General features: G+C 45.2%; 40 protein-coding genes and 1 pseudogene (1 of these 41 running past the window's edge). 25 read left to right on the top strand and 16 right to left on the bottom strand.

The features are described 5' to 3' along the window. Positions 1 to 246: 246 nt before the first annotated feature. On the top strand, positions 247 to 528 hold the full coding sequence (locus AB6D06_RS10685; protein ID WP_011080399.1) for a type II toxin-antitoxin system Phd/YefM family antitoxin: 282 nt from the start codon (positions 247 to 249) through the stop codon (positions 526 to 528). Continuing rightward, entirely contained in the window at positions 525 to 812 is a 288-nt protein-coding gene (locus AB6D06_RS10680) for a type II toxin-antitoxin system RelE/ParE family toxin (RefSeq protein ID WP_017064044.1), read from the top strand. Before AB6D06_RS10685 ends, AB6D06_RS10680 begins: the two co-directional genes overlap by 4 nt. A gap of 149 nt (positions 813 to 961) precedes the next feature. Here AB6D06_RS10680 and AB6D06_RS10675 read toward each other — a convergent pair whose 3' ends face one another. Together AB6D06_RS10675 and AB6D06_RS10670 are read right to left on the bottom strand one after the other, a co-directional pair. Next, positions 962 to 1,240, bottom strand: coding sequence for a type II toxin-antitoxin system mRNA interferase toxin, RelE/StbE family (locus tag AB6D06_RS10675; protein ID WP_017064043.1), 279 nt, complete (start codon positions 1,238 to 1,240; stop codon positions 962 to 964). Beyond that, positions 1,237 to 1,521, bottom strand: a complete 285-nt coding sequence (locus AB6D06_RS10670; protein ID WP_017059448.1) for a hypothetical protein — start codon at positions 1,519 to 1,521, stop codon at positions 1,237 to 1,239. The genes AB6D06_RS10675 and AB6D06_RS10670 overlap by 4 nt, the downstream gene beginning before the upstream one ends. Before the next feature lie 185 nt (positions 1,522 to 1,706). On the opposite strand from AB6D06_RS10670, the gene AB6D06_RS10665 reads away from it, so the two are divergent. Further along, entirely contained in the window at positions 1,707 to 2,408 is a 702-nt protein-coding gene (locus AB6D06_RS10665; RefSeq protein WP_372110193.1) for a biotin/lipoate A/B protein ligase family protein, read from the top strand. A gap of 144 nt (positions 2,409 to 2,552) precedes the next feature. Beyond that, the gene (locus AB6D06_RS10660; RefSeq protein WP_017059450.1) at positions 2,553 to 3,560 is read left to right on the top strand and encodes a LacI family DNA-binding transcriptional regulator; all 1,008 of its coding nucleotides are present in this window, start codon (positions 2,553 to 2,555) and stop codon (positions 3,558 to 3,560) included. 73 nt (positions 3,561 to 3,633) lie between these two features. On the opposite strand, the gene edd is transcribed toward AB6D06_RS10660, so the two are convergent. Together edd and AB6D06_RS10650 are read right to left on the bottom strand one after the other, a co-directional pair. Continuing rightward, positions 3,634 to 5,430 (bottom strand): phosphogluconate dehydratase, encoded by a 1,797-nt coding sequence (gene edd / locus AB6D06_RS10655; protein WP_372110192.1) that lies wholly within the window; start codon positions 5,428 to 5,430, stop codon positions 3,634 to 3,636. Further along, positions 5,427 to 5,951, bottom strand: a complete 525-nt coding sequence (locus AB6D06_RS10650; protein ID WP_372110191.1) for a gluconokinase — start codon at positions 5,949 to 5,951, stop codon at positions 5,427 to 5,429. Before AB6D06_RS10650 ends, edd begins: the two co-directional genes overlap by 4 nt. A 242-nt stretch (positions 5,952 to 6,193) precedes the next feature. Between AB6D06_RS10650 and ascF the strand changes: the two genes are divergently transcribed. The 3 genes from ascF to AB6D06_RS10635 all read left to right on the top strand — a co-directional run bounded on the left by ascF (position 6,194) and on the right by AB6D06_RS10635 (position 9,823). Continuing rightward, on the top strand, positions 6,194 to 7,672 hold the full coding sequence (gene ascF, locus AB6D06_RS10645) for a PTS cellobiose/arbutin/salicin transporter subunit IIBC (protein WP_017064040.1): 1,479 nt from the start codon (positions 6,194 to 6,196) through the stop codon (positions 7,670 to 7,672). A 71-nt stretch (positions 7,673 to 7,743) separates the two neighbouring features. Further along, positions 7,744 to 9,174 carry a 6-phospho-beta-glucosidase gene (ascB, locus tag AB6D06_RS10640; protein ID WP_372101129.1) on the top strand — a complete coding sequence of 477 codons (1,431 nt, stop codon included), beginning with the start codon at positions 7,744 to 7,746 and terminating at the stop codon, positions 9,172 to 9,174. A 31-nt stretch (positions 9,175 to 9,205) separates the two neighbouring features. Beyond that, a complete protein-coding gene (locus tag AB6D06_RS10635; RefSeq protein ID WP_065583747.1) occupies positions 9,206 to 9,823 on the top strand; it encodes a bifunctional 4-hydroxy-2-oxoglutarate aldolase/2-dehydro-3-deoxy-phosphogluconate aldolase in 618 nt (205 codons plus the stop codon). 90 nt (positions 9,824 to 9,913) lie between these two features. Here AB6D06_RS10635 and AB6D06_RS10630 read toward each other — a convergent pair whose 3' ends face one another. The 3 genes and pseudogenes from AB6D06_RS10630 to AB6D06_RS10620 form a co-directional block, all read right to left on the bottom strand. Continuing rightward, positions 9,914 to 10,789, bottom strand: coding sequence for a radical SAM protein (locus AB6D06_RS10630; protein ID WP_017067570.1), 876 nt, complete (start codon positions 10,787 to 10,789; stop codon positions 9,914 to 9,916). A 217-nt stretch (positions 10,790 to 11,006) separates the two neighbouring features. After that, complete coding sequence (locus tag AB6D06_RS10625; protein WP_102320416.1) at positions 11,007 to 11,828, bottom strand: SDR family NAD(P)-dependent oxidoreductase; 822 nt, start codon at positions 11,826 to 11,828, stop codon at positions 11,007 to 11,009. A gap of 210 nt (positions 11,829 to 12,038) precedes the next feature. Beyond that, positions 12,039 to 12,197: pseudogene (locus AB6D06_RS10620) on the bottom strand (enoyl-CoA hydratase/isomerase family protein); the annotation flags it as partial. A 446-nt stretch (positions 12,198 to 12,643) separates the two neighbouring features. Here AB6D06_RS10620 and AB6D06_RS10615 point away from each other — a divergent pair. Together AB6D06_RS10615 and AB6D06_RS10610 are read left to right on the top strand one after the other, a co-directional pair. Next, a complete protein-coding gene (locus AB6D06_RS10615) occupies positions 12,644 to 14,017 on the top strand; it encodes an MATE family efflux transporter (protein WP_017064035.1) in 1,374 nt (457 codons plus the stop codon). A 9-nt stretch (positions 14,018 to 14,026) separates the two neighbouring features. Continuing rightward, positions 14,027 to 14,437, top strand: coding sequence for a LysR family transcriptional regulator (locus tag AB6D06_RS10610; protein ID WP_017059460.1), 411 nt, complete (start codon positions 14,027 to 14,029; stop codon positions 14,435 to 14,437). Positions 14,438 to 14,564: 127 nt separating this feature from the next. Here AB6D06_RS10610 and AB6D06_RS10605 read toward each other — a convergent pair whose 3' ends face one another. Continuing rightward, positions 14,565 to 16,637: an alkyl/aryl-sulfatase gene (locus AB6D06_RS10605; RefSeq protein WP_372110190.1), complete on the bottom strand. Its 2,073-nt coding sequence runs from the start codon at positions 16,635 to 16,637 to the stop codon at positions 14,565 to 14,567. Positions 16,638 to 16,825: 188 nt separating this feature from the next. On the opposite strand from AB6D06_RS10605, the gene AB6D06_RS10600 reads away from it, so the two are divergent. Beyond that, entirely contained in the window at positions 16,826 to 17,728 is a 903-nt protein-coding gene (locus tag AB6D06_RS10600; RefSeq protein ID WP_017059462.1) for a LysR family transcriptional regulator, read from the top strand. Here the strand turns inward: AB6D06_RS10600 and AB6D06_RS10595 are convergent. After that, complete coding sequence (locus AB6D06_RS10595; protein ID WP_372110189.1) at positions 17,725 to 18,624, bottom strand: DMT family transporter; 900 nt, start codon at positions 18,622 to 18,624, stop codon at positions 17,725 to 17,727. The two genes, AB6D06_RS10600 and AB6D06_RS10595, sit on opposite strands and share 4 nt — an antisense overlap. A gap of 197 nt (positions 18,625 to 18,821) precedes the next feature. On the opposite strand from AB6D06_RS10595, the gene AB6D06_RS10590 reads away from it, so the two are divergent. From AB6D06_RS10590 to AB6D06_RS10570, 5 genes are all read left to right on the top strand, one after another. Further along, positions 18,822 to 19,211: a VOC family protein gene (locus AB6D06_RS10590; protein WP_372110188.1), complete on the top strand. Its 390-nt coding sequence runs from the start codon at positions 18,822 to 18,824 to the stop codon at positions 19,209 to 19,211. A gap of 51 nt (positions 19,212 to 19,262) precedes the next feature. After that, positions 19,263 to 19,787, top strand: a complete 525-nt coding sequence (locus AB6D06_RS10585; protein WP_029235182.1) for a hypothetical protein — start codon at positions 19,263 to 19,265, stop codon at positions 19,785 to 19,787. A 169-nt stretch (positions 19,788 to 19,956) separates the two neighbouring features. After that, the gene (locus AB6D06_RS10580; RefSeq protein ID WP_171732906.1) at positions 19,957 to 21,396 is read left to right on the top strand and encodes a 6-phospho-beta-glucosidase; all 1,440 of its coding nucleotides are present in this window, start codon (positions 19,957 to 19,959) and stop codon (positions 21,394 to 21,396) included. A gap of 99 nt (positions 21,397 to 21,495) precedes the next feature. Continuing rightward, on the top strand, positions 21,496 to 22,494 hold the full coding sequence (locus AB6D06_RS10575; protein WP_372110187.1) for a LacI family DNA-binding transcriptional regulator: 999 nt from the start codon (positions 21,496 to 21,498) through the stop codon (positions 22,492 to 22,494). Between the two features lie 202 nt (positions 22,495 to 22,696). After that, the gene (locus AB6D06_RS10570) at positions 22,697 to 23,257 is read left to right on the top strand and encodes a sugar O-acetyltransferase (RefSeq protein WP_017064028.1); all 561 of its coding nucleotides are present in this window, start codon (positions 22,697 to 22,699) and stop codon (positions 23,255 to 23,257) included. Positions 23,258 to 23,324: 67 nt separating this feature from the next. Here the strand turns inward: AB6D06_RS10570 and AB6D06_RS10565 are convergent, their stop codons facing one another. Further along, the gene (locus AB6D06_RS10565) at positions 23,325 to 24,512 is read right to left on the bottom strand and encodes an MFS transporter (RefSeq protein WP_017062388.1); all 1,188 of its coding nucleotides are present in this window, start codon (positions 24,510 to 24,512) and stop codon (positions 23,325 to 23,327) included. 281 nt (positions 24,513 to 24,793) lie between these two features. Here AB6D06_RS10565 and AB6D06_RS10560 point away from each other — a divergent pair, with 281 nt between their 5' ends. Together AB6D06_RS10560 and AB6D06_RS10555 are read left to right on the top strand one after the other, a co-directional pair. Beyond that, entirely contained in the window at positions 24,794 to 25,675 is an 882-nt protein-coding gene (locus AB6D06_RS10560; protein WP_372110186.1) for a LysR substrate-binding domain-containing protein, read from the top strand. Positions 25,676 to 26,118: 443 nt separating this feature from the next. Next, a complete protein-coding gene (locus tag AB6D06_RS10555; RefSeq protein ID WP_372110185.1) occupies positions 26,119 to 27,651 on the top strand; it encodes a phospholipase D family protein in 1,533 nt (510 codons plus the stop codon). 139 nt (positions 27,652 to 27,790) lie between these two features. Here AB6D06_RS10555 and nfsA read toward each other — a convergent pair whose 3' ends face one another. After that, entirely contained in the window at positions 27,791 to 28,513 is a 723-nt protein-coding gene (gene nfsA, locus AB6D06_RS10550; RefSeq protein ID WP_372110184.1) for an oxygen-insensitive NADPH nitroreductase, read from the bottom strand. Between the two features lie 279 nt (positions 28,514 to 28,792). On the opposite strand from nfsA, the gene AB6D06_RS10545 reads away from it, so the two are divergent. The 7 genes from AB6D06_RS10545 to AB6D06_RS10515 all read left to right on the top strand — a co-directional run bounded on the left by AB6D06_RS10545 (position 28,793) and on the right by AB6D06_RS10515 (position 35,194). Continuing rightward, positions 28,793 to 30,037, top strand: a complete 1,245-nt coding sequence (locus AB6D06_RS10545; RefSeq protein WP_102483340.1) for an NADH:flavin oxidoreductase/NADH oxidase family protein — start codon at positions 28,793 to 28,795, stop codon at positions 30,035 to 30,037. A gap of 236 nt (positions 30,038 to 30,273) precedes the next feature. Further along, complete coding sequence (locus AB6D06_RS10540) at positions 30,274 to 31,257, top strand: HAD family hydrolase (protein ID WP_372110183.1); 984 nt, start codon at positions 30,274 to 30,276, stop codon at positions 31,255 to 31,257. Positions 31,258 to 31,465: 208 nt separating this feature from the next. Further along, positions 31,466 to 32,161: an aspartate/glutamate racemase family protein gene (locus AB6D06_RS10535; protein WP_372110182.1), complete on the top strand. Its 696-nt coding sequence runs from the start codon at positions 31,466 to 31,468 to the stop codon at positions 32,159 to 32,161. 223 nt (positions 32,162 to 32,384) lie between these two features. Beyond that, positions 32,385 to 32,507, top strand: coding sequence for a hypothetical protein (locus AB6D06_RS10530; protein WP_258182976.1), 123 nt, complete (start codon positions 32,385 to 32,387; stop codon positions 32,505 to 32,507). Positions 32,508 to 32,703: 196 nt separating this feature from the next. After that, positions 32,704 to 33,576: a radical SAM protein gene (locus tag AB6D06_RS10525; protein ID WP_372074172.1), complete on the top strand. Its 873-nt coding sequence runs from the start codon at positions 32,704 to 32,706 to the stop codon at positions 33,574 to 33,576. A 290-nt stretch (positions 33,577 to 33,866) separates the two neighbouring features. Beyond that, positions 33,867 to 34,103, top strand: a complete 237-nt coding sequence (locus AB6D06_RS10520; RefSeq protein WP_017067743.1) for a YdcH family protein — start codon at positions 33,867 to 33,869, stop codon at positions 34,101 to 34,103. 194 nt (positions 34,104 to 34,297) lie between these two features. Then, positions 34,298 to 35,194, top strand: a complete 897-nt coding sequence (locus tag AB6D06_RS10515; protein ID WP_372110181.1) for a LysR family transcriptional regulator — start codon at positions 34,298 to 34,300, stop codon at positions 35,192 to 35,194. 253 nt (positions 35,195 to 35,447) lie between these two features. Here AB6D06_RS10515 and glpD read toward each other — a convergent pair whose 3' ends face one another. From glpD to AB6D06_RS10490, 5 genes are all read right to left on the bottom strand, one after another. Then, a complete protein-coding gene (glpD, locus tag AB6D06_RS10510; protein ID WP_372110180.1) occupies positions 35,448 to 37,007 on the bottom strand; it encodes a glycerol-3-phosphate dehydrogenase in 1,560 nt (519 codons plus the stop codon). A 288-nt stretch (positions 37,008 to 37,295) separates the two neighbouring features. Further along, positions 37,296 to 38,090 carry a DeoR/GlpR family transcriptional regulator gene (locus tag AB6D06_RS10505; RefSeq protein WP_004740378.1) on the bottom strand — a complete coding sequence of 265 codons (795 nt, stop codon included), beginning with the start codon at positions 38,088 to 38,090 and terminating at the stop codon, positions 37,296 to 37,298. A gap of 292 nt (positions 38,091 to 38,382) precedes the next feature. Beyond that, positions 38,383 to 39,903 (bottom strand): glycerol kinase GlpK, encoded by a 1,521-nt coding sequence (glpK, locus tag AB6D06_RS10500; RefSeq protein WP_372110179.1) that lies wholly within the window; start codon positions 39,901 to 39,903, stop codon positions 38,383 to 38,385. A 59-nt stretch (positions 39,904 to 39,962) separates the two neighbouring features. After that, positions 39,963 to 40,817 carry an MIP/aquaporin family protein gene (locus tag AB6D06_RS10495; protein WP_004732234.1) on the bottom strand — a complete coding sequence of 285 codons (855 nt, stop codon included), beginning with the start codon at positions 40,815 to 40,817 and terminating at the stop codon, positions 39,963 to 39,965. 448 nt (positions 40,818 to 41,265) lie between these two features. Further along, positions 41,266 to 41,697, bottom strand: a complete 432-nt coding sequence (locus AB6D06_RS10490; protein ID WP_017066100.1) for a PACE efflux transporter — start codon at positions 41,695 to 41,697, stop codon at positions 41,266 to 41,268. A gap of 130 nt (positions 41,698 to 41,827) precedes the next feature. On the opposite strand from AB6D06_RS10490, the gene AB6D06_RS10485 reads away from it, so the two are divergent. Then, positions 41,828 to 41,991: the 5' end (the start) of a LysR family transcriptional regulator gene (locus AB6D06_RS10485; RefSeq protein ID WP_017066099.1), read on the top strand. It continues 727 nt past the right edge of the window; only the first 164 of its 891 coding nucleotides appear in the window; its start codon is at positions 41,828 to 41,830; its stop codon lies beyond the right edge, outside the window.

Genomic DNA, 41,991 nt, shown 5'->3' with positions numbered 1-41,991 from the left:
GCAGCTAAAGCCTGGGTCTCACATTACCCGATTGGAGTGCTTATTATCCATACAAGCATTTAAGAGTGATTCGCAACGCGTGGCATTTTTATTATGCGTTGCGTTCAGTGTTTAAGGCGGTATACGGTAGCATCGGTATTGCGTTGCTCACACCTTAACAGGGCTATAACACAAAATCAGGCTATTGCTCAAAATTGCTATTTGAACTATTATTTGTACATTAAATTGTACCATAGGGAGTTCAATATGAGCCGCATCCATTTTGATCAAGATATTCAGCCTTTGTCTGAATTTCGTGCTGGCGTGACGTCATTTATTAAACAGATTAACGAAACTCGCAGACCACTAGTTATCACACAACGTGGTAAGGGTGTTGCGGTTGTCCTTGATGTTGCAGAATATGAAGCAATGCAAGAGAAGATCGAGTTACTGGAAGAAATGCGTACTGCTGAAGCACAATTAGCTTCAGGTTTAGGTGTTTCCAATGAAGACGCTCGTGCTCAAGTATTGGGGCGCATTAAGAAATGAAAGTAGTCTGGTCACCACTAGCATTACAAAAGTTAGGTGATGCAGCCGAGTTTATTTCACTGGATAATCCAGTGGCGGCAGAAAACTGGGTTAATGAGGTTTTTGATAAAACTGATTTACTCTCAAGTATGCCTGACATGGGGCGAATGGTTCCTGAGCTGCCTCATACCAATTACCGCGAAATCTTGTTTGGTCACTATCGAATCATATATAGCCTCAGCCATGAAATTCGCGTCCTCACAGTACGAAATTGTCGTCAGATACTAACGGAAAGTGACGTGTAGCAATTGTGTTATAACAAGCAATTTAAGAGGGATTCACAACGCTTGGCACTTTTGCTCCTACTTCAAGTTAAGTGTTTATGGCACAATGCTTTAGGTTGGGTGGAGGCGTTGTTCACCCCTTAATTGGGCTAGTTGCCCAGAGGAAGTAATCAATCCATTGGGAACTTTTGTTTCTGGTGGAGTACGCGCATAATTCGGATAATGTCGCCTTCGATCCAATAGGAGACGATCATTGAAATCTCAGGAATTATAAGTAATTGCCCACGAATGCCGTCTCTCTGTACACCCATTAGAGGCTGCTCAAGCAAGTTTTCTACTTTTGTTTCAATGAGGTTGTCAGCGTTTTCTGCCGCATCAGGGTTGAAGTCATAGATAAACTCAAAGATCCTTTCACGATCATTGAGTGATTCTTCTTCCCATAAAATCATTGCTTACCTCGATTACGTATTCTGGCTTTGCGTTCTTCCATTCGAGATTTAGCAGTTTGGTGTTCAACGAAAACGGATTCTCCTGAGTCAAACTTCTCAAATGCTAGGTTTACTTGTTCAGTTAGCCATGCATCGTGAGATAATGTTTGTCTTTGTTGCTCAGCGAGTTGCTCAGTAAGCTCACGGCAAGCACCACTCAGTGTGCGACCTTGGCTCTCAGCCATCTGTTGAGCTAGGCGTTTTGTTTCTTCATCAACACGAAATTGAATTCTAGTGTCCATGATGTATTCCTTTATTGGTGTGTGTACAAATGTTAGCACTCACCTTTGAGATGGGCAACTGACAAGCTACTATGGCGCCAATAACTAACTTTTGGTGCTATGTTTCATCGCACATAGTCCCATATCTCATCAACCATTGTAGAACGTTAAATGGTAGGTCACCACTATCTGTAGAGGAAAGTGCATTGAAGTTAACGAATAAACTCGTACGTTACCCGCACATTGATGTTAATCGTGCGTTTGAAAAAGAAGCTGAATTATTGCAGCAAATTCAGGCGGGTGAGATTGGGCAAGCCTTAATGTTGTGGCAAGCAAAAGCGCCGACACTTGTTTTGCCCGCAGGTAAAAAGTGGCCTGTGACGGTCGAGTCTAGAAAGCAACTCGCGGCACAAGGTTGGCAACTCACCTCACGTAAAACAGGCGGCGCTCCCGTTCCCCAACTGCCGGGGATCATTAACTTATCGCACATTTACCATTGGCCTCGTGATGAAGCCTACAACATCCAAAAAGCGTATCTACATCTGTGCAATATCTTAACCCTGTTTTTTAAAGAACTGGGCATCAATGTGGATGTACACGCGACTCCCGGTTCTTATTGTGATGGTGACTACAACCTCAATATCAATAAACAAAAAATAGTGGGCACGGCGCAGCGTGTTTTGCTTAAACAAGGGGGCGGCCAAATCGTACTTTCGCAAGCTTGTATCTTGTTGGATGTCGACCTAGAGAACATCGTTGCACCCGTAAATTTTTATAATCAAGTTTGTGGCAATCCAACCGTGGTGGACGCGCAAGTTCATACTCCGTTGTCCGCACATCTGACAACTCTACCCAACGTAGACTCACTCTTTCAGCAGTTAAGCCAAGCTTTCATCAAGCATGCGTGATACCAACCTTTCGTTAACGCCAAACTAATTTGCCGATGGTAGAACGATTTCAATACTATGTGTCGATGAGAACGAATGGGTTGAACTTGAGGCGGTGAGAACTTTATAATGTTACTTGTAACATAATAAAGAGTTCAAATAGTTATGACAGAACAGCAGAAGAAAACTCGAACCACACTTCAAGATGTTGCAGACAAAGTGGGGGTCACAAAGATGACCGTCTCTCGTTACATGCGCAATCCCGATTCAGTCGCAGCCAAAACTCGCGTTAAAATTGCAGCGGTTATTGAAGAGATGGGATACATCGAAAACAAAGCGCCAGCTATGCTCTCTAAATCGTCGAGTAAAGCGATCGGTATCTTGCTCCCTTCGTTATCAAACCAAATCTTTGCCGCGTTTGTTCAAGGTATCGAAACGGTTACTAAAGAGAATGGCTACGAGACGTTGCTTGCTCACTTTAGCTATGATGCTGTGGAAGAAGAGGAAAAGATTGCTTCGCTGCTTTCGTATCAGGTTGATGGGTTGATATTGACGGAAAGCCACCACACCCCCCGCACGTTACAGATGATCAAGAATTCAGGTGTTTCTGTTGTTGAAACGATGGAACTCCCAACCAATCCGATCGATATGGTTGTTGGCTTGGACCATATTGATGCTTCTTACCATGTCGTGAAGCGAATGATTGAAGCTGGTAAACGCTCTATTGCTTACTTTGGCGCTCGATTGGATGCGCGAACCAAGTTGCGTTTGCAAGGCTATGACAAAGCGATGTATGAGGCTGGATTAGAGCCTAAACACGTGTTGACTGAACAGCACTCTAACTTCTCTTTGGCTGAAGATCTGCTTGATCGCGCTCTTGCGGATTACCCAGATCTAGATGGCGTGTTCTGCACCAATGATGACATCGCGATAGGTACCTTGCTCATTGCCCAGCAACGTGGAATCCAAGTGCCGCAACAGCTATCTGTGGTGGGCTATAACGCGTTAGATATTGGTCAAACCATACGCCCAAAACTGACTAGCGTGGATACGCCACGTTATGAAATAGGTAAGAAAAGTGCCGAGCTACTGCTTGCCCGATTGAAAGGTGAGCCAGTTACGGAAACGGTAGTGGATATGGGCTATCGCATCACTGATGGCGAAAGCGTTTAACCAAGTATCGTGGAAACTGAAAGGGGCATCGAAATGATGCCCCTTTTGCTTTTACATTTAAGTAATGACACAGTTAGACGATAAAACTCGCCCCTTGTTCTGCACTCGAAACGCTTTGGCGCATCACGCTAAATAGGTTGCGCCCCATGGTTTGCTGGTTGGCGTCTGCCTCAAATACCTTCGCTTGGCGAGATTGCATGTCGTTGAGGTTATTGAGTTCGCCACTCGCGCAATCTAAGCGCAGGATATCGCCTTCGCAAACAAGCCCAATAGTTCCTCCTCGAATAGCCTCTGGTGAGACATGAATCGCGGATGGGATCTTTCCTGAGGCTCCAGAAAGGCGCCCATCAGTAACCAGAGCCACTTTAAACCCTTGTTTCTGAACATTACCTAGAATCGGCATGAGCTTATGCAGTTCAGGCATACCGTTCGCAGCTGGTCCATTATTTATCACCACAACAATGCAATCTTTGTTGAGCTCACCTCGTTGATACGCAGCTTCTACCTTATGTTGGCAATCAAAAACTGCCGCGGGTGCTTCTATTACACGTTGCTCTTCTGCAACCGCTGACACTTTAATCACTGCGTTGCCAAGGTTCCCTGAAAGGACTCGCGTTCCGCCTGTGCTTTGGAATACCTGTTCTTGGCCTGCAATTACCTCTGCATCTGCCGACTGTTTGCACTTTTTCCACGTTAGCTTTCCATTTTCAAGCTCTGGAATACTCATTTGATCTTCAAACGAGCCAAAGGTAGGTGTGACATCTCGGTGCAGTAAGTTGGCTTGATCTAAACGGCGTAGCAGCGCGGGAACTCCGCCTGCCGTTTGGAACGCATTCATATCTGCTGGACCGTTGGGATAAACTCGAGCAAGTAAAGGCACTACATCGGATAGATCGCTGATGTCTTGCCAAGTCAGAATAAATCCTGCTGCGCGTGCTACTGCGACCATGTGAATGCTGTGGTTAGTGCTGCCACCTGATGCGAGTAGGGCAACAATGCCATTGATTAAGCTTTTAGCGGTAAAGACTTCAGAAAGCGGGCGGAAGTTTGCGGCTTGTGGTGTCATTGAAGCAATTTCAATGGCGGCATGCTGAGTGAGTGATGCGCGCAATTTAGAGTCAGGATGAATAAACGCTGAGCCCGGAAGCATCAGCCCCATCGCTTCAAATACCAGCTGATTGGTATTGGCTGTGCCGTAAAAAGTGCAGGTGCCCGCTGAGTGATAAGCGTTGCACTCCATATCCAGTAAGGCACTTTTTCCTACCTTACCAGCCGCGTATTCTTGGCGAATATGTACTTTCTCATCATTGCTGATGCCCGTTGCCATCAAGCCCGCCGGAACAAAAGCGGTGGGTAGATGTGCAAAAGAGAGCGCGCCCATCAGTTGTCCTGGAGCTATCTTGTCGCAAATACCAAGTAATAGGGTTGAATCAAACACGTTGTGACTCAGTGAAAGAGCGGTCGATTGAGCAATCAAGTCCCTTGAAAACAAAGACATATCCATGCCTGGTTGCCCTTGAGTTACCCCGTCGCACATCGCAGGAACACAGCCTGCTACTTGAGAGGTGTGGCCGAACTTAGCTAACGCCTTTTTGATCTGATCTGGATAGTGTTGATACGGCTGGTGAGCGCTTAACATATCGTTGTAAGAGCTGATTAACGCCACATTGGATTTAGTGAGATCAAGAATCGAGCGTTTCTCATCGGAGCAAGAAGCTGCGACAGCATGAGCCAAGTTGCCGCAAGAAAGCCCTTTACCACCTTTGCCAGCAGAGGCTTGGTGTTGGGTTCGGTTTAGAAACGCTTCATGAGTCTCTTTGCTTCGTTCAATTAATCGTTGAGTCACCGCTTGGATGGTTGGAAGGGTCATGCTGTTTCTGCCTCATCAGTCATTGAAAGCACAATCGCAGCACAGTCCACAACGTCATCAATATCGCCATCAATGCTGATGACAACCGTATCTGGCTCGTGATCGGGTCTTTCTAATGTTTCGAACTGGCTTTTAATCATGTTCTCTTTCATGAAGTGGCCTTGGCGCTGACGCATTCGATGCAAGATCAGGCCAATGTTGCCATCTAAAAAGAGAAAGGTGAGGTTTTTGTTCCCTTCGCGAATTTGGTCGCGGTACTTCTTCTTCAACGCAGAACACACAATAATGCCGTGCTCATTTTTACTTTCTAGGCTGTACGCTGCATCACGAACGCGTTCCAGCCATGGAATGCGATCATCATCATTAAGAGGTTGGCCTGACGCCATTTTTTGAATGTTTGCTCGAGGATGAAGGTCGTCACCATCAATGAACTTACGCCCAAGTTTTTTTGCCAACTGCTCGCCTATCGTGCTTTTCCCACAAGCACTGACACCCATGACGATGACACTACTACCAGCCATAACTCAATCCTCTTAACAAATTTGCGCGTGATCTCAATTTTGAACATCGCTTGTAAATATGGCTTTATCTTATAATCGTTACCGGTAACATGTTACCGGTAACTTAAGGAAGTGTGATGAAGGACACAAAACAACAATTCACAACAATTGTGATTGTTTTTGCATCCTACTGACGGAAAATTAGTCACATCTCACTATATTCGCGTTTAAAAATCACTGGAAAGAGATCTTTGGGGGATAAAATGGCCAACGATTACCGCGCAATTGCGAAATCTGTTGTTGAGCATCTTGGGGGCAAGACAAATGTGGCTGCCCTAACACACTGTATGACTCGACTACGATTCGTTTTACACAGCCAAGATGGCGTCGATATTAACAAGCTAAAAGCACTGAAAGGTGTGATGGGTGTTGTTGATAATGGAGACAAAGTACAAGTTATCATTGGTAACGAGGTATCGTATGCATACAAAGAAGTGATGGCGCTTTGTGAGCTATCCACTGTATCTGAGTCAGAGGTTCCTGCTAAAAAAGAGAAGCTAACGGCTAAGTCAATTGGTGCGAAAATGTTGGACGCACTGGTTGGTACCATGTCGCCTCTTATCCCAGCAATCATTGGCGCTTCAATGGTCAAGCTGCTCGCCATGGTACTTGAGATGCTGGGCTGGGTTGAGCCAAATGCACCTACCTTGATTATCTTGAAAGCGATTGGCGATGGCGCCTTCTTCTTCCTACCGGTTATGGTTGCTGCTTCCGCATCGATCAAATTCAAGACCAATATGTCTCTTTCCATTGCGATTGCCGGTGTCTTAATCCACCCGAACTTTATGGAATTGATGGCGCAAGCAGCAGAAGGCAAGCACGTTGATTTCTTCGGTATCCCAATCACGTCAGTGAAATACACCTACACGGTTATTCCTGTACTTGTGATGACTTGGGCTCTTTCTTACATAGAACGTTGGGTAGATAGCATTACCCCTGCTGTGACTAAAAACTTCCTGAAACCTATGCTTATCGTATTGATTGCAGCTCCGGTTGCTATCGTACTTATCGGTCCATTTGGTATTTGGGTTGGTACTGCACTTTCAGCGCTTGTTTACACAATTCATGACACATTAGGTTGGTTGTCGGTTGCTATCATGGGCGCACTGTGGCCTCTACTTGTTCTTACTGGTATGCACCGTGTATTTACTCCAACGATTATTCAAACCATTGCTGAGACGGGTCGTGAAGGTATGGTTATGCCTTCAGAAATCGGTGCCAACCTCGGTATGGGTGGTGCGTGTCTGGCTGTTGCTTACAAAACCAAAAACAGCGCACTAAAGCAGACATCATTAGCCGCAGGTGCTTCAGCTATCTTCGCCGGTATCTCTGAGCCTGCATTGTACGGCGTGCTTGTTCGTCTGAAACGTCCACTTATCGCAACAATGATTACTGGTTTTATCGTAGGTGCATTAGCGGGCATGGGTGGCCTTGCGAGTCACTCGATGGCAGCACCAAGCTTGTTTACGAGTGTTCAGTTCTTCGATGTGAATGACCCAATGAGTATCGTTTGGGTGTTCGGTCTGATCGCATTGTCTATTGTTCTGTCATTTGTTCTAACCCTAGTTTTAGGCTTTGAAGATGTTCCAGAAGATGATGCCGATGAGAAAGCAACTTCAGAGTCAGCAAACAAAGAAGCTGGTAAGGCAGAAGACAAGCCGACAGTAGTGTCCGCGTCTTAATTAGAATTGATTAATTTATTCAGTCACCTTACTTCAGCGTAAGGTGACTTTTATTGTTTCCGAGGTATTCGATGTCAAACATTCAATTTCCCGAAGATTTCTTATGGGGCGGCGCTATTGCTGCAAACCAGTCTGAAGGCGCTCACTTAGCGGGTGGTAAAGGCCTAACAACCGTAGATATGATCCCTTATGGTGAGAACCGCATGCCAATTAAGCTTGGTCAGGTTGATAAGGTGACGCTCAGCGAAGACGAGTTCTACCCAAGCCATAACGCGATAGACTTTTATCACCGTTACAAAGAAGACATCGCCTTGCTGGCAGAGATGGGATTTAAAGTCTTCCGCGTATCCATCGCTTGGAGCCGAATCTTTCCAAAAGGTGACGAGCTAGAGCCGAACCAAGCTGGCTTAGATTTTTACCGTGATGTTTTTGAAGAGTGTAAGAAATACGGTATTGAGCCGCTCGTTACCTTGTGCCATTTCGATGTGCCTATGCACTTGGTCAACGAGTATGGTTCGTGGCGTAATCGTAAGATGATTGAGTTCTTTAGCCGTTACGCGAGAACCTGTTTCGAAAACTACAAAGGCTTGGTGAAATACTGGTTAACTTTCAACGAAATCAATATCTTACTAGCGAGCCCGTTTTCTGGTGCTGGATTGTTGTTTCAGGAAGGCGAAAATCACGATCAAGTGAAGTACCAAGCAGCTCACCATGAGCTAGTAGCAAGCGCTTTGGTAACCAAGATTGCCCATGAAGTTGATGAGCAAAACCAAGTGGGTTGTATGCTGGCGGGCGGTAACTTCTATCCATATTCATGTAAGCCAGAAGATGTGCTGATGGCTATGGAAAAAGACCGCGAGAACCTGTTCTTTATCGATGTTCAATCGCGTGGTTACTACCCATCTTATGCTCAAAAAGTGTTTGATAACAAAGGTGTGGTGCTTGAAACACAAGAAGAAGATTTCGAGATTCTGAAAAATACTGTCGATTTCATTTCTTTCAGTTATTACGCTTCACGCTGTGCTTCCGCTGATATGAATGCAGGAAATACGAGTGCAGCGAACGTCGTTAAGTCCATCAAAAACCCTCATCTTCCAGCAAGTGATTGGGGCTGGGTCATTGACCCTACAGGTCTTCGAATTACGATGAACACACTCTATGACCGTTACCAGAAACCACTTTTCTTGGTAGAAAATGGCTTAGGTGCTCGTGATACCTTGGATGACACTGGAGAAGTGAACGATGATTACCGCATTGATTACCTTCGTCAGCACATTGTTGCGATGCATGAAGCAATGGAAGACGGTGTACCATTGATGGGTTACACACCTTGGGGTTGTATCGATCTTGTTGCGGCGTCGACCGGAGAGATGAGCAAGCGCTATGGGTTTATCTACGTGGACAGAGACAACCTAGGCAATGGTACGTTAAATCGTATTCCTAAAAAGTCATTCCACTGGTACAAAAAAGTGATCGCAAGCAACGGCAGCGACTTGGCTTAATTTGTCTGTTTGATAATGAGAGAAATGAACAATGAAAACAATTGAACAGCGACTCAGAGATATTCGCATCGTTCCGGTGATCGCCATTAATGACGTTGCTCAGGCTGTGCCGCTTGCGAAAGTACTGGTTGAAAATGGCTTGCCTTGTGCTGAAGTGACATTTCGTACAGAAGCGGCAGCAGAGTCGATTCGTTTGATGCGTGAAGCTTACCCTGAGTTACTGATTGGCGCAGGTACTGTGCTGACTACAGAGCAGGTGGATACTGCCATTAATGCGGGTGTTGATTTCATTGTCAGCCCAGGTTTGAATCCAACCACAGTCAAATACTGTCAGCAAAGAGGGGTTACGATTGTTCCTGGAGTGAGTAACCCAAGCTTGGTTGAACAAGCAATGGAAATGGGGCTTAAGACACTAAAGTTCTTCCCTGCCGAGCCATCTGGCGGTGTCGCAATGTTGAAAGCGTTGACGGCTGTTTACCCGGTTAACTTTATGCCTACAGGCGGTGTAAGCCCAGCGAACGTTGAGTCTTACTTAGCACTGAAATCAGTCGTTGCCTGCGGTGGAACTTGGATGGTACCGACAGACAAAATGGACAAGGGTGATTGGGATGGAATCGCAGAATTAGTCCGAGCGGTCGGCTCCAGATAGTTCGATAGAGAGATACATAGCTAGAAAATGAAAGGGCCAGCTGACACTGGCCCTTTTTGTGGCTGCTTCAAACGATGTAGAGGTTACTCGTTACCAAGCAAAGGTTTTAATGACGTTTTGCTTAGTGATTGGGTTATGCGCGATGTCTTGATTTATCTTATCAAGAAACGGCTTACGAGCCTGAGGCAACATGCCACGCATTGGTGAGATGTTATTGCCGTGGTCACCCCAGTAGTAGCAATCGAAATCTTCTAGGTTTTCGAGCAAGTATTTTTCTTCTTCCAGAATCTGCAATGGCGTTGGTAAAACAAACTCGCCACGGTTTACTTCTTTTTCCAATACCGATCCCGGTTGAACGGCTAAAGCCATCGGTGCAATCGCATCTGGCTGCATGATGTTCAACAAGCTGGTGGTATTAATCGCATGCTCTATAGAACGCTCTTTGCCGCCAAGGCCAAAGATGAAAGAAGCCAGTACCTTGATGTCTGCTTCACGGGCTAGGTTCATTCCTTCAATCGCATGCTCACGCGTCATGCGCTTTTGAATGCGTTCAAGCAAAATTGGGTCACCGGACTCCAAGCCTGAATAGGCCATGCTTAAACCTGCCGACTTAATCTCTTTTAATTCAGACAAGCTCTTACGACGGAAGTCATTGAACCCTGAATACAGAGAGATGTTCTTGATCTCTGGGAAGGTGATCTTGATGTAATCCAGAATCGAAATCAGCATCTCGGTTCTAATCGCCATCACATTACCATCGACCAAAAAGATAGATTCAACATGCGGGTAGATTTTTCTCGCCGCATCAATATCTTCAAAGATGTCTTTGATGTCTCTTACTTTGAAACGCTTATCATCAAACATCGTGCAGAAGGTACACTGGTTATTACTGCACCCCAATGTTGTCTGGATGAGTACGCTCTCTGCTTCCATCCAAGGACGATAAACTTTACCTTCAAAACGCATAAATGCTCCTCGGCCGTAGCCTGTGTTGTTTCGACGGGGGCAAGTTTAGCAATCTGCATCTTGGGTGATAATTGGGCAAAGCGGGGAATCAGTATTAAAGAAATCTTAATAATCGAAAGAGCGCGCAGTTCTTTGTCTGTATAGATAGAACTGCGGCTTGGATTGTGTGTGTGGTGGTGGGGGGGAGTGTTAGTGGTCGTTTTTTACTAATGAATGATCAGTGCGTAACGCACAGCTTTTCTTCGAGTAATTGATTAAGCACTGTCACCAGCTTGTGGTTCTTAGTGTTGTCTAATGCGTCGGCGTGCGGGTCTTTGAACAACCCAGAATCATTATCAAAATATTGACCAGAAGCGTTGGCAAACTCATCACTGAGCGCAGCACGACAAAGAATATCGGCTCCAATCGCAAGGTCGTTGCCATCAACGCCATAAGCATCTTTCACTAATTTACTACCAAGGAAAGAAGCTGGGTTTACAGGGATAATTGCGGTGCCTTTGTCTAAAAGAGTATTGGCTAATTCGATGGACCACATCGTTAGCGCCAGCTTACTTTGCGCGTAAACCGGACCATCAAGTTCGCCCGCATTCGGACTGATTAATGCATCTAGATCTACGGGTGCTTGGGCTGCTGAAGATAGGTTGACGATACGACCTGTCGCATCAAAAAGAGGAAGCAGCTTTTGTGTCAGTAGATACGGCGCAATGGTGTTTACGACAAAACGCACATCAAGATTGTCTGGAGTGGTGATGTCCGACACCTTATACACACCTGCGTTGTTAATGAGTATATCGAGTCGTTTGTGATCGCTTTTGATTTGGGTTGCGAGCGCCTCAACTTCAGAGAGCGTCGATAGGTCTGCGATGTAGCTTTCGATGATTGCATTCTTAGACAGGCGAGACAGAGCGGTCACGACTTTATTGACCTTAGCTGGGTTGCGGCCATGAATTAGAACATGGTGCCCTTGCTGCGTTAGTGCTTTTGCGGTCTCTAAACCAATGCCATCCGTGGCACCTGTGATCAGAATTATTTTTTGCATATTCCGTCCTTCAAAAAATAGTTTGAACAACGTTATAACAAAGATTAATGACACATAGTTGCATTTGGCTCACAAGCTGAAGACTCAAATGTGAGTCTATGGGGCAAATAATGACCATTTTAACACTTGGTGGTTAACCGTTGGCGTTTAACGATTAAGTAAGACAATGGGTCAGTTTGTGACTGACCCAAATTAAGAGAAGTGACCGAGTTATTTGATGTCTTGAACGTTCATAACCAGAGTTTCCCAGTTACGTTGGTTTTCCATATCGTGCTCTAGGCCTTGCTCATCGGCAATTTGGAAGCGCTTAACCGCAGGGGTTTTGCTCGTAGCTTGATACAACCAATAAGCTTCCGCTTTGAGTGCTTCGGCTTCGTCAGCATCAAAGTCTCTTGCCCTTGAACATTCACAGTACCGAAGTCAAAAGTGACGGTAAGAATTCCATCCTCGGCTTGAGCTTTAAACGTTGTATAACCTTGATATACCATTTCCATATTCCTTCTGAGAGATTTCATTTCAGCCTATTCAGTGTGAATGCGACCTAAATTCAGGCTAGCGAGGAATGTTCGAACCAACAATTAACCATTAAACGAAACACTATTAACGAATTATTAAGAGTGTTGGCGCGTTTGATAATTTCAATTTATTCAGTGTCTTAGATGGATATTTTAACGTTGAAGGTATCTTGCTAATTCGATTGTCAACGAAATCTAAAAACTCATTCCTTGTCTGGCGCTCTTATCCTTTTCATTTAGCTTCGTATACTGCTCAACTAGGTAATTAGCCCCAAGGTACAGACAAGAGTGAACCGACTTATGCAGATGAGATCCGCGACTTTGAAAACCATTATTGAGAAAACGCTGCCACTGACGCTGGGTGTGTTTGCGATCATGATGGTTCAATTGGTCGATTCGATCTTTATTGGTCAGCTAGGGGTGAATGAATTGGCGGTTCACGGTATCACCTTGCCATTTCAAGCAGCGTTTACCGGTGTTCAAGTGGGCATCGGTGTGGCGGCAACGTCCATTATTTCTCAAGCGGTAGGGGCAAAAGAACAACGTAAATCTACTTCAATTGCGACGCTGTCGGTTGGATTTGGAGTGTTGGTGATTGCTTTGATCTGCATAGGGCTGATTGTTTTTAGCGATTCTGTTTTTGCGTCGTTTGTGAATGATGTCTCTGACGCTCAATACCAATCCATGCTGTCTATTTTTAATGTGTACTGGCCACTGTGGTTGTTCAGTGCATTGATGGTGGCGGTGCTTTATCTGGCCACCTGCGTTTATCGTGCCAATGGCGATACCAAAACAACCGGAAGCATGTTCTTGGCTGCTAGCGTGATTAACCTAATTCTCGACCCTATTCTGATCTTTGGATTGGATATGGGCATCGCAGGGGCGGCGATCGCATCGAGCATTGGCTACGCTTTCGGCGCAATCTACATGCTAATCAAGTCTCGCGGCAAAGGTTGGTTTGGCTTCAATGGCGCGTGCAGTAACCGAATCAAAGGCTACAGTTTTGAGTTATTCAAGACGGTAATGCCAACCACTGCGAATCAGATATTACCTGCGGTCAGCGCGTTCTTCTCAATGCTATTGATTGCGAGAATCGGAACCGATGAGATGGCTTTTTGGAGCTTACTCGCCCGTGTTGAAAGTTTTATGCTGGTGTTTTCTCTTGCTCTGACGATGTCTATCCCGCCTATGATTGGTCGTTACCTAGGGGCGCAGCAGCGATGCAAAATCCCTGAGCTATTGAATACAACAGCGAAGTTCTTATTGGTTTTCCACACCGTGATGGCAACATTGTTGGCGCTGTTTAGTGGCTGGATTATTCCTGTTATCTCGGAAGAACAAAGCATACGCAGCTGGTTTGAAGTGACCTTGTTATTTATACCGTTCAGCTATGGGCCGCTTGGGCTTTGCATGTTGGTTGCGTCGGTCTTTAATGCCTTGGGTGTGCCGCGTAAAGCTTTGAATGTCTCTTTCCTACGCTTGTTTGTTTTCTACATTCCCGCTTTATGGATCGGCTCGATAACCGGAGACATGGTCAATGCGGTTATTGCTGCGACAGTCGCCAATGTTTTAGCGGGCGCTTTTGCATGGTTTAAGCTTAATGCCTATATTAAAACTCACATTATTCCCCGTGCCGCTGCGGCCAATAAGCAGCGTGTACTCAGCGCAGGCTAGCCATTATTGATGAACATTGAACATCTAAAATTGTTTGTGCGACTCGCGTCTACGCACAATATAGGTCAAGCAGGACAAGAGCTTGGGTTGTCACCTCCGGTAGCCAGTATTCATATCGGAAAACTCGAAGAGAGCCTAGGTGCTATCCGCGTCGATCACGGTGAAGCGGTAAGGGATGTATGTGTCGATGGCTTGGGCATTGCCATGTGCGCGAGTTGGATAGCATACAAGCAGCTCGCGGAAGGTTCGCTGGTTGAGGTGTTGCCGGATTACCCTTTAAAGGATGAGGCGGCTATCTGGGCGGTATACCCGAGTGCTCAGTTACTTGCACCAAAGGTGCGCGTATTTATCGATTACTTTGTTCAATATTATGGTTCACCTTCTTATTGGGATTGCGACGTAAACGGGCAAACTCAATAGCGATTCAGAAGCATATATTGAGAACAAATAAGAAAGCCCCAACCAAAAGGGAGGGGCTTGTTTTTATGTTCTTTATAGAACGTTTTTCTAGCTAACTGCTGTTGTTTTTATTTAGTGTATCCGGCGTTTAATGAGCGTGTACCGCTGAATCTTGGTATAGCTCTGCATCAACTTCTTCGCCTTTACTTGGGCGCGGTACAATCTCAAAAGAGGTGTCAGCTTCTGTCAGTGAAGACAGCAGTTTGTTAAGTGATGTCTTATCACCTTTCACGCCTGCTTGTCCGTCTTCTAACAGTTTTCCAAGGCTTGTTTTCTTAAGCACGATGTCAGACACGTCAGACTTATTGATGATCAGTGTCGTATCCGCATCTTGCAGCTCTGATACTTGGATGTTGTTCAGGTTGCCGTTAGACATCTCAACGTAGTAGAACTCTTTTACATCAGGCAACTGAATATTCAATGTAAATGGTGTTTCTTGTGCTTTTAGCGAATCCACTTTTACGGCTAAGTAATCGAGTAGGTTTTCAATCGTCATGTTCGCTAACACATCCGGAGATGCAGTTTTCGGTGCGCCCGGTTGTGTGCCAATACGAAGCTCTTGAGCGCCGGTTAGGTAGATGTTTCTCCAACCTGCACCTTCTGATTGATAACCCAACTGCTCGTATGTATCTGCCAATAAGCCACGTGCAACTTTGTTCTCTGGCTCAGCTTGAATCACCTTATTCAGTGCTGTTGCAATGAAGCGGTATTCACCTTCTTGGAAATCTTGCTGTGCTTTTTCAATCACAGCGTCGCTGCCGCCCATGTACTCAACAAACTTCACTGACTCTGGCTTGATTGGTAGTGGGTTTAGGTTAGCTGGGTTCATGTCGAAGTAACCAAGATACATGTTGTACACAGCGCGAGCATTGTGAGAGTAAGTACCGTGGTAACCGTTGGTGTGCCAAGACTGTTGGATGCTGTCTGGCATGACCTTGTAAATCTCGTCACCGATGTCTTGCAGAACCACGCCGTTATTGGCTAAGCGAAGCGTTTGGTTATGAGTAAAACCGTAAGCGTCACGCTGCATTTTTAGGTAATCAGAGATCTCTTGTTCGCCCCAGATTGGCGATGAGTGAGACGCAAACAACACCTCTGTTTCTTCACCCCAAGTGATTAACATCTCGTTGATCTTCTCAGACCATTTCAAGCCGTCACGTACTTTAGCGCCACGCAGCGTGTACAGGTTGTGCATGCCTTGGTAGGTCAGTTCGCCAGTCCAAAGTGCTTTCATGCTTGGAATATATGTCACCATTTCAGAGGCCGCTTCGGTACCTGAAGCATCCATGAATTGCATTTCTAGGCCGTCAATAACCAGAGTTTCAATCTCTTCGTTATGGTTCAGCTCGTAGTCTGGCAGTACGTAAGTAATGCTACCGGTTGATAGGCCTTTCGACAGTGCAGCATCAACAATACCGTGCTCGTGTCGGTTCAGGGTTGCACCATACTGATAAGCGGTACGACGAGACATTGCATTACCCGCCAATACGTTTTCGTCGACGATCTCTTTAGTAATGTTTTTCGAACCGTACACTTTTACATCTGGGTATGCGTCTTTGATTGCTCTTGCGCCACCAAAGTGATCAGCGTGCGAGTGAGAGTAAATCATAGCAACGACGGGCAGTTCGCCGCCATCAGGCACATTGCTCTTGAAGAATTTGAGTGATTTAGCGGCCGCTTCTTTGGTAAGAAGAACGTCGTAAGCGATCCAACCGTTGTCACTACGAATGAAAGAGATAGACGCTAAGTCAGCACCTCGAACTTGGTAAACTTTACCCGGAACAACTTCATATAAGCCTTCTGCTGCTTGGTTCAATACCGCTTGGCGCCACAGTGAAGGGTTTACTGAATCTGGTGCTTGGTCTGCATTCGTCACACTTGGGTCGATAAAGTTAAAGCTATTGCGAATGATGTCGCCCGTCTCTTGGTCGAAGCTAGCAATAAGACCCTTGTTGTTATTGTCGAAAGCGCGAGTGTCGGCAAAGTTAAGTGTTTTTGCGAACTCTTGGTTTGCCTTAGTCGTCATCTCGGTTGCGCTTTTGCCACCTTGGTCGCCAATTTCGCTGAAGTGTGCGTGGTCATGGTTAGCTGCAACTGCAGGGAATGCGAGCGAGATAGCTAGGAACAGTGATGCATTTTTGAACGTGCGTGAAGTCGTCATAAGAGCCTCTTCATTTCAGAATTTTGTTTCGTTGAGGCGATTATAGGAATAAGACATATAGCAAAAAATAAAGTAAGCTTTATTTAATACATCACGATTGGCTATGTATTGAGTCATGCAATGGTTGGGGAACGAAGGCGAATCCTGACCTATGATTGATTAAGACCACATTGACAGGGAGAGTAACGGTGAGCGACGTGGAAAAGTTGGATTTAAATCTATTGAGCGTGTTCTTAGAAGTGTATCGATTAAAGTCGATCACGCTTGCATCAGAATCGCTTGGTATGACTCAGCCTGGGGTTAGCGGGGCATTGAAGCGATTGCAATCTCAGCTTGATACCGACCTGTTTATTCGTGAAGGGCGTGGGATTATTCCGACTAACGCTGCGGTGCAATTGGCAGACCGAGTAGAGCCTGCTCTAGAAGGGATAAGCAGCGCAGTAAGCACTTTAAAGACATTTGATAATCAGCAGCATCATGTGTTTCGTATCCTGGTGAATGAGATTGGATTAACCAAGCTTCAACCTCTCGTCGAGCAAGATGAGACGTTGGGCAATATCTCGATTGAATTCAATATGGTGCCGAACAACGAAGAAGAATTATTGCAAGGCTTGAGCATGCAACAAGCTGATTTAGCGATTGATATCCATTACCCGCAAGTTAACGGCTACATGAAGCAGCCGATGATTGAAGATGAGTTGGTGCTGATAGCTCGAAAGGGGCATCCGAGAATCAATGGCTCTGTGACGCAAGAGCAATATTACAACGAAAAGCATGTTACTTTTAGAATGCGTCGAACCCGTTTATACACGGCAGATTATTTTACCAAGTCGCCACTGAAACAGAGAAAAGTGAGTGCCGAGTGTGACTCGCTGATGACCATGTGTGTGCTGGTATCGGGCTCAGATTGTGTCGGCAGTACATCGCGTGATTTTGCCAATCAATTTTCCGAATCCTTCCAGCTTCAAGTCCTTGATCAGCCGTTTGAAATCTTACCTATGCAGCAATACATGATTTGGCATAAAAGAACCGATTTGAACCCTGCTCATCAGTGGCTGAGAAACAAGATTCAGCAATATATGGCTGATTAACGAGCCGCTCTTGCTGCTCGTTTCTGTTTGGCGCTCTCTATCATCTTAGAAGGCGTCATTCCTGTCACCAACATGGTGCCGGTGATAACCAGAATTGAACCAACAATCGTATTGATGCCAATTGCTTCATCTAAGAATAAGTTACCCCATAGAATACCAAATACCGGAATGATGAAGGTCACGGACAGGGCTGAAGGTGCGCCGAGTTCAGAGACGAGATTGAAGTAAAGTAGATACGCTAACCCAGTACATACCGCGCCTAATAAGACAACCGATGTAGTGATCGTAACGTCGGGTGTTTCTCTCATCGGAATAAAGAATACAAACGGCAAAACCAGCAATACCGCAGCCCACATGCTGCCATGAGCATTGTTGAATGCCTCAACTTTAGGGGCTTGTTTGGTATAGTTTGAAGCTATTCCGTAGCTAAACGCGGCCATCACCGCAGCAAAAATCGGAAGTACAGCCTCATGGCCAATGTTTATCGCATCCCAACCAACGAGTACTCCTACTCCCGCTACCCCAATCCCAAGTCCTACTAGAACTCTCGCCTCGAGTGCTGTTTTAATCCATATCGCACCAATGATTGCCGCCCATATTGGCGCGGTAGAATTCAAGATGGCTAGGGTCGAAGCGTTAAGTGTTTGCGCGGCATAAGCGAACAGTAAAAAGGGAACTGCGGTATTAAACAGCCCAAGAATAAAGAAGTGTTTAGCATGAGTGTTGAACGTCAGCTTTTTTCTTAAATACAAAGACACCAACATTAGCGTGATTGCTGCAAACAGTACTCTTGCTTCAATTAACACTGCTGGGCCCAATGGATTAGCGGCAATTCTCATGAACAGAAACGAACCGCCCCATATCGCAGCGAGAGTTATTAATTTTAGAAAGTTCACGGCTTATATCTCAGAATGTGTAAAACCCGACTATGGAGGAAAGATAACTATTACACAAACATAGATACCAATACTGTGCAGTTATGGACATAAAATCGAGTCCGTTAATCAGGAACAATTTCGATGAATTTCGTTCTGTTTATAGTTCCTTATTTGATGAGTAATCTAGCGTTAGACATCAAACTTAGGCAAACAAAATGAAGATTGAACACATCGCAATTTGGACCAAACAACTTGAAGTTCTGAAGCTATTTTATGAAGATTATTTCGGCGCGACATCGAACTCAAAATATCACAACCCAACTAAAGGGTTTTCTTCATACTTCCTCTCGTTTGATACGGGAAGTCGTTTAGAGATTATGGAAATGGACTCTGTCCCTGAATCGAAAGACGACATCTATGACCAGTTCACAGGCTTCATTCACATGGCGATATCATTAGGTTCGGAACAGGCGGTCGATCAACTGACTCAACACTTGGTCGAAGACGGCTATGAGCGCTTAGATGGCCCAAGAAGAACAGGCGATGGCTATTATGAGAGCTGTGTACTCGATCCGGATGGTAATCGTTTGGAACTTACCGTTTAATGTAGAGACTTAATTGAGTTACTCATCTACTAACGGAACTGAGGTATGACAATGATGAAGCTTGCTGTGACTTTCCTTTTTAGTCTTGGGCTTATGGGATGTGCTACCTCAGAACCGGTGTATGAGCAGGAGGCGGACTCAAAGCCTGAACCATCACAACCCATAGGTTACCTCGGTTTTAAAGCTCACCAAGAGTGGGCGATTCAATTCAATGATTGCACGGTCTACGATTTAATCGGTGCACAACCTTACCAGTGGTTTGATCGCACTTCAGCCTCTGTGAGCTGTTATACGTTTAAGCCAAACGATGCCATCGAGCCTTTATCTGTCTATGCCGACGCAAACTTCGACAGCAATAAGCTAGCCCCGATTAACCTATTTCAAGAGCTGCAGGTATCAGAGTCTGGCTGGGGCAAGTTTCCTGCCGTCTATGAGACCAACGGTACCAATTGGCTGAAAGTCAAAGAGGGTTGGATTCACCTCACACTAGCCGATCAGACACTCGTTCAGTTCTACCCTGGCACTCAAGACCAATCTGGCAAATCACTGCATGATCAGTATTTTGAACAGCATTGATCGTAATGCTGACTGTTGATTAGTCTTTAGATCGATCAAAAAAGATCTTTTAACTGTTGCTGAAACCGGTTTCAATCTGTATCTTTGCTTTTATTGAAATCGATTTCAGAGTTGTAATTGCAGCTCAAATTCTGATCTTTTTCACGAATAACTTGTAGTGAGTAATGGTATGAACAACGAATTTTCGAACGATTTTTTATGGGGCGGTGCAGTAGCAGCGCATCAACTAGAAGGCGGCTGGGATGCGAATGGTAAAGGTGTCAGTGTTGTTGATGTATTAACAGCGGGCGCTCATGGTGTACAACGTCGAATCACCGATGGCGTGATTGATGGCGAAAACTATCCTAACCAAGTCGCAGTGGATTTCTACCATCGCTACAAAGAAGACATTAAGTTATTCGCTGAGATGGGCTTTAAGTGTTTCCGTACCAGTATCGCGTGGACGCGTATCTTCCCAAATGGCGATGAAGCTGAACCGTGTGAAGCGGGATTAGCGTTTTACGATGATCTGTTTGACGAGCTGTTGAAATACGACATTCAGCCTGTGGTAACACTGAGCCACTTTGAAATGCCTTACCATCTAGCTAACGAATATGGTGGCTGGATGAACCGTAAAGTGATCGACTTCTTCGTTAAGTACTCAACTACGGTGATGGAGCGTTACCAGCACAAAGTGAAATACTGGATGACGTTTAACGAGATCAACAACCAGATGAACACCTCGGCAGACATCTTCGGTTGGTTGTGCTCTGGCGTGAAGTTCCCGCAATGTGAAAAGCCGCAAGAAGCCATGTATCAAGCGGTTCACCACCAGTTTGTTGCGAGTGCGTTGGTGGTTAAGAAAGGTCACGAGATCAATCCAAATCTTCAAATTGGCGCAATGTGTGCGATGGTGCCTTTCTATCCTCGTTCTTCAAAGCCAGAAGACATCATGGTGGCACAGCAAGCGATGCGTGACCGTTATTTCTTCTCGGATGTAATGGTGCGTGGTCATTACCCAAATTACGCTAAGCATGACTGGGCAATCAAAGGCTTCAATATTGAGATGCAGCCCGAAGATGAGCAGATCCTAAAAGAAGGCAAGGCTGATTACTTAGGCTTTAGCTACTACATGTCTAATACCTTGGATTCTTCTTCTCACCAATCGACTGAAGAAGCGATGGACGGCGGTCATGAAAACTCGGTCGATAACCCGTTTATCCAGTCTAGCGATTGGGGCTGGCCAATTGACCCAACCGGTTTGCGTTTCTGTTTAGCGTCTCTGTATGAACGTTATGAAGTGCCATTGTTCATCGTTGAGAACGGTTTTGGCGCTGTTGATACCATTGAAGAAGATGGCAGCATTAATGACGACTACCGTATCGCTTACCTTGGCGACCACATCAAAGAGATGAAAAAAGCCGTTGCGATTGATGGTGTTGATTTGATGGGTTACACCCCTTGGGGCTGTATCGACTTAGTTTCGTTCACCACGGGCGAGATGAAAAAACGCTACGGATTCATTTACGTAGATAAGCACAACGATCAATCTGGCTCACTAGAACGCAAGCGCAAGAAGTCTTTCGAGTGGTATAAAGGTGTGATTGCATCTAACGGTGCCACTATTTAGAATGCATTCCCCAGCGCAGTTATGTGAACTGTGAGCTGTCATTTTGCAATGAATTAGTCGGCCTATGTCGGCTAATTTTTTATAAAGGAAAAGAAGCGAATGGTAACCATGCTTGATGTCGCAAACCGCGCAGGCGTATCTAAATCGACCGTTTCTCGTGTCTTAAATGGCAAGAACATCGTGCGCCCAGATGTGGTGAAAAAGGTATTTGATGCGATTCAAGAAACAGGTTATCGACCGAACTTGTTGGCTCAGCAATTGGCGACCAAGAAGACCAACTTCATCGGCTTTGTTATCACCAATGAGTTGTTCAATGGCCCTTACTTCTCTTCCTTGATGTATCACGCGGCTTCTTATAGCGAAAAGTCGAATCACCAACTGGTGATCACCGATGGCAAACACAGCGCTGAAGACGAAATAAAGGCGATCAACTTCCTGCTGGATATGAAGTGCGCGGGCATCATCCTCTATCCGCAATGCTTAACCGAATGTGAGATTGCAAAGATCATCGACAGCACCGACACTCCGATTCTGGTACTCAACAGTGAAATGCCGTCGAAGCCCAATCATGCTATTACCACCGACCATTATCAGAGTGCTTGTTTGATGGTTGAACACATCATCGAGCAGGGTCATACCGATATTGCAGTGATTCGTGGTAAAGCCGGTTCTTCGACCGATGAGCTGCGTTACCAAGCCTATCAAGATGTGTTAACTAAACATGGTGTTGCATTGGATGAGTCCAACGTTGTTCAAGGTGATTGGACGATGGAGAGCGGTTATCACGCGGCTCAAGCTTTGGCAAAAAGCAGAACCACATTCACTGCTATCTTGTCTGAAAACGATGATATGGCGATTGGTGCGATTAAGGCGTTAACCGAACTTGGGTACTCATTGCCTCAAGATGTTTCGATCGTCGGCTTTGATAACAGCAAAGTGGGGGCGTTTTTAACGCCAAGCTTAACGTCTGTGAGTGTGCCATTAGAGCAAATGACGCAAAAGGCGATCCTGCAAATTGTCGGTGAAACAGAGCAAGCGACCACCATCAATACCACTGGTAGTTTGGTGTTACGTGATTCGATAGCGAAGCTAAATTAGCACTGTTCGAATTTCATATTTTACCTACAAAAAGTGACGAGCTGCGCATCTCTTAAACCAAGCTCAAACACTCCTTATTCACTGTTATTTAGATGTGCGATATTGCGTTTTTGGTCGATGAATTGACCACCATTAGTTAAGTAATGTGGAGCTAGATAAGTAATATGAAAATAGCTAATTGATGTGAGAACAGGTAAGTAACGTGAAAACAGAAAAACAAAAAATGCTAGCAGGTGAACCTTATCAGGCTTGGGATAAAGAGCTTTATGCAGCTCGTATCGAATGTCGCAAGGTGCTTCAAAAACTCAATAACAGTATTCCTGGCACATCTGAATGGGAAGCAGCAACGCAAGAGCTCATTCCGGACTGTGAAAATGCACATTTAGAACCTCCATTTCGTTGTGACTACGGCTCGAACATCAAGCTAGGCAAGAACTTCTACGCTAACTTTAACTGCGTGATTTTGGATGTGGCTGAAGTGACTATTGGCGATAATGTGCTGCTTGGTCCGAACGTTCAAATCCTGACTGCAGGTCACCCACTCGATGTGAAAGGCCGTGTAGAAGAAGGCGTTGAGTTTGGCACACCGATTAATGTTGGCAACAATGTTTGGCTTGGCGGTGGTGTAATTATCTGCCCCGGTGTCACCATTGGCGAAAACAGCGTGATTGGCGCGGGCAGTGTCGTAACCAAAGACATCCCAGCCAATGTGGTTGCAGTCGGTAATCCATGTAAAGTGCTGAAAGCGATCGATAACGAGTAATAATCAGATTGAATTGATAAAGCCCGAACCTAGGTTCGGGCTTTGTTTTTTCTATTCTTGCTAGATGCTAGATGCTAGATGGAACAGCTTGTTGTGCTTGCTTCTTATCTAACGCACCACTGAATCGAGTCAGAACAAGAGCGATCAGAACAATCACAGCACCTACCCAAGGGGTGTTCATTAATCCAGATTTTGCGACAATCAAACCACCGCCCCATGATCCCAATGCAATACCGACGTTGAAGGCTGCAATGTTCAACCCAGAAGCGACATCGACTGCGTCTGGTGTGTATTTCTCCGCAAGTTTCACAACATATACTTGTAGTCCTGGAACGTTACCGAATGCGAATGCACCCCAAACCAAAATGGTGGCAACAGCTGCATAAGGGTTTACTGCGGTAAAGTTGAATACCACCAGTACTGCGGCTAAACCAGAGAAGATAACGGTCAGTGCTTTAATTGGGCCCATCTTGTCGGCCATTTTACCGCCCCAGATGTTACCGACCGCTACTGACACACCGTAGACCAACATGATTAAGCTGATTGAGCTCGAATCAAACCCTGATACGTTTTCCAGTATTGGAGCAAGGAACGTAAACGCTGTGAATGTGCCGCCATAACCTAGTGCTGTGATAGCGTAAACCAACAGTAAGCGTGGTTGAGTTAGAACCTTTAGCTGTGCCGAAATCTTCGCCGCTGGTGGTTGCTTAAGGTTGCTTGGAACCAAGATAGCGCTACCGATAAGAGCAATAAGACCAAGCAGAGCAACGATCAAGAAGGTCGCTTGCCAGCCAAAGGTTTGGCCGATATAAGTGCCCAGTGGTACGCCGGTTACCAATGCAACCGTTAAACCCGTAAACATGATCGCAATGGCACTGGCTGCTTTATCTTTTGAAACCAAACCTGTCGCGATGGTCGATCCAATCGAGAAGAACACACCATGGGCAAGGCCAGTCAAAATTCGTGCGGCGATCAGCGTGTTATAGCCTGGAGCTTGCCACGCCAATAAGTTACCAATGACAAACAATGCCATCACGGTTAGCAATACCGCTTTACGATTCCACTTTCCGGTTAATGCCGTTAATACTGGTGCGCCAATAGCAACGCCAAGCGCGTATAAACTGACTAATAGGCCTGCCGATGGCAGAGATACATTCAAGTCGCTCGCCATGGTAGGAATCAAGCCTACGATGACAAATTCTGTGGTTCCGATGGCAAAGGCGCTGAGCGTCAATGCAAGTAATGCTAATGGCATAATCATCTCTCTTACTGTTCTTTGTTAAATACCGAGCGCGATAAAATGGGGCAGCTTGTGACTGCAATAGGAGCGCTTCGTTTGATGGCGAGGATTATCTAGCAAAATATATTTGTGAAAAATGCCATCATTAACAAATAACCTTTGTTAAATTTGCAATAATTGAAGAGTTAACCGATCATTGGATTAAGCTGATGAGATCGAAAAGACATAGATGATTTGAGCTGTGATGAGCACAAGCGAGATGACATTAAACAAAATGAAGATAGCGAAGGAGCCTTATGTTAACCCGTTCAGATGATTTAGAAATGGTACTCACCGTTGTCGATGCTGGTGGTTTTTCTGCGGCGGCAGAGGCGCTGGATGTGCAGGTCGCCAAGGTGTCTCGCTCCGTGAGTAAGGTTGAGTTACAACTCGGCGTCTCAATATTCAACCGAACAACGAGACGCGTGGAATTGACGGAAGAAGGACGGCAGTTTGTCGATTCAGTCAGGGTGGGATTACAGATGATTCAGAGCGCGGAAGAAGAAATCGTGTCGCGCGGTGAGTTGCCAAAAGGTCGTTTAAGAGTCGATGCCGCCAGTCCATTCGTATTCCATCAGCTAGTGCCTTTGGTGCAGTCATTCAAAGAGGCTTACCCAGACATTGAGTTGGAACTCACTTCCAACGAAGGCTTCGTTGATCTTCTGGAAAAGAGAACTGATGTTGCGATTCGAATCGGTAAGTTGTCCGACTCAACACTGCACGCGCGCCCGTTAGGAAAAAGTTTACTCCATATTGTGGCGTCACCTGATTATCTCGCTAAGCGTGGGCTGCCCACCAAACCTGAAGATTTGAGTTCACATCAAATTGTGGGTTTTGCAGGGAACAAAGTGCTTAACCATTGGCCTTTACCAAACCAAAGTTATGTCGCGCCTACCGTGACAGCCAGTAATGGTGAAACCGTGCGTCAACTGGCATTAGCTGGAAATGGGATTGCTTGTTTATCGGGTTTTATGGTGCAGGAAGATATGGCTGCGGGTCGCCTAATCCCTATTCTGGAACAAGACAAACTTGCCAACACAGACCGAGAGCGAGTGAATGCGGTTTACTACAAGTCGTCATCGGTCTCTAAACGTATCTCGGCGTTTATCGACTTTATTCAGCCCCGTTTGAGCTTGTAGGGAAGGCTTGTGTAGGGACGATAAACGTTATGTAGCGTGAACAATGTTTTCGGTGTTGATCCTTACATGCCCCTTAGATGAACAACAGCTTTAGCGCTTACGTAAGTAATGAGTTTGCACAATCTCATATAAGTAAGTCGACACGCCTGTTAGTGTGAAATCAAGCGGTGAAACTAGATCTCCAAACAATGGTGAAGCATCACCCAGACCGAACAGACTCACCATCGAAATGGTAGAAAACCCGCTAAGTTTATATTGCCTGACACTCACTCAACTTAGGTGATTTGTAGGTCAATTTACTGATCTTCAAATTTATACTGGATAATTACCTATAAATTTCAGGATTTAGCAGTAATAATCAATGAATAGATCGGAATAGCTTGTTCATTGAAAAGCTGTACGGAAAGTTTCTAAAGACGCATCGTGAAAAGGAAGTCAGATACATGCCTGTGCTCCAACGCATCAGTTTAACGTTAATCTTAATCGCCGTTTTAGGTGGGTGTTCTTCACTTCCTGAAGGCATCGATCATCCAACAGAACCGCCAACCTCTCCTGCACCTAGTTCTTTATCGGTTCTAACCAATGAATTTCAGCCTGAAGCTTTAGAGCAAGGCACCACTGCGGTTCGTCTGCAAGAGTCTGGTTGGGATGCCTTGGCACAGCGATTAGCGCTGGTCGAAAGTGCCGAGCACACCATCGACATTCAATATTACATCTGGAACTCTGACGAATCGGGCAGCTATCTCGCTAGCCGTTTATTAGCAGCGGCCGAGCGCGGAGTGAAGGTTCGCGTAATGCTGGATGATATCAACCTCAACGAACGTGAAGGTTTGTTGTCGGCACTGGATGCGCACCCTAATGTCGAGATTCGTATCTTCAATCCAACGCCAACACGCCGTGGTTTCAGTAAATGGTTGAGCTTTGTCGGTGACTTTTCTCGTTTAAATCGCCGTATGCACAATAAGTCGTTTACCGTAGATGGTACCTTGTCTGTGGTGGGTGGCCGTAATATCGGTGATGAATACTTTGACCTTTCTGATGAAATCAATTTCCGAGACCGCGATGTATTAGTTATGGGCTCGGTAGTTAACACCATCCAAACCAGTTTTGTTGAATACTGGAACAGCCGTTGGTCTTACCCTGTCGATATGCTGGGTGATGACGAACAACCTGATCTCTCGAAGATAGATAATATTGTCGTTCCGCATTATCAAAATTATCCTGAATTACCATTAGATCGTAAGGCTGCTGATAGTTTACTGAAAGAGGTGGTTGGTGAGATGACTTGGGTGAATGCGCGTTTTGTTTATGATCAACCCGTCCCTGATGACTCCGATAATACTGATGAACCAAAAGCGACCGCGATTCTTCTAGGTAAGTTAGCGAGCGAATCGAAACAAGAGATCTTATTGGAATCGGCTTACCTTGTATTCGATGATGGTCAGCTTGAAGAGTGGCAGGGATTGAACAACAAAGGGGTTGAGATAAAAACGCTAACGAACTCTATGGCGTCTAATGATCTGGTGACCAATCACTCCGCTTATGCGGGCAGACGTTACGATATGTTGGAGCATGGTATCGACCTGTTTGAGCTAAAACCAGAATCTAAGCTTTGTGAAGCATCGACTCAGGACTTGTCGAAATGTGCACCTGAGACGGCCTATGGCTTGCACGCAAAATCAGTCGTATTCGACCGCAGCATCGCGAGCATCGGTTCATTTAACTTCAACTTGCGTTCTACCTACCTCAATACTGAATCGGTTTTGATCATCGAGAATAAAGAGATTGCTGAAACGTTAGCAAAAACTATTGAGCAAGCAATGAGTGACGACAATAGCTGGCGTTTGGAACTGGAAGACGGTGATGTGTATTGGTATTCAGGCGATCAAAGCTGGGACAGCGAACCAGAAACGGGTAAGTGGGAACGCATGCAATCAGGTTTCCTACAGTTGTTACCGATTGAGAAATATCTGTAAGCTAGCCGCCTCCGGATAAATAAAAATGTCAGCGTATATTACGCTGACATTTTTGTTTGTACTGCTGTTTGCTGTGGTTTGTTGCAAGCTCTTAACGGCTTAACGGCTTAACGGCTTAACGGCTTAACGGCTTAACGGCTTAACGCTTGGTCAGCTGCTTGCTGTTCAAGTAAGGCAGGATATGCGGGCGAGATTCGCCAGACAGCTTTTGCGTGATCTGCTGTGACCAACTGCTCTGTTTTTGGTTGCTTGAACGGTTTGCGTAGTAGCTTTGCATCGAATCATCGTAGCTGGCAATGTCATCTAGGCTCAGCGGTTGGTATTGGTTTTCGTGCATCACTACATGAGCAGGGAGGCGAGGCTTCACCTCTGGTTGTTGTGCCGGATGACCTAAGCACATTCCGAACAATACGGCGGTGTGTTGTGGCAGTTCTAACAGTTCATCGACTTGTTGTGCGCTGTTACGCAGCCCGCCAATGTACACGCCACCTAAACCTAGAGACTCAGCTGCCAGCATGCAGTTTTGCGCCATGATGCCAGAATCTACCGCGCCAATCAGGGTCAGTTCAGTAAAGTCGGTTTTCACTTCAGGGTTGATTTTAGCGTGGCGTTGATAGTCGATACAGAACACTAAAAACTCAGCCGCATTCTCAACGTAAGCTTGGTTACCTGCGTATTCAGCTAACAGTTTGCGCTTCTCTGTGTCTGTCACTCTCACGATAGAAACAGCTTGCAGTAAGCTCGATGATGAAGCCGCGAGACCAGCCTGAATAATCACATCAAGTTGTGCTTTTTCAATCGGTTGATTTGTATATTGACGAATGGAGCGGTGCCCCAGAATAGTTTCAATCGTGCTGTTCATAACTCTCAGACAGTCCTTGTGATGATGGCGTAGAGAATCACAATAACGACAATTACCATGAGCGTAAAGGGTGTTCGAGCCTTTCTGGTTGACATATTTCAGCAGCGTCAGCCCAGTTTTTGAGATTCTATTTATAATCGATTAATGCCAGCTGCTATGCCGCTGGCATTTCCTTTTTGAGCGAAACTTGCTTCGAAATAGGCACTAAATGATAAAAACTGTCGGATAAAATAGGGCATACTGGACTCAATATATAAACCCAAGAAAGTAACCACGCGCATGAATCCAATCTGCCTCAACGACCCTTTTTCTCTTCCTAATGGCCAAGTGATCAAAAATCGCCTGTTCAAATCGGCAATGAGTGAACAGCTAGGTGATAAACATCATAACCCTAAGCAAGGTTTAGTCACGCTTTACCAGCGTTGGGCTCAAGGAGGAATTGGCCTATCCATGACGGGCAACGTGATGGTCGATAGAGGTGCGCTTGGTGAACCTAAAAACGTGGTGTTAGATGAGCAAAGTGACTTAAGCGTATTTCGTGAGTGGGCGAAGGCTGGAACACAAAATGGTTCGCAGATATGGATGCAATTGAACCACCCAGGAAAGCAAATCCCTAAATTCTTATGTGATAGCCCGGTTGCTCCTTCGGCTATCTCTTTAGAGCGTGGATTAGAAAAAGGTTTCAATACGCCACGAGCTCTGACTGAGACGGAAATAATCGCAATCATTGATAAATTTTCGCTGAGTGCAAAGCTTGCAAAACAAGCAGGCTTTACTGGCGTGCAGATTCACGGTGCTCATGGTTATCTCGTGAGTCAGTTTTTGTCTTCGAGACACAATCAACGCCAAGACAAATGGGGTGGCTCACTCGAAAACAGACTTCGTTTCGTGCTTGAGGTTTATCGCGCGATTCGAAAAGAGGTCGGTGAAGATTTCCCTGTCGGAATTAAGCTCAACAGCGCTGACTTTATGAAAGGTGGCTTCACTGAAGAAGAGTCGATGCAGGTTGTTCAAACACTGAGTGATAACGGTATCGACCTGATTGAGATCTCTGGCGGCACCTATGAAAGTCCATCAATGATGGGTTCAAAGAGCAAAGCTGAACCAATCAAGGCCAGCACGGTAAAACGTGAAGCGTATTTTATGGATTACATGGTGAAGGCGAGAAAACTCGTCAGCACTCCGCTGGTGGTCACGGGTGGTTTTCGAACTGCGCAAGCAATGAATGAAGCATTAAACTCCTCGGCGACCGATTTTATTGGTATTGCGCGCACAATGGCGGTTGATCCTGATTTCCCAAACAAGTTAATTGAAAACCCTAGCCACGGCATGCCGCTAACGGTGCCAACCACAGGAAAACCCGCATTAGACAAAGTGGCGATGGTCGGGCTGGTTTGGTATGAACATCAGATGTGGCGCATTGCCTCTGGCAAGAACGCCGACCCAAAACTAAGCGCACTCGGTGTGGTGTTAAAAACAATTTTCAGCGCTGGTTGGCACGCTTTCAAAAAGCGCAGAGCGTAAGCAGTCATGGATTGTTAAAGCAGAACTTTGAGGAATTGAAGTTCTGCTTTTTTGTTTGTCTCCTTTTAAGTTCTCGATAAATACATCGCAGAGCACCCTCAGCCAGCTTAGCTGTGGTACTAATCTAATACCAACATGAGCATTGGTTATAGTGTTCATAAGTGGCAAATCAGAGTAGACCAACTAGGATGAATTGAATTAAACCCTAAAATTAATTCAACAACATGGTAGTTGCTATGAAGAAAATAACCCTCTTATCTGTCGCGATCTTATCCAGTCTCTCTTTCTCATCTTTTGCTAAAGATTGTGATCCCAACTTGCTGCCTTCTTGGAAGGACAGCGAGAGCAAATCCGCTATCGTCGACTTTGTTGGGCAAGCCACTAAAGCTGAGTCTGATACGTTCGTGGCAATTGAAGATCGCATTGCCGTGTTCGATAACGACGGTACGCTTTGGTCGGAAAAGCCTTATTACTTCCAATTAGCCTTTGCACTAGATCGTGTAAAAGAGATGGCGCCTGATCACCCTGAATGGAAAACCGAAGCACCGTTTAAGTTTGTACTCGAAGATGATATTGAGAGCGTTCTGGGCAGCGGTGAAGAAGGGCTATTGAAAATCATCATGGCGACACATTCTGGTATGACTGTTGAGCAATACCAGCAAGACGTTGAGCAATGGCTGACGGTAACAAAAGATAAACGCTTCAACAAAGCCTACACAGACCTTACTTATCAGCCAATGAAAGAGATGCTGACTTACCTGCAAGAGCATGACTTTAAGACTTATATTGTGTCGGGCGGAGGCGTTGATTTCATGAGAGCGTGGGCTCCACAAGCTTATAATATTCCTACAGAGCAAATCATCGGTAGCGCGCTTAAATACAACTACAGCTACAACGATGGTAAGCCAACCGTTACTAAAGACTCGTCCATTTTGACCATTGATGACAAAGCCGGAAAGGTCAGCAATATTCAGCATATTATCGGCAAGAAACCTATTCTAGCGGTCGGCAACTCAGACGGTGACCAAGCGATGATGCAATGGGCTACGAGCCAACCCAACTCAATGGCGATGATTGTTCATCACACTGATGCTGAGCGCGAGTGGCAGTACGATCGTGAGTCTCACGTTGGCAAGCTTGATAAAGCGCTAGATGAGGCGAATTCCAGAGAGGATTGGACACTGATCGACATGAAATCAGATTGGTGTGAGGTGTACTAACGCCAAGTATACCCTTGGTCAAAACTTCAAAGGCTCGGATTTTAAATTCGAGCCTTTTTTGTGAGCGGAGGTTTTGGGAATGAACGGTTTGAAAGCAATCGTTTGAAAGGAATAAGGTGTTATGGGTTCGCTTTAAGCAAGAACGTACTATAAATTTTCAATGCATGACGGTTTAATCGAGTTAGTCGGAAATTAAAGGAATAGCAAAATGAAAACGATCGGTTTGCTCGGCGGTATGAGTTGGGAGTCGACAGTGAGCTACTACAAATCCATCAACGAGGGCGTTAAAGCCACACTCGGCGGGCTCAATTCTGCAAAGGTTTGTATGTACAGCGTGAACTTCGATGAGATAGAAAAGCTTCAACATCAAGGTCGCTGGGCTGAGACGGCGGGTATCTTATCGGACGCGGCTTTATCGGTAGAGAAAGCCGGAGCGGACTTCATCCTGATCTGTACCAATACCATGCATAAGGTCGTTCCTGAGATCGAAGAGAAGATCACGATTCCTATCTTGCACATCGCTGATACCACAGCGCAGAAACTGCTGGAACAAGGAGTGAAGAAAGTCGGATTACTCGGCACGGCTTTCACGATGGAACAAGATTTCTATAAAGGCCGCCTGACTAACAAATTCGGTATCGATGTGGTGATTCCTGATGAGAGTGACCGAGAGAAAGTCCACAACATCATTTATCAAGAGCTGTGTCGAGGCCAAGTAAAAGAAGAATCTCGAGATGTATACCGTCAAATCATTGAGAAGCTAGGCCAACAAGGTGCAGAAGCCGTCATTCTGGGCTGTACTGAAATCGCCCTCCTGATTCAGCAGCAACACACTGATGTTCCCTTGTTTGATACCACAGCCATTCATGCAGAAGCCGCGGTGAGCTTGGCGACGAGCGATTAGCATCTAGCTCTTATTCTTAGTTCTATAGCTGTCCTATTTTCGTTCTTGTACGATTTTCATTCGTTGAAGTGAAGGTTTTTTGTACAAAAGCAGGTCGTTAATTAAAGAAGCGATGCTTTGTTCATTAACCAAGGCCTTATCGGTAGGTAAGGTTTTAGTTAATGATTGAGGTATCCGCGCTTTTAAACACTATGCTTTAGTCATGACCGAAAGAGGATTTATTATGAAATGGCTTATCTTATCTGTAACGCTGTTATTCGTGGCAGGATGCCAATCGACGGGCTCTCAAGAAGCACAAGTCGGTGACGACATGAATCGAGTTCATACTCAGGGGTGCAGTAGCTAACTGGTCCTTTCAAATATGTTTTAGCTGCTCTTGCTAGAACCACTTCTTATAAAGCCTTGTGTTCTCACAAGGCTTTTTATTTTCTACAAAATCTAAAAACTGATTCGACTATATTGCGGATTATCAACGAATGCTGACGTTGATACGCTTTGGTGTATTCACGCACGCTCTGTGCTTGTAGACCGGAGATACCAATATGAAATATGAGGGAAAAGTATATCGTCCATGGATAGAGGCGAAGAGCATTCTTATTCAAACCACATTAGGTTGCAGCATCAACACGTGCACGTTCTGTAATATGTTCAGCGATAAGCGATTTAAGGTTCGCGACATTGAAGACGTGTATAAAGATATTGAAGAAGCGCGCCTAATATACCCTTACGTTGAATCGATTTTCCTTATTGATGGCAACGTGATGGCGGCTCGTACGGATTATCTGCTTAAGGTCTTGGATAAGCTTCGTCACACCTTTCCTGAAAGTAGAAAAATATCACTCTATAGCGGTTTGAATGATTTCCGTCGGAAGAGCTTGAGTGAGCTTAAGGAGCTGAAAAGTGCAGGGTTGAGCATGGCGTATGCGGGTCTTGAGTCTGGTGATCCTGTTGTGCTCGATAATATCAAAAAGCGTATGACACCAGAGCAAGCGATTGAGGGCATGGCACTGGCAAAAGAGGCAGGTATCGAAACTCTATTGTCGTTTATTTTTGGACTCGGCGGTCGTGAGCGTTCCCGCGAGCACATTGTCGAGACAACAAGGTTGCTGAATATCATGAAACCTGAGCAGATAGCGCCAATGGCGTTAGCAATACAACCAGGAACGATTTTGGAGCAGCAAGTTAATGACGGTACGTTCATCATGCCGACTCAACTTCAGATCTTAGAAGAGGAAAAATACTTACTCGAAAACCTCAATATCGATACTTTCTATTGGGGTGACCACGGTAACAACATCGTGACTCAGAAAGGCTTCCTACTTGATTCTAGAGAGCAGTTCTTAGCCAAGGTGAATCATGCGATCACATCTAATCCAATGGCGAAGGATAGCGTGATTCAAACTTTTGCCTGGTAGATAACTGATAGCTGAAAGGTCTCATTCAAAATTTAGACCTGTTCGCTGGATTCAAATCCAACAAGATAAAAGTAGTGCTTACGAGAATTCATGATTCTCGTGAGCCTATATCGTTACTGAGACAATTCAATTTAACACCCTCGATTTTGTAGGGGGATGTTGTAAATTTGTGAATCTAAATTGTCTATATTCTACGCTGTGTACTGGATCTCATTTGTCATTTGACTCCCTTGCTAAGGTTAATAATGAATGCGTAATACCAATCACTTTACTCAACTTAAGAGGTTTCTATGCTAGGTGAAAATCATTCTCTTGTTCACGAATTTCCTGAAATGAAAGATAAAATTGCTGAGCTTGTTAAAACTGACGATGGCTTTGCAGCAGACATGAAGACGTACGACAACCTTGATAAAGAGATTCGTAAGCTTGAGCTGAAAGATTCACCCATTGATGACGGCTCGATGCACCAACTGAAACATGATCGTTCTGTACTGAAAGATGCACTGCATGCACGTTTAACTGGCTAGTGAGTTGGTAATTTTGCTGACTAGCTAAATGGCGAATTGCAGACTTAGACAAAAAAACTCCTTCGGGAGTTTTTTTTCGTTTTGGCTCAATCACTTCTTCACAATTCAACTGAGTTAATACGTTGTATTATTATGTGAATGACGCATAATGAGGGTTACTGGTACGCGATTTTTAAGATTTTATTGGTAATCTCATGAATATTGAACACCTCAAATTGTTTGTTCGTTTAGCTTCCACACATAACATCAGCATGGCTGGGCAAGAGCTTGGTTTGTCTCCTGCTGTTGCAAGCTCGCACATCAGTAAACTGGAAGACAATTTAGGCGTTCGCTTGGTCCACCGAACCACTCGTAAGGTCTCTTTAACCGAAGAGGGGGAAGCATTCTTACCTCATGCTGAAGAAGTGTTATCGAGCGTGGATGCTGCCAAATCGGCGGTCGGTGTGGGTTGTGATTCTCCAACCGGAACGTTGCGAGTTACCGCATCTGCGTCTTTTGGACGTTTGCATCTTGTTCCTGCCTTACCTGGATTCTTAGAGCGCTACTCTGGGTTAAAAGTCGATCTCAGGCTATCAGATTCGATGGTGGATGTTGTTGAGGGTGGCTTTGATATCGCGATTCGTATCTCGGAGCTGAAAGACTCGACTCTGATTGCCCGAAAACTTGCGACAGACAAGCGTATTGTGTGTGCATCGCCTGATTACTTAATCAAATATGGTAAGCCAGCCACACCTCGAGATCTTAACGATCATCAATGTATTAGCTTAATTGGTTTAGAAAACTGGACCTTCAATGCTGAAAGCGGGCCTAAGACGATTAAGGCATCTGGGTCGTTCAGGGCAGATAACGGGGAAGCACTGCGTGACGCAGCCTCAGGTGGTATGGGGATCACGGTGACATCGAATTGGTGTGCCTATGAACAACTGAAAAGCGGTCAGCTGGTTCAAATATTAGAAGATTACCCATTAACATCAGAGCCTGCAATTTGGGCTGTGTACCCAAGCACAAGGTTACTTGCACCAAAGGTGAGAGCCTTCATTGACTACTTCTCTGAATATTATGGTAATCCGCCGTATTGGGAGAAAACATAGAGACAAACGTTATTAAAGCGCTGACATGGTGAGCGTTTTTAAATGTGTTGTTTCGTTGAGATAAAGAATAGCAACCTTTTGTGAAGTTGATAATCAACCGGATTAATAAAACACTATTTAGTTTTTGTTGAAAATAGAGGTGTGAATAAAGTCTCAGGCTGAGCGGAATAGTAGACAATAAAAAAGCTTAGCGTGGGGAGCGCTAAGCTTTGTCATTATTTATATTCAGGAGCGGATGGTTTTGCTAGAAGAACTAACCGACTTGAGAAAAGTTCACCACAGTGCTTTCAAGATTCTCTTTTAAGTAGCTAGAAACTGCATGCTGCTCTGTTTCACTTAAGTACAGGCCAAGCTTGGTTCTGCGCCACAAGATGTCTTCGTCAGTCATCGCCATCTCTTCATTGATCAAGTAATCGATCTCAGCTTGATAAACGCCGTGTGCTTCGCTTGAGAATTGGGTACCAAGATCAGCTTCGCTCGTTGCACCTTCCAGCAGCTTCCAAGTGTAAGTACCAAATTGAGTCACATAACGTAGTAACAGTGCTTCTGATATCCAAGGGTACTTGGTGTGGATCATCTTAGCGAGCTGTTCTCTGCTGCAGCTGAAGTTACCACCCGGTAGTGTGTCGTTAGCTGTCCAAGGTGCGCCCATGTGTTTCAGGTAAGGTTCTAGCTTGTTCAGTGCCGCTTCGCCGAGTTTACGATAAGTGGTCAACTTGCCACCGAAGATCGAAAGCAGTGGTGCTTGATCTAGCTCTGCGTCCAATTCCAATGTGTAGTCACGAGTGATCGCTTGTGGTGAATCAGATTCGTCGTCACAAAGCGGCCTTACGCCACTGTATGTCCAAACCACGTCTTCACGGCCAAGCTGTTTAACAAAGTGCTGGTTAACGATATCAATCAAGTAATCTACTTCGACATCATCAATTGCGACGTTACGTGGGTCGCCTTTGTATTCAAGGTCGGTAGTGCCGATGATCGAGAACTTATCTAGGTAAGGGATCATGAACACAATACGATTGTCTTTGTTTTGCAGAATGTACGCTTGTGGTTCGTCGTGAATGCGTGGCACAACAATGTGCGAGCCTTTGATCAGACGAATATTACGAGGCGAAGCCTGCTCTAAACCATCATCAAAGAACTGTTTCACCCAAGGGCCAGCTGCGTTGACCAATGCTTTCGCTTTGCGCTCGAAACGTTGGTTTGTCATCACATCAAGAATCGTTACGTGCCAAATGTCGCCTTCGCGGTGCGCTTTTTCAACTCGGCAGTAGTTGCGTATTTCTGCGTTGTTTTCTTTCGCCGCTAATACGTTCAGCAATACCATACGCGCATCATCGACCCAGCAGTCTGAGTATTCGAAACCTGTTTTCATTTCTGGCTTCAGTAAACCTGATTGAGCCAAGTTCACCGTTTTACTTCCAGGAAGCGTCGTACGTTTACCTAAGTTATCGTAAAGGAATAGGCCACAGCGGATCATCCAAGCCGGGCGTAAAAATGGTCGGTGCGGTAAACGGAAACGCATTGGTTGTGCAACATGAGGTGCTTTTCTCAGCAACACTTCACGCTCTGCAAGTGCTTCTGAAACTAAACGAAACTCATAATGTTCAAGGTAACGTAAGCCACCGTGGATTAGCTTTGAACTTGCAGAAGACGTCGCAGAGGCGAAATCATTTGCTTCGTATAAACCAACGTTTAGACCACGACCAGCAGCGTCTGCCGCGATACCCGCACCATTGATGCCGCCGCCAATAACGATTAAGTCTAGAGTTGAAGATGTACTATTGTTTGAATTAGTTTGTTGAGCACTCATGGTTTTGACCTCTTTCTGAGCGAACGAGCATTTTAGAACATAATTGAATCGTATATTAACTTTCGTTTGCGGTCATTTATTATTTTCGTTTATGCGCGTTTTATGTGATTTGCGCATAAAAAAACCTTCGCTTATGACAGCGAAGGTTCCAAATAACTCTCATTCGAGCATAGAAGTGATATTAATCATGTTCAAGTGCGACTTTCCAAGTAACAAAAAAGCCCATTATCGATAAAGTGATCTATCAATAATGGGCTCTTTTAATGAACATGATTTCTGAGCGTTTTTTTATTCGTCCGACGCTAGTGGTTGAGACGCGGTCTCGATCACTTCCAATGGGATCGATGAATCCTTGAGGATGTTCAGGATCTCTTCTGGTGGCTGTTTATTGGTGAACACCATGTGTGCTTGAGAGATGTTACCCAGCTTAACCATTGCGTTGCGACCAAACTTACTGTGGTCGACTGCCAGGAAGATGCTGCGGCTGTTTTCGATGATAGCTTGCTTCACTCGAACTTCATGGTAGTCAAAATCAAGCAGTGAGCCGTCAAAGTCGATGCCGCTGATCCCTAGAATGCCGAAATCGAGGCGGAACTGCTTCACGAAATCGAGTGTTGCTTCACCCACGATACCGCCATCACGGTTTCTTACCTCGCCACCTGCCAAGATAACTTTTATCTCTGGGTTTGGTAGCAGGATACTGGCAACGTTGATGTTGTTAGTCACGACTCTGAGTTGTTTGTGGTTCTTGTTCAGCGCGCGCGCCACCGATTCTGGCGTAGTGCCGATATCAACGAACAAGGTTGCACCATCTGGAATGTGTTTTACCAGCTCGTCGGCAATCACATCTTTTTCATTGAAGTTAAGCGCTTTACGCGTGTTGTAAGAGGTGTTTTCTGAGCTAAGAGGAATGGTTGCACCACCGTGATAACGACGGATTTTGTTGCTATCAGCCAGCTCATTGAGGTCTCGTCTGATGGTTTGTGGGCTAACATCGAACTTCTCTACGAGCTCTTCGGTGCTCACATATCCTTGTGTTTTTACCAGGTCTACAATCTGCTGGTGTCTTGGTATTTGCTTCACTTAACTTACCACTCCCTGCGCGCTGCAATACTTTAGCGCACCTAATTCTAAATATTACCTCGCGCTATTGTGCTCGAATTGATACTCAGAGAGAAGTAATGATGGTAAGGAATTATGTCTAAACCGCAAAAACGTTGATCAAAACATGAAAAAAAGGCCCCAAACGCAAAAAAGAGCACAAAATAGTGCTCTTTTTAGTTTCGTTTGCTGAGGTTCGAGCAATCTAATCGATGAGGCTGCTCGAGTTCCTAGGTCAACGATTAATGATTAACGATGAGCTGAATACTCAGTATTACTCTTCGTCGTCATCGTGCAGTTCAGACCAAACCTGTGCACACTTGATAGCACGTTTCCAACCTTTGTAACGGCGGTTACGCTTCTCTTCGTCGTGGTGCGGCATGAATGTGCGGTCAAGAACGGCTTTGTCTTGAAGCTCATCGATGTTGTCCCAGAAACCAACTGCTAGACCAGCAAGGTATGCTGCACCCAGAGCCGTTACTTCAGTTACTTCAGGACGGTGAACTTCTGTATCTAGTACGTCTGATTGGAATTGCATTAGGAAGTTGTTCGCTACTGCACCACCATCAACACGTAGGTTTGCTAGCTTGATGCCAGAGTCCGCTTGCATCGCATCCAATACGTCACGAGTTTGGTAAGCAATACCTTCCAGTGTTGCACGGATGATGTGGTTAGAGTTAACACCACGAGTCAGGCCAACAATCGTACCGCGAGCGTAAGCATCCCAGTATGGTGCGCCTAAACCAGTAAACGCAGGGACTACGTAAACGCCGTTTGAAGAATCCACTTTCGTTGCGAAGTACTCAGAGTCTTCTGCGCCAGCCAGTAGCTTCATTTCATCACGTAGCCATTGGATTGATGCGCCGCCCATGAATACTGCACCTTCAAGTGCGTATGCAGGCTCACCTTTAGGACCACATGCTAGCGTTGTTAGTAGGCCGTTCTTTGATGTTACTTTCTCTTGGCCTGTGTTCATTAGAAGGAAACAACCTGTGCCGTAAGTGTTCTTAGCTTGGCCTGCTTCTACACACATTTGACCGTAAAGTGCAGCTTGTTGGTCACCTGCAATACCCGCGATTGGGATACGAGTACCGCCTTTACCACCAAGGTTCGTTTGACCGTAAACCTCAGAAGAGCGCTTCACTTCAGGCATCATGATTGCTGGAATGCCCATTTCATCAAGTAGCTTCTGATCCCAGCATAGGTCGTTGATGTTGAACAACATAGTACGTGACGCGTTGGTGTAATCCGTAACGTGTACACGTCCTTGAGTCATTTTCCAAACCAACCAAGTATCAACCGTACCGAACAATAGTTTGCCAGCTTCAGCGTCTTCGCGAGCGCCTTCAACGTTGTCTAGAATCCATTTTACTTTTGTACCTGAGAAATACGGGTCAAGGACTAAGCCTGTATTGTCACGTACGTAGTCTTCTAGGCCACGCGCTTTTAGGTCTTCACAGATGTCTGCAGTACGGCGACACTGCCATACGATTGCGTTATAAACAGGCTTGCCTGTCTCTTTGTTCCAAACAATGGTGGTTTCACGTTGGTTCGTGATACCAATGCCCGCTAGCTCATCGCTGCGGATGCCTGCTTTAGCAAGAGCTTCAACCAATGTAGAGCTTTGAGTTGCCCAGATTTCCATTGGATCATGCTCAACCCAACCCGCTTTCGGGTAAATCTGAGTGAATTCTCGTTGAGAAGAACTAACGATGTTTGCATCGTGATCGAGGATTACAGCGCGAGAACTTGTGGTGCCTTGGTCTAGGGCAACAATGTATTTTTGCTCGGTCATGGTAAGAATCCTTTTTCTTTCGTTATTTATATTTTAGTAAATGTAAGGTCGCTTAGGGATTAAGCTTGAGCTTGTTCAGCTTCTTCTTCTGTTTCACATTGGTTTGGAATTGTGCAGCCTTGGCCTTCTACTGGTAGGTAAGCACCGATAACACGTGGGTACAACCAACCACCAAAACACGCACCAGCAATTGGAGCAAGAATTGGAACGATGAAGTAAGGAATATCACGAGCACCGCTTAGTGCGAAATCCCAACCTGCAAAGTAAGCGAACAGTTTTGGTCCGAAGTCACGAGCAGGGTTCATTGCAAAGCCCGTCAGTGGACCTAAAGAACCACCGATAACCGCGATAAGAATACCGATCAGTAGAGGGTTCATTGCACCGCGAGATGCGCCGTTGTTCTCATCACCTAACGCTAAAATGGCAAACATCAACACTGCAGTAATCACGAATTCCACAGCAAAAGCGCCGAAGAAAGAAAGTGAAGCATGTGGGTAAGTCGAGAAGATACCAGCAGTTGATAGTGCGTCTTGGCTGCTACGAACAAAGTTATGTGCGATTTCGTAGTCAGTAAATAGGTTGCTGTACAGGCTGTAAACCAATGCTGCAGAGCAGAAAGCGCCAAGCAGTTGCGAAATGATGTAAGGCACCACTTTCGCTTTATCAAAACCATGGAACATGGCCAGTGCAATCGTTACGGCTGGGTTGATGTGTGCGCCTGAAACGCCGGCAGTACAGTAAATTGCAATCGCAACACCGAAGCCCCAGATGATGCTGATTTCCCATTGTCCGAATGTCGCACCGGTTAATACCAGAGCGGCCACACAGCCAACGCCAAAGAATATGAGTAATCCTGTACCGATAAATTCAGCCAAGCATTGCCCAAATAAAGAAGGGTGTTTGTTTGTTGTCATGTTCGAGTCCTTTTTAGTTTTGCTTATCTAGCACGTGTATTGTGCATATATTTGCGAACTCGAAAATAAACGAACATAAAAAGTGAGCGTTTGAGCATAAAATTGTTAATTAAAGTCACTTGAAATGTTAATCCGAACACTTTTGCTCGAAAAAGATGCTCGCATGAACGTCATTGCTCGAATTGATAGGTTGCGAAGCCGCTCAAACTACCTATATGTAAATGAATGCGCAACTGGTACGAGGAGTTTATGTTTGGATTTGTGATGCTACTTCGTGAGTGGCGGATTATTAGACTTAATTAGGGAGGGCTGTGTGATGTTTTTGCTATGTAACAAGGGCGTTAACAAATGAGCTTATATGCATAAATGAATAAACTGCCAACTATGTTGTAGTTTGGCAGTTTTCATTTGGGTGTATGTTCTTGTTATACGAGACGAACTTACCGCTCTAAACCAGAGCTGCCACTTTTCCTTTCGCAACCAATTGATATCGAACCGAGTCATACGCCCAGTTGAACGCAATCGCGTAAAGTACGAAGAAAATAACTAGGCCGATGTCCATGATCAGTACGGTTAGGAAGTCGAGTTGTAGAACCCACATCAAGACAGGTAGAGTCACTGTCATTAAGCCAAGCTCAAAACCTAATCCGTGCAGGATACGTGTTTTCGTGGTTCTTTTGCTTCGGTCTGCTCCGTAAATTTTGTCGTAGCCATAGTTGTAAACGTAGTTCCAAGCCATCGCTATCAATGATATTGCGAGCGCTAAGCCTGCCATTTCACCTGCGCCGTTTCCTGTAATATAGGTTGCAAGCCCTGCCATCAAAACCAAAGCAACCAATTCAAATAGCACCATGTGCAACATGCGTTCTTTATGTGACATTTTTCTAACTCTCTTTACGATTAAATAGCCGCCGATGGGCTAATGACTTGGCTAAATAATATCTACTTAAGTGATAATATAAAGATAGTTAGCATCACATATAGTGATAGTAAGTTTTGGGAGACACCGAATGTACAACATTGAACAACTGAAAATGTTTGTGTATGCCGTTGAATTAGGGTCATTTTCTGCCAGTGCTCGTCATTTGGGGAAGGTGCAGTCGGCGGTGAGCCAAGGCATCAGTAATCTTGAAATAGATTTTAATGTTGAGCTTTTTGATCGTTCGACTCGAAA

Source organism: Vibrio sp. 10N.239.311.G01, from assembly GCF_041465805.1.
In the GTDB taxonomy this organism is placed as follows: Bacteria; Pseudomonadota; Gammaproteobacteria; order Enterobacterales; family Vibrionaceae; genus Vibrio; species Vibrio crassostreae_C.
This window is presented reverse-complemented; position numbering and strand designations above follow the sequence as displayed.

Bases quoted from the DNA above. Each gene is read 5' to 3' on its own strand.
- AB6D06_RS10660 (WP_017059450.1), top strand. From the start codon at position 2,553: ATGACAGAACAGCAGAAGAAAACTCGAACCACACTTCAAGATGTTGCA.
- ascF (WP_017064040.1), top strand. From the start codon at position 6,194: ATGGCCAACGATTACCGCGCAATTGCGAAATCTGTTGTTGAGCATCTT.
- AB6D06_RS10545 (WP_102483340.1), top strand. From the start codon at position 28,793: ATGAATCCAATCTGCCTCAACGACCCTTTTTCTCTTCCTAATGGCCAA.
- AB6D06_RS10555 (WP_372110185.1), top strand. From the start codon at position 26,119: ATGCCTGTGCTCCAACGCATCAGTTTAACGTTAATCTTAATCGCCGTT.
- AB6D06_RS10560 (WP_372110186.1), top strand. From the start codon at position 24,794: ATGTTAACCCGTTCAGATGATTTAGAAATGGTACTCACCGTTGTCGAT.
- AB6D06_RS10530 (WP_258182976.1), top strand. From the start codon at position 32,385: ATGAAATGGCTTATCTTATCTGTAACGCTGTTATTCGTGGCAGGATGC.
- AB6D06_RS10685 (WP_011080399.1), top strand. From the start codon at position 247: ATGAGCCGCATCCATTTTGATCAAGATATTCAGCCTTTGTCTGAATTT.
- AB6D06_RS10630 (WP_017067570.1), bottom strand. From the start codon at position 10,789: ATGCGTTTTGAAGGTAAAGTTTATCGTCCTTGGATGGAAGCAGAGAGC.
- AB6D06_RS10615 (WP_017064035.1), top strand. From the start codon at position 12,644: ATGCAGATGAGATCCGCGACTTTGAAAACCATTATTGAGAAAACGCTG.
- AB6D06_RS10610 (WP_017059460.1), top strand. From the start codon at position 14,027: ATGAACATTGAACATCTAAAATTGTTTGTGCGACTCGCGTCTACGCAC.
- AB6D06_RS10650 (WP_372110191.1), bottom strand. From the start codon at position 5,951: ATGGCTGGTAGTAGTGTCATCGTCATGGGTGTCAGTGCTTGTGGGAAA.
- AB6D06_RS10675 (WP_017064043.1), bottom strand. From the start codon at position 1,240: ATGATTTTATGGGAAGAAGAATCACTCAATGATCGTGAAAGGATCTTT.
- AB6D06_RS10490 (WP_017066100.1), bottom strand. From the start codon at position 41,697: ATGTCACATAAAGAACGCATGTTGCACATGGTGCTATTTGAATTGGTT.
- AB6D06_RS10525 (WP_372074172.1), top strand. From the start codon at position 32,704: ATGAAATATGAGGGAAAAGTATATCGTCCATGGATAGAGGCGAAGAGC.
- nfsA (WP_372110184.1), bottom strand. From the start codon at position 28,513: ATGAACAGCACGATTGAAACTATTCTGGGGCACCGCTCCATTCGTCAA.
- AB6D06_RS10580 (WP_171732906.1), top strand. From the start codon at position 19,957: ATGAACAACGAATTTTCGAACGATTTTTTATGGGGCGGTGCAGTAGCA.
- AB6D06_RS10540 (WP_372110183.1), top strand. From the start codon at position 30,274: ATGAAGAAAATAACCCTCTTATCTGTCGCGATCTTATCCAGTCTCTCT.
- AB6D06_RS10565 (WP_017062388.1), bottom strand. From the start codon at position 24,512: ATGCCATTAGCATTACTTGCATTGACGCTCAGCGCCTTTGCCATCGGA.
- AB6D06_RS10585 (WP_029235182.1), top strand. From the start codon at position 19,263: ATGATGAAGCTTGCTGTGACTTTCCTTTTTAGTCTTGGGCTTATGGGA.
- AB6D06_RS10515 (WP_372110181.1), top strand. From the start codon at position 34,298: ATGAATATTGAACACCTCAAATTGTTTGTTCGTTTAGCTTCCACACAT.
- AB6D06_RS10520 (WP_017067743.1), top strand. From the start codon at position 33,867: ATGCTAGGTGAAAATCATTCTCTTGTTCACGAATTTCCTGAAATGAAA.
- AB6D06_RS10590 (WP_372110188.1), top strand. From the start codon at position 18,822: ATGAAGATTGAACACATCGCAATTTGGACCAAACAACTTGAAGTTCTG.
- AB6D06_RS10635 (WP_065583747.1), top strand. From the start codon at position 9,206: ATGAAAACAATTGAACAGCGACTCAGAGATATTCGCATCGTTCCGGTG.
- glpD (WP_372110180.1), bottom strand. From the start codon at position 37,007: ATGAGTGCTCAACAAACTAATTCAAACAATAGTACATCTTCAACTCTA.
- glpK (WP_372110179.1), bottom strand. From the start codon at position 39,903: ATGACCGAGCAAAAATACATTGTTGCCCTAGACCAAGGCACCACAAGT.
- AB6D06_RS10670 (WP_017059448.1), bottom strand. From the start codon at position 1,521: ATGGACACTAGAATTCAATTTCGTGTTGATGAAGAAACAAAACGCCTA.
- AB6D06_RS10625 (WP_102320416.1), bottom strand. From the start codon at position 11,828: ATGCAAAAAATAATTCTGATCACAGGTGCCACGGATGGCATTGGTTTA.
- AB6D06_RS10535 (WP_372110182.1), top strand. From the start codon at position 31,466: ATGAAAACGATCGGTTTGCTCGGCGGTATGAGTTGGGAGTCGACAGTG.
- AB6D06_RS10605 (WP_372110190.1), bottom strand. From the start codon at position 16,637: ATGACGACTTCACGCACGTTCAAAAATGCATCACTGTTCCTAGCTATC.
- edd (WP_372110192.1), bottom strand. From the start codon at position 5,430: ATGACCCTTCCAACCATCCAAGCGGTGACTCAACGATTAATTGAACGA.
- AB6D06_RS10495 (WP_004732234.1), bottom strand. From the start codon at position 40,817: ATGACAACAAACAAACACCCTTCTTTATTTGGGCAATGCTTGGCTGAA.
- AB6D06_RS10575 (WP_372110187.1), top strand. From the start codon at position 21,496: ATGGTAACCATGCTTGATGTCGCAAACCGCGCAGGCGTATCTAAATCG.
- ascB (WP_372101129.1), top strand. From the start codon at position 7,744: ATGTCAAACATTCAATTTCCCGAAGATTTCTTATGGGGCGGCGCTATT.
- AB6D06_RS10680 (WP_017064044.1), top strand. From the start codon at position 525: ATGAAAGTAGTCTGGTCACCACTAGCATTACAAAAGTTAGGTGATGCA.